Here is a 57,671-nt window from a genome sequence, read left to right on the forward strand (position 1 = left end):
ACTAATAAATTCCACAGAGATTCGTAGAGAAAAGTAGGATGAAAATATTCGTAGTTGAGATAGTCTAAGGGACGACGACTAGGAGGAATATACAGTTTCCAAGGTAAATCAGTAGGACGACCAAAAGCTTCAGAGTTAAAAAAGTTTCCCCATCTTCCAATCGCTTGACCCAAACTTAAACCAGGAACAACTAAATCCATTAGTTGCCAAAAAGAAACTTTATTAAGACGAGCAAAAATAATTGATGCGATCGTACCACCAATGATTGCTCCATGAATAGCAATGCCACCTTTCCAAATCGCAATAATATCTTCTGGTCTTTGGGAGTATTCTTCCCACTCAAACAAAACATAATAAAGTCTGGCACAGGGAATCGCAGCAAGCACTAACCAGATGGTTAAATCTCCTAACAAATCAGGATTAACACCGCGACGTTTGGCTAAATATTGACAAAGAGTTACGCCAATTAAAACCGCTGAAGCAATTAAAAAACCATACCAACGAATAGCGATCGGACCAAATTCAACTAAAATTGGACCAGGAGATTGGAATTGAAAGCCAAAGATCATCATAGAGCGAACAGTAGATAACGGAGGACAATCTTGCCTCCAAATCCTATATCAGCATACACACTTATCCATCATTTTGATCTTATTTTTATTTCCAATCTGCTTGGGCTTGTTGAAGAACATAATTTGCTACTGCTTCTATTTCTGCTAACTCAAGACGGTCTTGATAAGCTGGCATATTATTTTTACCATGAGTTACTAAAGTTGCGATCGCTTCTGTTGAATCTAGTTTATTTTTCTGCAATGTTTTCTGTTTTAAATTTTTTCCCCTACGAACGATATTGCCACCGTGGATATGGCAACCAGCACAATTGACTTCAAAGATTTTGGCTCCTGTATCTAAATCTGATGCAGAAACCGAATTGGAAAAGAATAAAACTGAACATAATAGCAAAATTAAAGCAATACTAATTATTTTTTTCATCATTTAGGATTAACTCAATCAATCTTCAACTGATAACTGGTAACTGGTGTACAGACGTTCCATGGAACGTCTCTACTGGTAACTGATTCAAAGCGGTTGCTGATTTGGTACACCAACGGCACGGGGATATTGCTTAGGAGTAGGAGAATGTTTGCGTAAATAAATACAGTGACGAATGCTATGGCTAATCGGAGTAGTTAAGGCTGCGATCGCTTCAATTTTACTACCCAATTCAGTAGCGACCAATTCTAAGGCTTCAGTATCTTGTGCTTGCCAGTGTCCACGATAAAGTATGGCTAAACCACCCAACTTTACTAAAGGTAGGGCATATTCAGCACAAACAGAAGCTGTTCCCACCGCTCTAATGGTTGCTAAATCGTAAGTTTCTCGATGTTGGGCTTGTTGTCCGATCACTTCTGCTCTGGCTACTAAAGTTTTTACATTAGTAAGACCGATTTTAGTAGCTAAATTGCTTAAAAAAGCGATTTTTTTCCTAGTCGAATCTAATAGAGTAACTTGCCAATGGGGAAACACTACTGCCATCGGTAACCCTGGAAATCCTCCTCCTGTGCCAATGTCAATCACATTGAGTTTAAGCTGAGTATCTAAAGGAAAATCTAACAAACTCGCCAAAGAATCCCAAAGATGTTTTTCCCAAAACTCTTCAGGCGAAGTAATCCTAGTCAGATTAAGTTTGCGGTTACCTTGAAGAATTTCCTGATAAATTTGAACAAAATATTGCTGTTGTCGATGATTCGGCTGCCATTGTAGAGTTTCTTGCCAAATTTCCGACATTTCTGGCAAATTCTCTTGATTGATTTCCCTCATATTTGTGGATTATTCAAGCTACCTGGATCGATAGATTTTAATTCACCGTGGTTAATTTTCCAAATGCGATCGGCAATTTTTGCTAATTCACCAGCATCATGAGTTACAACTAGTAATGTCCAATGTTCTTTTAGTTTTGCCAGTAGCTTTGTCAACTGTATCCGCATTGACCAATCTAAACCTGCCGTTGGTTCATCCAACATCAAAATATTCGGTTGACGAATTAATTGAACTGCTAAAGCTAAACGACGTTGTTGTCCACCACTAAGATCGTGAGGAGAAGTTTGAAAAGAAAGATGATCTAACCCTACTTCACTCAAAGCTTCTTTAACTCTTTCTGTACCAAGTTCGGGATGACCTAAACGTAATTCCTCTAAAATGGTACTACCGCAAAAATGTCTTTCGGGAAACTGAAACACAATCCCTGCTAGTTGCTGTAAATGAAGCGCAGTAAGTTCTTGAGTACGCCAGTAAATATCCCCTCCTGTTCTCTCTGCCAGCCCTGCTAAAATTTCTAGTAGAGTAGTTTTCCCAGAACCGCTAGGTCCAATAATTAAACCTAATTCTTGAGAAGCTAATTCCAAATTAATTTTTTTGAGGATGGGAATAGGTGTTGCTGTAGGATGATAAACCAGGTTTTTGAGAGAAAGCATTAGTTAATAATAGAAAAGATAATGTGTCGCCAATTAAATTAATTGCCTAGTCTGGAAAAGCGATCGCTTTAATTAAAAAACTAGCAAATTTAAATAATTTTATCCTTATTTTATTTTACTTATTAATATTAATATTTTGCTATTTGATATTTTTTCTTAAACCAACTTAAAATTTAACTTTTATCAATTTAATTTTCTCTAAAAAATACATATATTAATACTTTTTCAAAGTAAGCAAAAGATTTTTTTTTGTTTTATGGAACTAACAAATTCTAGTTCCGTCAATCTTAATTAATTTAGAAACGCCAAAATATGAATAAACTTACTCGATTAATTAATTATAAAAAAGCTTATTTAGCTACAGCTTTACTAATTGGAATGGGTTGTATTAGTGGAAATTATCCAATTTTAGCAGCAGATCCTTTTAGAACTGAAAATGCTCGTGAGATTGGCGAACATACTGAATCCGCATTCAAAATTATTTTTTTACAAGGTAATTATAAAACAGTTGCTCAAGAATTAACTTTAGCAGAATCAAAAGAAGCTAATGAACCTCTTGTTTATGCTATGCAAGCTTCTTTAGCCTATACAGAAGAAGATTGGGAAACTCTTAAAAAATACGCTCTCAAAACTCTAGAAAAAGCTCAAGCATTACAAAATCTAGACCCAGTTAGAGGCAATCTTTATCTAGCAGTTGGACATTTTTTGGATGGAGCTTACATTTATGAAAAAGAAGGCCCTGTTGGAGCAATTAATAAATTACAGTTAGTATTTAAATTTCTTGATGCTGCCGAAGCAAACGATCCTAACGATCCAGAATTAAATTTAATTAAAGGATATATGGATTTATTACTAGCAGTTAATCTTCCTTTTTCTAGTCCAGAACAAGCAATTGCTCGCTTTGAAAAATTTGCTGCTCCTAATTATTTAGTAGACCGAGGATTGGCAGTAGCTTATCGAGATTTAGACCAATATGACCAGGCTTTAAAATTTGTCAATCAAGCATTAAGTCTTGCTCCAGAAAACCCCGAACTTTTTTACCTTAAAGGGCAAATTTTAAGAAAAATTGGCAAAAATAAAGAGGACATTTCTGTCTTAAAAGACGCTTGGAATCATTTTAATCACGCCAATTCTAAATCAGCCCAATTACCTAAATTTGTGACCGAATCTTTGGGTCGAGAAATGCGTCAAACTCAGGAAAAAATTGCAGAAATTCAAGCAAATACTGCTAATAAAACCAAAAATTAATCTGAACGTTAGTCAAAAGCAAAATAAATGGATTAGATGAGTAGATTTGGAAATCTGACTTACCGCGTTTTTCGGTTAAATAAAACACATATCAGTTATTAGTTAGTTACCTTCTGCTTCTCACTTTTTACTTATTACCTGTGTTCTATCAAAAACGAAAACTGCTGTAACTACCCGTACCCTAATCCATCTAAATCACATTTGGAGTATTTTAATCAATTTTCTTTCAGAAATTTCTACATACTTACTAAGGTAGCTTTAAGGTCAAAAATCTTTTCAATCACATCAGCAACTACTTTATCAGGAGTAGAAGCACCTGATGTAACTCCAATCGTAATTTTACCTTCTGGTAACCAATTTTCTTTAATTTCTAAATCTTTACCCAAAGGTTTATGCTCAATGCGATTTCCTTCACCAATTCGAGCTACGCTATCAATATGATAAGAGGGTATTCCATGTTCAATTGCAATTTCTTGTAAATGAGTAGTATTAGAAGAATTGAAACCGCCAATCACTACCATCAAAGCTAAATCTTCTTTAACCAAATTTAACATGGCATCCTGACGTTCTTGAGTCGCATCACAGATAGTATTGAAGCTCATAAAATGTTCATTTAATTCTATCGGTCCGTATTTTTTGAGCATTGTCTGTTCAAACAACTTACCAATTTGTTCGGTTTCGCTTTTGAGCATAGTAGTTTGATTGGCAATCCCAATTCTGACTAAATCTAAATCTGGATCAAATCCTTCAGAATAAGCATTTTTAAATTTAGTTAAAAACTCCTCGCGGTCGCCACCATAAAGAATATAGTTAACGACATATTCAGCTTGTTGTAAATTAAGCACTACCAAATATTTATCGGCAAAAGAACTAGTAGCAATAGTTTCTTCATGATTATATTTTCCATGAATAATAGAAGTATAGTCGCGTTTTTTGTGTTTTTCTACCGAATTCCAAACTTTCGATACCCAAGGACAGGTAGTATCGACAATGGTACAACCTCGGTCATTGAGCAATTGCATTTCGGTAACGCTAGCACCAAAAGCAGGTAAAATCACTACATCACCAGATTGAACCACCGAAAAATCTTTATTGCCATCGATTACATCAATAAAACCGACTTTCATCTCGCGCAAACGCTGGTTAACTGAAGGATTATGAATAATCTCATTAGTAATCCAGATTCTTTGTGTGGGAAAATGTTGACGGGTTTCATAAGCCATTGCTACTGCTCTTTCTACTCCCCAACAAAAACCAAAAGCTTCTGCTAAACGAATAGTGACATCTCCTTTGGTTAATTGATAAGAATTATTGCGAATAGTTTGAATCAAATTACTTTGATACTCGCTATTAAGAGCATCAGTAACTTCGGCTTCGTGTCCAAAACCTTTACGATGATAATTTTCTGATTGTTGTAGTGAACGTTTAAAAGCTTTTGTATCCATTTTGATTAAAAAAACCCGCTTTCTATCTTAGATAATTCTAAGCTGAAATACGGGCGATTCTTTTTTTCTACTTTGGTAGAGATGGTTAGAATTCAGTATTACTAGCTATTGAGCTAGAACCACTAATAGTACTAGTGCTACCAGAAATTACATCGGATTCTTTAACAAAACCACTGTAAGCTTCCATACCATGTTCGCCAATATCTAAACCATTAATTTCTTCTTCGATAGTGACGCGCATACCTAAGACAGCTTTGATGATTCCCCAAGCGATCGCACTAAAGATGATAGTAAAAGCACCAACTGCTAAAATACCAATAATTTGGTTAATTAATTGGGTTACACCACCACCATAAAGTAATCCTGCGATCGCGCCTTCAGCACCACCTTGAGCAATATTATTAGGATTAGCAAAAATTCCTACTGCTAAAGTCCCCAAGATACCACAAACTAAGTGAACTGAAGTTGCACCTACAGGGTCATCAATTTTAATTGAATCGAAGAAACTAACGGAGAAAACAACCACAACACCAGTAATTATACCGATAATTAGTGCGCCCCAGTAGTCAACTACATAACAACCTGCGGTAATACCAACTAAACCAGCCAAAATACCATTGATCACCATTGATAAGTCAGGTTTGCCGTCTTTGATCCACGAGGTAAAGGTAGCAGTAACGCCACCTGCAGCACCAGCTAAGTTAGTAGTAACCGCAATAAAAGGTACTGTTTCATTGGCAGCTAAAGCCGAACCAGGATTAAAACCAAACCAGCCAATCCAAAGAATTAAACAACCTAGTGTCGCAATACTCATATTGTGACCAGGAATAGCACTAATTCTACCGTTTTGGTATTTACCTTCTCTTGGACCGAGGAATGCAGCACCAACTAAAGCAGCCCAACCACCAACTGAGTGAACTACAGTTGAACCAGCAAAGTCATGAAAACCAAGATTAAATAGCCAACCACTAGAACTCCATACCCAGTGTCCGGTGATAGGATAGGAAATAGCAGTTAATAAAAGGCTAAAGATAATAAAGTCAACAAACTTAATTCGTTCTGCTACCGCCCCAGATACAATCGTAGCTGCCGTACCAGCGAAAGCTGCTTGGAATAGGAAAAATAAAGGTACAGGCAAACCAGTAGGAAATGGTTCTAATCCATAGGTTGCTGGCTCTCCAGCCAAAAACCAGCCACCACCACCAAGAAAACCGTTACCAGTCCCAAACATTAAAGAAAAGCCAATTGCCCAGTAAGCTAGAGTAGCTAGAGCAAATACAATTAAATTCTTGGCGAGAATATTAACAGCATTTTTTTGACGACAGAATCCGGTTTCTAACATGGCGAATCCTGCATTCATGAAAATTACTAGAATCGCAGCTATTAAAACCCAAGTAGCATTTAAAGCACCTTGAACCTGTTCTGGTGTTAGAGCCTCAGCATCTTGAGCCACTGCTGCTGTATTCCAAACAACTACGATAATCGCAGCTAAGGGAATACAAGCAAGCCAGTAAGGAGAAAAAAACCTCAAGACACTTTGCAAAGGTTCAAGATAAGATGAAGAAGATGATTTTGTGTTAGATCGCCGATTCAAGTCGAGCGATTTTCTCTTTTTAAGAGTTGTTTGAAACATAATCTGTTTACGATTTAGCGTTTATTGATAGATAACAGTTGGTTAATTAGCTTTCCTAGATCAAATTTCTAGAAATTCTCAGACTATTTATACTTGTATACTTGACTAAATTTGTTTACTAGGCTGACTTACTCAAAAAGTTTAGTTTTAAATTAAGCCAGTTTCGTTTACCTTACAGTTATCGTTAAGCCAACCTTTTGTTAATTAGATTTTAGTCTTAGGAGAAAAATTTACAAAAAATAGCCCTATATAGTCAAGATTTTTTTTAAGTCCTGACTAATAGTTTTACTCTATTAATCGCAACGATCAAGAGTTGTCTTTTTTAATTAATTTTTCTGTATATGACGATACATATAGACTTTTTATTTCGGTGATTAGTCTTAAATAAAATATAAAGTAACGGTTAAGTAATCAAGTCAAAATTGTATATAAAATGTAAATCCAATTCAACTAGTTAATCGAATGAACTTTGCTTAAATATTTACACTTTAGTTATACTCAGGCAAAAGACACAACAAATGAAAAAGAGAAGTAGTGCAATTTATTAATATTAATTAAATAGATTTAATCTCAATCAATAAAATACTTTTTAACCACTCAAATTGATGATTTTTAATCAGTAACAAACTTATTTCAGAAAATGAGGAAGTAATTAAAACTCTAAAATTAATCTTTAGGAATTAATGTTTTTTGTCTATATTCCCACAAGAAAGAAAGCACTAACAAAACGACAACGATTAACAAAGCAATTATTCCAGCTTGAGCAATCCACTCAACTATTTGTTGTAGAGAAACAATTTTTCCTAAGAAAAAAGATAAGCTGATGATAGTAGATGACCATAACGCTGCGCCAGCCAAATTATAAATAAAAAATTGCTGATAAGGCATTTGGGCAATTCCTGCCAAAGGTCCAGCGAAAATACGTAACAAAGTTACAAAACGACCCAAAAATACAGCTTGGGCAGCATTCTTGCTGAATTTGTCTTTGGCTAGTTCTAACTGTTGTTCTGGAATCCGAAAAATACTTCCGACACGTAACAGAAACTTCCAGCCACCAACTTTACCAATCCAATACCCAAAATTATCACCTAAGACTGCCCCAGAAATTGAACTGGCTAAAACAAGCCAATAGTTTAATTCACCACTACCTGCCAAAAAGCCTCCCACGATAGTAATAGTTTCTCCTGGGAGAGGAATACCAGTATTTTCCAAAGCAATTCCAATAAATACCGCCCAGTAACCGTATTGGCGGGCGATTTCTTGAACGTTATCTAACGATAGAAGCTCTATAGACATTGAGAACCTTTACAAAGGTTTACCTACATTCACATCTTGGCGTGAATTAGGGTAAAGTGTCAATTTGTCGGGGGTAAACAATTTTTGCTCGATTAAGTGGGTACTGCCTCACCAGGACGTAAACTTGCCCATTTCCCAGTTTCTCGTAGAAAACTGTGACAACCAACTACATCCCATTCCATTTCAATGACTTCGCCTTTAGTGCGAATATTGACATTGATAGTAGGTTCTTGAGCTTCAAAATCGGGATTTTCAGTCAGATGGGGTTGTTGGTGTTGGGTTTCGACTGCGTGATAGGTTTGACAACGGTCGACAAAATAGCAGTTTACACAAATACACATGGCTTTAATGATTGTCGTGCTTTCTTGTTAATTTAGCTCAGACAACGATATATTTAAAGTTTTGTTTAATATTTTTTTAATTCATCGATGAGTGTGAAAGAAGTTAGTCTTGCTCTGCCCAAAGTACCATTTAGTTTAGACTGGTTACCTAAGTCTGCTTGTTTGGTAGGTGGTGCAGTAAGAGATGCTTTACTAAAGAGAGAAAAAAGTTATTTTGATTTGGATTTTGTTGTTCCTGAAAACGCGATAGAAATAGCGAAACAAATTGCTAATTATTATCACGTTGGGTTTGTTATTTTAGACGAAACAAGACAAATTGCCAGGGTAGTTTTTCCTGAAGGTACGTTAGATTTTGCTCAACAAGAAGGACAAAATTTAGTTAAAGATTTAAATCGTAGAGATTTTACAATTAATGCGATCGCATATAATTTTCATGAACAAAAATTAATCGATCCTCTTCACGGCTTTGAAGATTTAAAACAAAGTACCATTAGAATGGTTTCTTATCATAATTTGGTTGATGATCCTTTACGATTGCTTCGAGCTTATCGTCAAGCAGCCCAATTAAATTTTACAATTGAACCAACCACAAGAAAAACAATTAAACAATTAGCTAACTTATTAACTAAGGTTGCAGCCGAAAGAGTACAAAGCGAGCTAAATTATTTATTAGCTATTCCTGAATCTAATCAGTGGTTGATTGCTGCTTGGGAAGATGGTTTACTAGATTTTTGGTTACCACAAATTAGTCGAGAACAATTAGAAAAACTCTCAATCATTAATGCAGTTATAGATGAATTTAATCAAACTTGGCAAGCTTGGAAAAGTAATTATATTAATTGGTTAAGTTTGGCAAAATTAGCACTTTTAGTAACTCAAGAACCTCAGCAAGCGGAAGCAGAATTAATCAATTTAAAATATTCTCGTCAACAAATTAAAGTTATTATTACTATACTCAGACAACTACCAAAACTACAACAAAATAGTTCTGTTATGAGTTTAAAAGAACAATATTTTTTCTTTTTAGAAGTTAAAGATATTTTTCCAATTTTAGTAGTAGTCGCGATCGCGCAAGGTGTTTCTAGAACAAGATTAAATCCTTTAATTGCCAGATATCTTAATCCTCAAGACTCAATTGCTCATCCCCAACCTTTAGTGAATGGCAATGATCTAATTAAAAATTTATCTTTGCAACCTTCCCCTTTAATTGGTAAATTACTAACTGAAATTCAAGTGGCGTATATAGAAGGAAATATTGCTAATAAAGCAGAAGCTTTAGAATTTGCTCAATCTTTTATTGAAAAATTTGAAGTGGACAAAAATTAAAAGTCAATAATTAATTTAATTCTAGTTACCACTAAAGGTGTGTCGCCGACACGTCTTTACATCAGCTATAAATTATAAGAGATGAATCATCAACAATCAACAAAAGTGATTAATTAGTTTTGGCAAATTTACTACAAATTAGTTGACCTATACCATTAGATTCAAAAGGAATAATTTGACGATTAGCTTTAATCACATAATGAGTACGACAATTATAAATTTCCCTTGGTTTTTTTTTCCCATCAATACTAATAGTCGCTCGATATTCCCAATAATATTTAGCACTACGCTTAATTTGTAAAATACAAATATTATGGTTATTGAGATTTCGACAAAAAGCAGCTTCGACAGGAAGAGTAAATTGCCAAAAATTTATGATTAAAAATACGACAATAATAAGTATCAGTCTGTTAATCAATCGCAAAACTTCTAACTTAATTTAATCTACAGTTTGTCATAATTATAGTCATTTCAATTTAGAGTGAGACAATCTATTTTTGTTATGAAAAACTTTCAGCAGAAAAAAAATGTTTCATTCTTATTTGAAACAACTATAACGAGTCTCAGATTAATGAGGTACAGTTCATTTCCCTGTTTTTTGTTGATAGTTGATAGTTGAGATTTACGGTAGTGCGATTCGCTTATGTTAATTATTCATCCCTCATAATTAGTAATGGTGTACCTCACCAAGAGCGAGAAAGGCTATATAACAATATAAACTTGTTAACTAAATTGAATTTATGCATAAATATATATTTTGTTTTATTTCTACTTTTGCTATTTTAAACGATTAAAGAAAAATAGAAATTAAAACAACTAAAATCAAACTTTATTTTTGAATTTATATAAAGTAAAAAAGTTAAGCTAGGCGATCATTGTTACACCATTAAGATAATCTTTTAATTGACGGTCATGATCGTGACTAAGGTTTCCTAAAGGTAAATCTTCTGGTAAAAAAGCTTTAACTTCTGAAATTTCTAACTTATCTCTAACCTCTAATTGACCTTTTGCTTCAGCTTCAATCAAAATAGATATAGAATGAATTCTAGGGTCACGGTCTGGTGCAGAGTAAACTCCAACTAAACGTTTCATTTTGACTAAATTTAACCCAGTTTCTTCCTCTAATTCTCGGTAGACGCTGTTAGGAATATCTTCGCCCCAATCTACCATCCCACCAGGTAAACCCCATTGCCCAGTGTCTTGACGTTTGACTAAAACAATTCGACCATCAGATAAAACAGGGATAATCGTAACTCCAGTAATAGGATGACGAAAAACAATGCCAAGTACGGTAGTAATAAATCGCCAATAACGACGCATAATCAACTAGGTAATAATAATATTAAGAATTATTTTGAAGTCGAGATTTTGCTGTAACAATGGCTTGACTAACTTGTTGAAAACCAGTTCCACCATAACTATTACGGGCTGCAACCACTTGTTTAGGAGCGATCGCATCATAAATATCGGCTTCAAAAGCAGGATGCAGTTGTTGCCATTCTGCTAGGGTTAAATCTTTAAGTAGTTTACCCACCGCGAGGCTAGTTTTAACTGCTTTGCCGACTAAATTATAAGCTTCTCGGAAAGGAACGCCTTTAGCTGCAAGATAATCAGCGACATCGGTAGCGTTAGAAAAGTCTTCAGCTACTGCTGCTGCTAGTCTTGGCGTGCGAAATTCTAATCCTTCAGCTAATAAAATCGTCATTGCTTCTAAACAAGCTTTGACAGTAGTAACGCCATCAAAAATGGCTTCTTTATCCTCTTGTAAATCTTTGTTATAAGCTAAAGGTAACCCCTTCATTATTACCAACAAACCTTGCAGGTGACCAAATACTCTGCCTGTTTTACCCCTGATCAATTCAGGTACATCAGGATTTTTTTTCTGAGGCATAATACTCGAACCCGTTGAACAATTATCTTTGAGGGTAATAAAACCAAACTCTTCTGATGCCCAAAGAATAATTTCTTCGCTCAAACGGCTTAAATGCACCATGATTAAACTAGCAGCGCAGAGAAATTCAATGGCAAAATCGCGATCGCTTACTCCATCTAAACTATTTTCATACACTCCATCAAAATTTAACAAAGAAGCACTGTAATGTCGATCAATCGGAAAGGTTGTTCCTGCTAAAGCACCACAACCGAGAGGAGAAATATTAGTTCGTTTGAGAACATCTCCTAGTCTTTCCCAATCTCGTTGTGCCATTTGTACATAAGCCATCAAATGATGAGCTAGACTCAGTGGTTGCGCTCTTTGAAGATGAGTATAACCTGGAATCAATGTTTCTAAGTTATGTTCGGCTTTTTGCAGTAAAATGCTTTGAAATGACTGTAATTGCTTTCTGATTTGTTCAATTTCCGCCCTTAGATAAAGACGAATATCAGTTCCTACCTGATCGTTACGAGAACGGGCTGTATGTAATTTTTTGCCTACATCTCCCACAATTTCTGTTAATCGTCTTTCGACAGCAAAATGAACATCTTCTTGTTCGATGCCTGGCTGAAACTTACCAGCACGATATTCTTGGCGAATTTGTTCTAACCCTGCAACTAATTGCTGTGCTTCTACATTAGTAATAATTCCTGTGTGGGCAAGCATCTTAGCATGGGCAATCGAACCAGTCAAATCATATTCAATTAGTTGAATATCAAAACCGATACTAGCATTAAAAACAGCGATCGCAGGATGTAAAGCAGATTCAAAGCGATCGCTCCAGGTAGTGGGTTTAGTCACGACAATTGAGCGCAATTAAGGGTCAGACTTTATATTTTAAAGGTTAAGGTCAAAGTTGACCTACACCATAAATAAAAATTCCCTGAGTTTTAAAAGCTGGTAAATCCTTTAAAGGTATAACCAAAAAAAACTCCAATTAACATTGCCCAAACTTGACCAGATTCAATAAAATTATGCCAAGAGTCTTGTATTTTACCCAAAATATCTGGATCATCAATTCTTTGAGCTAGGATTGTTCCCCAAGCTAATAAGTGATCGGTAGAATTGACAAGGATAGTTTGCCAGATTTGATGATCTAAAGTTTCCATCGTGTTAATTCCCAAGACAAAATAAACTGAGACTAATCTAGTCTTGGAATTTTATTTCTGTCCAAACTCTTGAGCGATAGTTCAAAATTCTTTATGTTAGTTATTATTTGTGAGGTTGAACCCGCATCACAATGAGAGTCATGTCGTCAGTATTCTTAGTATTTTTGCCAACAAACTCTTCAACTCGATTAAAAAGATAGTTGAGAATATCTTCACTACTATCAAAGTTTTGACAAGCCCATTGAAAAGCACGATAAAGATTTTCTTCTTCAAAGCGATCGCCGTTACCATTCACGGCATCTGTAAACCCATCAGTGTAATAAATAATAGTATCTCCTGGAGCTAATTGAACGCGATCGTCTTCATATTCCGAGTCGATATCCAAGCCAATTAACATACCCCAAGTATCTAATTTGTCAATTTTGCCCGTCGCAGCTTGCCACCACAGAGGAGGATTATGGGCAGCATTAGTAAAGGAAAGAGTCTGAGTTTTCGGATTGTATTCCGAATAAAACATACTCACAAAACGATGGGAATTTTCTAAATCAGCGTACATCACCCGATTTAAGTGCTGCATAATTTTAGCTGGTGAGTGACGATTCAACACTTCTGCTCGTAGCATTCCCCTTGTCATCGTCATAATTAAACCGGCTGGTACACCTTTTCCCATCACATCGCCAATCACAATACTCCAAGGAACTTGGGAAGGATCCTCATCTTTGCAATCTCGATGCTGACGGGGGGTTAACCCCTCACGAATCTGATCGTAATTAGTGGGAATAAAATCGTAATAATCTCCACCAACTCGACTCGCCGTCTGACACTTAGCTGATAATTCTAAGCCTTGAATTTGGGGACATTTACTAGGCAACAGACGTAACTGAATTTCTGAAGCGATTTCTAACTCTCGATCCTGCCTTTCTTTAGAGCGAAGTTCAACGGTTAATTCATGATTTGCGATCGCAACTGCGGTTTGATCGGCTACTAATTGAGCTAATTTTCGACGTGTTGGTGTCCAAATATATTCTGGATCACTACTAAAAACATAAAGACGACCTTGTTCAATATTTCTAACTAAAACAGGAGTGCCAAAAATCTGGATTTTTGGTTCTAATAACTGTTTAATTTTGTCGTCTAATAAATGAGTAACTAATTGAGATGATTGATTAAGTAAAGGATTAACTTCAGCAACTACGTCTTTAGTAGAAACACCCTGTAAATTCTGTCGATGAAGACGATGATTAACCTTTTCTAAAACTTGACGTACTTCCAACCCAATTTGACTATCATGACAATGAAGCTGTTCGAGATACACTTGAGAATCATCTTTAAAAAGAATCAATGCTCCGCCCTCAGCATCAGTCACCCGTGCTGCCATCAAAGGAGTTAGTTCCAGAAATTGATTTAAATTACTAAAACTGCGTAAAGCAAATCCTAGGGAACTAAGTAAATCCTGGATTTTATGTTGTTCTTTCTGGAGATTCGCAACCAGCTTTTTCAGTGCCAGAATAGGTGTGTCATCTTTCTGACCTACTTGATTAGAAACATTCGTTTCTTGAGAAGAGTTGCGAGGAATAGGTGTAACAGTCATCGCTTCAGGCTTGGAAAACATCAACTTGTTACTTCATCTGGCTATTTAAGTTTAAGAGTTATTGAGTAATTGATTCAAAACTTTACTTAAAAAAAAATTAAGTTAAGCAAATCACAATTGGTATCAGTTATAGCTCAATCGCAGCAATTTTATCTAAACTTTTATTTTAAGATTGGTAAATAATACCTTGAATTCCTTGTCCTGCCAATAATTTCAGCAAATAATTATTTTTGATTAACAACTTTAATTAATTCAGCAGTAAGCTCAAATTTTTATCCATTTAGTAAAGCTTCCACAAATTCGTAGCTGGAAAATGGACGTAAATCCTCAATACCTTCTCCTACTCCAATAAAGCGAATTGGTAGATTTAATTGTTGTGCTACAGCTAAAGCAACTCCTCCTTTAGCACTACCATCCAGTTTAGTCAAAACTACTCCACTAAGTTGAGCAGCTTCTGAAAAGACTTGTGCTTGACGTAGACCATTTTGTCCTAAAGTAGCATCTAGAACTAATAAGGACTCTATTTTAGCTTCAGGAGCTTGTTTACTAATAATGCGACGAATTTTTGCCAACTCGTCCATCAAGTTTTTCTTGTTTTGTAAACGTCCTGCTGTATCAACTAAAAGCAGTTCACTATTACGAGATTTAGCTGCACTAATGGCATCATAAACCACCGCAGCCGGGTCAGTATTTTTACCTGGATTAGCAATTACTGGAGTATTGGTTCTTTCTCCCCAAACTTTGACTTGCTCTACCGCAGCAGCCCGAAAAGTATCTGCTGCTGCAATGATACAGTTATAGCCTGATTTTTGAGTCAAATGGGCTAATTTACCAATCGTAGTCGTTTTACCAGCCCCATTAACCCCTGTTACCAACCAAATATTAAAGGTATCTTTTTCAGGGACAAAATCATCATTGTTTTGATTTTGCAGAGGTTGATCTAGAATATCTTGTAGAATAGTTTTAAGATATGCGATCGCTTCTTCTGGTGGCAAGGCTTCTTCTTTAAGTTTGGCTTGTAATGTCTCAATGATGGTTTCAGTCGCTTCGATTCCTACATCTGCTTGCAGCAATAATGATTCAATGGTCATTACTGCGTCTTCATTCAAGGGGCCTTGACCGACAACTGCTTTAAGTTGATTAATTAAACCGCGACGGGTTTTACCTAAGCCTTGACGTAGTTTTTTCAGCCAATCGATTTCTTCTTGGGAAATATCATCAGGACTTCTACCTTGGTCTGCTAAAATTTTTGCTGACCAAATAAAATCTTCATCTAAACTAAGAGGTTTTGCCTCACTAATTTTGTCTTCCTCAACTTGAGGAGTTTCAATTGCTGTTGCTTTGAGTTTATCTAACGCTTCAGATTTACGCATCCAAGCAGGAACTTTTGTCTCAGTTTGGGTTGCCACTTCAGCAGCTTTTAATTCAATACTAACTTCCTTGGTTTGGTTAGATTCTTCTGTCGTTGTTTCTTTGCGTTGTTGAATATTTTGATAAGCTGTTTTTGCCCAAGAAAGATAATCATCTTGAGGAGTCTGAGGTGTTTCTGTAGTTTCAACTTCGACTGGAGTTGTTTCTTCTACAGTTTGTGGTGGTTGTTCTGAAGATTCTTTTTCGTTGAACTGACGGCGAAACCAATTAAACATAAGGAGTAAAGTGTAAATTTATTTGTACTTAATTTATTGATAATAACAAGCTTTGTAGAAATATTTTAAAAGCGATCGCGCTCATTCAGCAAATTGAAGTTGTTTTTCAGTTTTCCCAAGGTTTTAAATTAAATAATTTTCGGTTAATTCAAAAAAAACAAAAAAAATATATATATGTTAATAAAATAAGCAAAAAAATTAATATCAAACTATTAAGAATCTTGTGAATTAAGCTGCTAATTAACAGGTCTTATTTTATCGTATCAATAGAGCTTATCAGGAGTTTTGATATGTCTATCGAAGAATTTTTAGGTCAACTCAATACTGCCGAAAAAGGATGGGGTCTGTGGGTAAATCGGAATAATCCTCATGAATATCATATGGGGCAATATGCGTTTGATAATGACCGTATTCCTAAATGTTTTGTTCACGTAGATAATCTCGATCATTTGGCTCATCTTCGTCAACAATATATTAGCTCAAAAGCCTCAAATCAAAGTAATGAAACTTTCTTAGGACAAGAATGGGCAGAAAAATTTTTGTCTCAGTGGTGCAATCATAATTTAAAAGCTTTGGTTTAATTTTTGAGAATATTTAGCTCAAAAAAACAGACTTACAAAGCCAAAAAACTCAAAAAACTACTCATGATGTCCAGATTTTTCTGGGCATTTTTATTAGGTTTTATGTTTATTTTTTCTTCTTTGTTCTATTCTACTCCAACTTCTGTATTAATCGATGTACAGACGTAGCACCGCGTAGTCTCAAAGTCAAAAATTGCTCACTAATAACTGGTAACTGATAACTGAAATGACCTATTCGTGTAATACTGATTGAAGCGAATCTCCCCCTACTTAAATTAAAGGGAATGATTTTGTTGAAGTAACATCTACAGCAATGAAAAAGAAGAGAGTTTTATCTGGCGTACAACCTACTGGCAACTTACATCTAGGCAACTATTTAGGAGCTATTCGCAACTGGGTAGAAATCCAACATCAATACGACAATTTTTTCTGTGTAGTTGATTTACACGCGATTACAGTTCCTCACGATCCTCAAAAGTTAGCACAAGATACTTATACTATTGCTGCTCTTTATCTTGCTTGCGGAATTGATTTAGCAGCTTCGACAATTTTTGTGCAATCTCATGTAAGCGCGCATAGTGAATTGACTTGGTTACTCAACTGTATCACTCCTCTCAATTGGCTAGAAAGAATGATTCAGTTTAAGGAAAAGGCAGTTAAACAAGGGGAAAATGTTAGCGTAGGATTGTTAGATTATCCTGTGTTAATGGCAGCAGATATCTTACTTTATGATGCTGATAAAGTACCTGTAGGAGAAGATCAAAAACAACATTTAGAGTTAACCCGTGATATTGCAGCTAGAGTTAATGACAAATTTGGTAAAGCAAATCATCCTATTTTAAAAATACCTGAACCTTTAATTCGTACAGAAGGTGCAAGGGTAATGAGTTTGACTGATGGAACAAAAAAAATGTCCAAATCCGATCCTTCAGAAATGAGTAGAATCAGTTTGTTAGACTCTCCTGATTTGATTGAGAAAAAAATTAAAAAGTGTAAAACCGATCCAATTAAAGGTTTGGTTTTTGACGATCTAGAACGCCCTGAATGTAATAATTTACTTACTCTCTATCAATTATTATCTGGCAAAACTAAATCAGAAGTGGCAGCCGAATGTCAAGAGATGGGTTGGGGACAGTTTAAACCCTTACTAACCGACACAACCATCGAAGCTCTCAAACCAATTCAAGATACCTATCAAGAGATTATGAACAATCAAGATTATCTTAATCAGGTGTTGCGGGAGGGAGCAGCTAAAGCAAAAGAGGTAGCTAATCAAACTTTATCAAGAGTAAAAGATGCACTGGGGTATTTACCTTCATTGTAAATTGTTTTATAACCAAGAAAAATCTTAATAGTTAATCAACCAAATCAATCGTAATGACTAACCGTTTTCGCAGTGCTGTAGCAGCTAAAGAATTTTTAATTACGGCAGAAGTAACTCCTCCTAAAGGCGGAAACCCCGCTCGGATGCTCGAAATGGCAGAAAAACTGAAGGATAGAGTTCACGCGGTTAATGTTACTGATGGTAGTCGCGCAGTACTGCGGATGTCTTCTTTGGCAGCATCGGTTATTTTATTACAACATGGTATTGAACCTATTTGTCAGATTGCTTGTCGCGATCGCAATTGTATTGGTTTACAAGCAGATTTAATGGGTGCTTATGCTTTGGGTATTCGCAATGTTTTGGCTTTGACGGGAGATCCTGTGAAAGCAGGCGATCATCAAAAAGCTAAATCTGTGTTTGAATTAGAAGCGGTTAGATTACTGAAAGTTATTGGACAACTTAATAATGGCTTAGATTTTAATGATAAACCTTTACCTGATGAACCGTTAGATTTGTTTGCTGGTGCTGCGGTCGATCCTCAATTAAAAAGTTGGTCTGGTTTACAAAGTAGATTTGAACGGAAACTAGCTGCAGGAGCGCAGTTTTTTCAGAGTCAAATGATTACCGACTTTGAAAAACTTGATAAGTTTATGACTCAGATTGCTTCAATTTCAGATAAACCAATTCTGGCAGGGATATTTTTATTAAAATCAGCTAAAAATGCTGAGTTTATTAATCGCTATGTTCCAGGAGTTAATATTCCTCAATCAATCATTGATCGCCTTGCACAAGCTAGCGAACCACTGCAAGAAGGAGTTAAAATTGCAGCCGAACAAGTTAAATTAGCTCAACAAACTTGTCACGGAGTTCATTTAATGGCAGTCAAAAGAGAAGATTTAATTCCTCAAATTCTCGATTTAGCTGAAGTTAAACCTTTGGATTATTCTTCGTAACTGCCACCTACTGAAATTCCTGTGTTAAAAATTTGGGCATTGGTTAAATTTAAACCAATCATTGATGCACCCGACACATCCGCATCGTTAATAGTTGCTGCGGTAAAGTTTACTTGATTTAAATTCGCCTGATTTAAACTAGCATTGGTTACAAAAGCAGCAGTAAGGTTAGCATTTTCCAAGTTTGCACCTGTTAAATCTGCACCTTCTAAGTTTGCACCTGTTAAGTTTGCACCTTCTAAATTAGCTTTTCGTAAATCTGCACCAATTAAATGAGCATCTTGCAAATCTGCTTCTGAAAGATCGCACCCGTAGCATTCTCCTGTAGCGAGTAATTGCTTAACATGGTTGGGATTAGCTGCATAAACCGAAGTAGCAAGCAGCAAGGGAGTTAAACCCCCAAAAGTGAATAAAGTTCCAAGTTTCATAACTGCCTCCTTTTAAGCGTTAACTGATTTACCTCCTTTGCAAGCAAATGTATTCTTTACTACAATTTTCTCATAACTAAAATTGCTTGAACATGAAGATTTAGTTGAAATATTTTGAAATATTGGAGTTAGATCAAGTTCGGATGATGACTTTAAATACAATCTCTCCCAGTCTCTTTATTTCCTCTTCGGTGGACGTTCCCTTGCTCGGTCGGCGTTCCCTTGCGCCTGTCGTCGGCGCGGGTTCCGACCGCTTACCGCCGACGCGGGCTTCCACCGCTCCCCATCAGCTATAACATTCAAGTATTGAAACGAACCTGATATTAATTGTTCATTAATGAGATTCAGGTTCTCCAAACAAAACAAAAGAGCGATTTAATTTTTGCATAACTGTTTCACTGACACTGCTAACTGCTAATCCTCCGACTGTACGACGGCGCAAAGAACGCAGGATTACCATGTCATATTTATTGGCTTGTTCAATAATTGCTTTGCTGACATCATTATGACGAATAGTTTGCACGGCAACATCAATCTTGGGTTGGAGATATGTCAAAGTTTGTTGTAATTGAGTTTCAAAAGATTCGATGTCATCTTTCGGAGTTCTGCGATCGCAAACCCGCATCAGAGTGATTGCTGCGGAATTAGCTTCGGCAAAAATTTGAGCAAAACGAATAATTCTAGTAGTTTGAGGAGTAAGATTTTTGACAGGTACTAAAATTTGATGAATATTGATTGGTTGATCTACCAAACGCATTACCGCAACAGGACAATGAGAAGACCAAAATACACTATCAATTACACTCCCAAATAAACGCGATCACGCAGTGCCTCGCCGAAGGCGAGATCGCAATCGATTTGTGCCACTCCAACCCATTACAATTAAACTAGCGCGATATTCTTTAGCGGTACGACTAATTCCATGAACAATATCATCATCGATCCGAAGTACTGGTTTAGCTTCTACCGCAAATTCTTCAGTTAAGGCTAAAGCGTTTTGCAATAATCCTCGACTACGTTTGATTGCTACTTGCAATTGAGGATCGTCCATTTGAACATGAGCTTTGGCAATTGAGACGGGAACAACAATTCCTGATTCGTGACGGGCAATTAATGCACCCATCTCAATCAAATATTTTTCGGTTGTAGGATTAGCTACAGGTACAACAACACGACATAAAGAAGCATTAGATAAACTTGATTTTCCTGAATGAGATGTTGATGAAACCTCTTGAAGTTGCTTGGTTTCTGAGTTGAACTCAGCAGCAATATCAGGAGTTAAAAAACCTGAATTAATAAGATGTTCGGGAGCATCAGAATTATAATTCCAGGACAAAGATTCAGTATTTAAATGATTATTTGTTAAATTAAGTTTTGGGGCAAATTTGTTAGTTAGAACAGGTCCTAAAATCGAAGTTACTAACATTAAAACAATGACAGTATTAAAAACAGAATTACTAATAACGCCTGCATTTAATCCTACTAAAGCAGCAGCTAAAGTAGCAGCTACTTGTGGTAAAGATAAAGACCACATTGTTAAACATTCATTCCAATTGTAGCGAAAAATTAATTTAGTTATAAATGCAGCTAAAAATTTACTAGTAATTAAACCCGCAACAATTGCAAAAGTAAGCCAAAAATCTGAAGTAAGAGTTTTGATAAATCCAGGAATATCCAGTAACAGTCCCATTCCTACAAAGAAACAAGGAATGAATAAAGTACTACCAACAAATTCAACTTTTTCTTCAACAGGACTTCTACCTACTACATCATTAACAGCTAAACCTGCCAAAAATGCACCTACAATTTTATCTACATTAATAAGTTGTGCGCCAACAGAAGCTAAAAATACGGCTAAAAGAATAAACAAAAACTGATTACTTTCTTCATCTCCTGTACGACGAAAATATTGTTTTCCTGCCCAATCAAAACCAAATAAAACTATTGCAGCATAAACACCCAAACTAACTAATTGAATTACTAAACTAGTAGGTGTAAATTCTCCTGCATGAATAGAAACACAAATAGCTAAAACTAATAACGAAGCAATATCAGTAAAAATTGTTGCGCCAATGGTAACTGTAACACCTTGATTATTAACTACTCCCAAACGATTGACAATTGGATAACCCAAAAGAGTATGAGAAGCTAATAAAGAACCAATTAAAATGGAAGCATTAACCCCCATACCAAATAATAATCCGATCGCAGTACCAAAGGTTAAAGGAACTAAAAAAGTTGCTATCCCAAACGTTAAGGAACGATTTTTGCTTTTACGGAATTCGGCAAGGTCTACTTCTAATTAATCTCGTACAATCGGTAAATTTAACCAATCACTCAATTCTTGTGCCAGCCAATCTAATTCTGGTTCGCTTAAAGAATCAAGTTGATATTTATTTTTGCCAACCCAGATTTGAAGAGTGGGTGAAAATTTAGTAGATTCACTATCAGAATTTTGAAGATGCAAATAATTATGGCGTTGTATTTTTATAATTCCTGCTGTAGGTGATGGTTTAGGATTTTGATATTTAAATTGAAATAATTGATAAATGAAAGCTATTCGCTGTTGATTAATAATCAGTTTTTTCTTGCCAAATAAAGTAAATAAAATTCCTCCTACCATACCTAATCCTGCTGTCCAAAAAGGTAAAGAAAATAGACCAAAAATTATATTAATCGGAAAAGGAGCAATAAAAACTGCATTATATGTCCAAAAAGCAATAAAAGAATTCCAAGCGATCGCAAAAGTTGTTAAACCAATTAAACCTGGATTAAATCCAGCAGGAGGAACGGTTATTTCAATTTTTTCTTGTGTCTTATATAAATTAATTTGACTATCAATCGGTTGAGAAATAACTATATTATTTTGATATTTTTTAGAAGGATTGTTTAATTCTTGTAGAGCTAATTGTGCAGAATTAAATCTTTTATCTAAACTTGGTTCAGTCATTTTTCGTAACCAAGCTGTTAATTCTATACTTAAATTAACTCCAGTTTCAAATTGAATTTTTCCTTCTTGTTGCGGTAAATCTGCTGGTTGAATTCCTGTAATTAAATAAATTAAAGTTGCGCCCAAACTATATAAATCCGAAGCAGGAACACAGCGATCGCCAAACTGTTCGGGAGGCATATAGCCATAAGTTCCCACAATAGTAATTGTACCTCCTTCTCTAGCTACAACATTCTGGACCGAACCAAAATCAATTAAATAAATCTCACCAATATTATTTTCAAAACTTTTAGTTAACAGAATATTACTAGGCTTAATATCTCGATGAATAATCGGTGGTTTACGATTATGTAAATAAATCAAAATTTCTAAAATCTTTGCTGCTATCTGCTTAACTTCTGATTCAGAAAAATTTCTTCCTTGTTGAATTTGTTCTGTCAAAGATTGAGCTTGAATATAACTTTGTACCAAAGCAAATCCTTGGCAATTAGGTAGATCGATTTCAAAGTAATCAAGATATTGAGCAATAGCAGGATGAGAAATATTTTGGAGAGTTTGAGCTTCTCTTTCAAAAAGTTTTAAATGTTCCCATTCAAAATCTAGACCAAATTTTAAGAACTTAATTACGACTAATTGTTGAGTTATTTGATCTTGAGCTAGAAAAGTTTCTCTTCCTCCTCTTTTCCCTAATTGCTGTTGAATTAAATAGCGGTTTTTTAAAAGAATATTTATCATATTTATTTTAATAAGCATTTTCTACGGTATGACCAATTTCTTGCCCATAAGATAGTTCAAGAGTATGACCATCTGGATCTTGCAGAAAAGCCCAATAACCGATTGGATATCCAGAATCTTTTGGTGGTTCGAGCAATACACCTTCGATGCGCGCTTTTTCACATAAAATATCTATATCTTCGCGACTCGGACAACCAACACCCAAATGTGCCAAGGGGGAAAGAATAGGATGTACAGAATCAGTTTGAATTAAAACAATTACAAAAGGTCGAGTATGATCACTCAGCCAAACTACGGCAACGCCAGTTTCTGCATCGATACGGCGATGAACAACTCGCATTTTAGCATAGGTTGAATAAAATTTGATACTCCGCTCAAGATTTGAGACAGGAAGTGCGATGTGAGTAAGTCCAATATCAGTCATTTCAATACCAACTTAAACAAAATATAATAGTACATTAGTATGCTATAAAATTTATTTTATAGTATTCTTTTTGAAGCAACTTTGGCAGTGCGCTTGATCTATTAATAATTTTGTCTACTCATTTTCTATGTTATTTTGTTGATGCTACTGTTTTATCATTAGGTTATTTTTTTATCTCTACATTGACTACTCTGCTTTAATTTATGTGTGTTGTATCTAAAGCGGTCGCAATTAGTTTTCCACTAGCCCTAGCTAAGTCATTAAGGATATTTTGCTTGAAATTAGTTAAAAATGGTCTTTCATTAGGAGATTGATTCTAAAATATAATTATAAATTTAATTAATATTGAATCAGTTTAAGATTTTTTATATATATATTTAGTCAGAGATTGAAATAAGTTTAAATTCAACTTGTGATAGAGGCGTAAATAAAATTTTTCTCATATCTTTAAGATTGTGTGATGACAAATAATCAAAGAATTGGTTGATATAAGCAAAAAACAAAAGTTATTTTGTGGTCTAAAATTTATTTTATTTCACTTTATTTTTGTTTATTGAAACTAAGGTTTGGTTATAAATAATTGAGTCATCAATATTACTAGCTAATGATTATGTCAATCATTATTTAAATCTAGACCACAAACTTAAGGAGTAAAAACATGAAAAAATTAATTGAAAAAGTCAAATCTTGGAATTTAAATCGAATATTTATTATTTTTCTAGCTGGTTCACTATTAGTATTGAGTACCGCTTGTGGACAAGGTAATGTTGCTAGTACTCCTAGTGGTGTAGAAAAATCATTATCTAAGAATTATGACACTAATCAAGTTTCTCAAAACAGAAAAGATGTCTTTTCTGATGATGAACGTGACGTACAATTCAAAGCTCAGACTACTCAAGTTCCCCAGGGCGGAATGAATCTTTTTAATGATGATCCTCGCTATGACAATCCTAACGTACAAGCTCAATCTAAATCTTTAGTAGAGCAATCAAAATTCAGAGATGAAAAATACAATAATGTAGGAGACTACGTTAATAACGTTACCGATAGTGCAGCGAAAAATCTTGAACAAACCAAAGAAGATCTAACTCAAGGAGCTAAAGAAAGAACTCGTGCTTTACAACGCAATTTAGAAACAGCTTCTGAAAACGCTAAAAATGCTGCCGAAAATGTCAAAGAAAACCTCCCAGATTTAACTTAAAAAAGTCTTATCCCTGTTCAGAAATGATTTTTGGACAGGGTTATTTTGAGCAATAATGTCTAAATTTGATTACTCGCTTAAGTTCGAGCAAATTAATTTCCGTCTCCGCCCTGATTTATATAAAGTTGGTAAAGGTGAGCAAGGAGTTTTATTGGTAGAACCGTACAAATCAGAAATCTTGCCTTATTGGCGGTTTAAAACTCCAGAAATAGCGAAGGAATCGAGTGAAAAAATTTATCACCTCTTTCTTGATTATTTAGCAAACGATGATTTCATCGGAGCAGATATGGCAAGAAAATTTTTGCAAATGGGCTATACTCGCTCTCGTCGCTATGCTAATCATAAAAATGGCAAAAAATATCGAAATAATCCTCAAAAAACTTCCTCGGAGTTAGAGGAAAAACAAGCGCGTCAAGACATTTTACCTTACGAATTTGACCCGATTAAAGCTCAATCAGCAGAAATTTTTAAATCTAAATGGCTGGAAGCTAAAGCCAATCAAAAATATCAAATTTTATTACAAAAACACAAACAACAGTACGAAGTAAAAACTAATTAAAATAATTGGCAATCATGGGAGAAAAACAAATTAGAAAAGGGTCAAGTGTAACTTGGCAATGGGGAAAAGGTACAGCAGAAGGAAAAGTACAGGAAATTTTTCGAGAAAAAATTACCAAGACTATTAAAGGTAGCGAAGTTACTCGGGATGGTTCAAGAAAAAATCCAGCTTATTTGATTAAACAAGAAGATGGAACAGAAGTTTTGAAACTCAGAAATGAACTAAATCACGGAGATGTTTAGCGTTTTTAGATAACTCTAGTATTTTTTATCAATTAACAATCAACCATTAACGCTTAATCAGTATCTTAAGAATCAATCTATTTTTTGAGTCTCGATTTGTGGTAATTTAGGATTGTAGTTTCAGTTTTTACTCACTACAAACAGCTAAACATGAATAGCAATCAAACAGAGCAAGGTATCCGCACTTTGGGAGTAGATATTGGCGGTAGTGGCGTTAAAGCTATAGTTTTAGATGAGCAAGGATTGACTATAACTGAACGCAGTCGAGTTAAAACTCCTCAACCAGCTACTCCTGAAGCAGTTCTTAATGCTATTGCTAGTTTAGCCTCAGAACAAGGAGAATTTGAGCGAGTTGCAGTAGGATTTCCTGGGGTTGTGCAGTATGGAATTACAAAAACTGCGGTAAATCTCGATCCGCAATGGGAAAATTTTAATCTAGGTGATGCTTTATCAAAACTTTTAGCTAAACCTGTCAAAGTTGCTAATGATGCAGATATTCAAGGTTTAGGCGCAATTAAAGGACAAGGAGTAGAATTAGTTCTAACCTTGGGAACTGGATTTGGTTCGGCATTATTTATTGATGGTAAATTAGTTCCTAATTTGGAAATGGGACATCATCCTTTTCGCAAGGGAGAAACCTATGAAGAACAACTGGGTAGAGCAGCTTTAAATAAAATAGGTGTACAAAAATGGAATAATCGTCTTCAAAGAGCGATCGCGAATCTTGAACATCTATTTAATTACAATACACTTTATCTCGGTGGTGGTGAAGCTAAAAATATTAATTTTCAATTACCTGAAAGTGTGGTAGTTATTCCTAATATTTCAGGGTTATTGGGTGGGATTAAGTTGTGGCAAAATTAAACTTCATTAAACTTTTTGTTCGCATTTAAATTGAGTTTTGAGATTGAGAGCGAACCAAGCGGTAAGAATCGTTAATGCACCTGTAATCCATAAAGGTGTTTTGTAGTCAATACTAACTAAGATACCAGAAATAGCTGGACCAATGGCATTAGCCATGCTGAGATAAGAAGCATTAATTCCTAATATTTCTCCTTGTTCCCCTCTACCAGTATTAAGAGATAAAACTGAATCGATTAAAGGCATGGGAAAAGAATTAGCTATGCCAAAAATAGTAATAATAATAGCAAATGCAGTTAGGCTTGGAAAAGTTGGCATTAATAAAAAAGTGATTCCTCTAATTAATAAAGCTACAGACAAAATATTAATTAAATTAAATCTTTTTCTAAGAGGTTCAACGATAAATACTTGAGCAATAAATCCCAACATACCAATCACTGCAAAAACAATAGCTAATCCTTTCGCATTTTGATTCAAAACATTGAGAAAAAATGGTTGAAAAGCAAAAGTAAAAATTGTAAAAGTAGCACCACTTAAAAAAGTTAAAATAAACAATTGTCCTAATTTTGGTCTAGTTGCTGATTTAGCAATTCTGCCAAAGTCAAAATCTTGCCAACTTAAGTGAAAATTTTGTTTGACTGTTAAAGTTTCGGGTAAACAAAAAATTGTTAAAATAGTAGCTAAAGTTGCGATCGCTGCTGCTACAACAAAACTCATTCCTAAAGACGAAATTCCTGGTAAAGTAGGTAATTGTTGAGCGAGATAACTTAAAGTAGGACCAATCACAAAACCCAAACGAAACATAGCTCCAAAAATTCCAAAAGCTTGGGGACGTTGTGCAGGAGTAGTAATATCGCTAATAACCGATTGAGCTACAGAATTATTAGCGCCAGTTAAACCATCAAGAATACGCGCTACATATAATAACCATGCTACAGTTGCCACACTAGCAAGTAAACTAGCAACTACTGTTCCTGCTAAACTAATAATCAGGATCGGTCGACGACCCAAGCGGTCAGCTAATTTTCCTAGTATTGGTGTACCTAAAAACTGTGAAATTGCATAAGCTGTAGTTAGTAAACTAGCTTCAAAATCACTCAAGCCAAATTGTTTTGCGTAAGGATATAGTAAAGGAATAATAATTGTAAAGCTAATTGAATTAATTAAAGCGATTAAAGCAATAAGCCAATATTGAGGGGGTAGTGAAGAAGACTTTAGGTTTTGGTTGGCTTTCATTTAGATAGATAAAATAACCAAAAATATTATAAATAAAAAATTAATTTTTCTCAAAAAAAAGGAAGCAAAGTTATTTTAAACTTAACTAACTTTAGCTTCCTCCTTACCCTTAGCTGGACTGTTGAATGAAGTGACTAAAAAAAGGGCGTATTTTATCTTTTGCTGATGAAAATTATTCCAAATTAATAATTGATTTTATCTCAAAAAAACTGATTAATTGTTTTTAGATTAAACCTAGTTGAGTAAGAATGCCTCGACCAGTAATTAACTCAATCAAGACTACGCTCACAAAACCCAACATTGCTAGACGACCGTTCCAAATTTCAGCAAATCTAGTAAATCCTAATTTAGGTTTTCGATTTTGCATAAATTTAAACTTTAAAAATTACAATTTTCCATTCAATGACAATTTAACTAGATTTTTGAACATTAAGCTTCTGTCTGAAGATAGAGGTGGTAGAACAGTTGTCACGCTTTATGAGGTACATCCGTTCGATATGGGTTTTTGTTGAGACCTACGGTAGTGCGCTTCGCTTATGTTGATTATTCATCCCTCATAATTAGTAATTGGTAACTAATAATGGTGTATTACCAAGATGAGAAATGCTATAGACATTAGGATGTTGCTGCTTTAAAGCTTCTGCTTGGATTTCGTATAAAATTGAAAATAGAGCAGAAACTTTTTACTTTACTTTTCGGCTCGAAATATTCAATAAAAATTGCTATATTAATTACTTAAATTTTAGTAAACTATTGAACAAAGTTTATAGCGATCGCGAAGTTCAACTTATGAATTCTTACAATTTGACTAACGCAGAAACCTTAGATTTAAATAATTGCGATCGCGAACCGATTCATATTCCTGGTTCAATTCAACCTCATGGTGTATTAATTGCTTTCAATTACTCAGATTTGATCATTATTCAGGTTAGTAACAACACCGAAAAGTTATTAGGTTATCAACCTCAAGAATTACTAGGAAAAAACTTATTTCAATTACTCGATCTTCAACAAGTTAAAACAATTCAAAAATGTCTAGAAGAAGATTTCAGTCAGGTTAATCCTCTTAAATTAGAGATTAAACAGCAGCATTTCAACGGAATTGTTCATCGTTCACTAGATGACACTGTTATTTTAGAATTAGAACCAACTAACTCAACCAAAGAACTGAACTTTTTTAGTTTTCATAATTTAGTAAAAAAACCTCTCGATCAAATTCAGAATGCATCTAATCTAACTGAACTTACTCAGATTATTGCTCAAGAAATACAGCGCATTACAGGTTTTGAACGAGTCATGATCTACCGCTTCAATTCTGAAAGTGCAGGAAAAGTTATTGCCGAAGCAAAAACAGAAAAATTAACCCCATATTTAGGTTTATATTATCCTGCTTCTGATATTCCTAAACAGGCAAGAGAACTTTATATTCTTAATTTGTTGCGAATCATTCCCGATGCAAATTATCAACCTGCACAATTAACGCCTCTACTTAACCCAGTAACTAATGCACCCTTGGATTTAAGTCTGTCGGTTTTACGAAGTGTCTCACCTATTCACATCGAGTATTTAAATAATATGGATGTGACAGCTTCGATGTCGATTTCTTTACTTAAAGACCAACAACTTTGGGGTTTAATTGCTTGTCATCATTCTACTCCCAAATATATAAGCTACGAAACTCGTACAATCTGTGAATTTCTTGGACAAATAATGTCTTTAGAATTAACTTCTAAAGAAGACAATGAAAATCTTGACTACAAACTCAAACTAAAGTCTTTACAAGCAAAGCTAGTCGAATCAATTTCTCAAAGTGAAAATTTACTTGATAGTTTACTAGCAACGAATGATCATTTACTGCAACTGGTAAATGCACAAGGAGTAGCAATTTGCCTCAATCAATCAATTACTACTAGAGGAAAAACTCCTTCATCCGAACAAATTCAAGCTTTATGGAATTGGGTAAGCGAAAAAATTGAGAATGAAACTATTTTTTATACCGATCAATTAATTCAACAATATCCAATTGCTACAGAAATCAAAGACGTTGCTAGTGGTTTATTGGTTTTAGTCATTTCTAAAGTCCAAAAAACTTATCTTATGTGGTTTCGTCCCGAAGTGATTCAAACTGTTAAATGGGGTGGAAATCCTCATAAACCTGTAGAAAGATCTGAAAAAGATAATTTAAGGATATCACCTCGTAAATCTTTTGAACTTTGGCAAGAAACCGTTCAATTAAAAGCATTACCTTGGCAAAGATGCGAAATTGAAGCAGCAATCGAACTGAAAAACAATATTGTTGGGATTGTTCTTCGTAAAGCAGAAGAATTAGCACAAATTAATCAAGAGTTAACCCGCAGCAATAATGAACTAGATGCTTTTGCCTATCTTGCCTCTCACGATCTTAAAGAACCCCTCAGAGGTATTCATAACTATTCTAGCTTTTTACTTGAAGATTACGGTTCTATACTCAATGAAGATGGTGTCTCTAAACTACAAACCTTGATGCGATTAACCCAAAGGATGGAAAATTTAATTAATTCTTTGTTGCATTATTCTCGTTTAGGCAGAGTAGAACTAATTTTAAAGGAAACTGATCTCAATCAGTTATTAAATCCCATCATCGAGACAATCAAAATTTCTTTTAAAGAACAACAAATAGACATTTTTATTCCTCGTCGCTTACCTACAATCAAATGCGATCGCATTCAAATTGGAGAATTATTTACTAATTTAATTACTAATGCAATTAAATACAATGACAAACCCGTCAAATCAATTGAAATTGGTTGGCAGCAAGAAGAAGTTTTACCTGAGCAGTCTGATTGGCAGTTTTATATTAAAGATAATGGCATTGGTATCCGCGAAAAACATCAAGAAGTAATTTTTCGTATTTTTAAACGTCTTCATCCTACTAATCGCTATGGTGGTGGAACGGGTGCTGGTTTAACAATCGCTCAAAAAATCGTCGAACGCCACTTTGGAAAAATTTGGGTTGAATCAATTTATGGTCAAGGTAGTACTTTTTATTTCACTATCCCACAATAAGGAGTGTTGATGATTGACAATTTAAAACAATCATTATTAATAGTCGAAGATAGCGATGAAGATTTTGAAGCTTTAGGAAGAATAATGCGACAAGCTTCTTTGGATATTCCCGTTTATCGCTGCATCGATGGGGATGATGCCTTAGATTTTTTGTATCGTACTGGAGAATATCGAGATATTACTTGGGTAGAACCTCCTGCTTTAATTTTACTTGACCTCAACTTACCAGGAACTGACGGGAGAGAAGTACTCGAACACATTAAACAAGATCACGAATTTAAAACTATTCCCATCATAATTTTTACAACTTCTTCTAATCCTAAAGATATTGAAATTTGTTATCGTCAGGGAGTAAATAGTTATATTATTAAACCTCTCAATACCTATAAATTAAAAAAAGCAGTCCAAACTCTGATTGATTATTGGTTTGAAGTTGTTACTCTTCCTAAACAAAAATAAGTTACCTTCAGAAGAACATTATCAAGAAAGTGAAACAAGAGATTGAAATAGCTAGTCATTATGCTAGATTTTTAACTTATACCGTTTATCAAAAGTCGCTAGATAGATAACAAGACTGAAATAACGATATGTCAGAAATTCGGTTCAATTAAGTCTCCAGTTACTTTTGAGAATTAGTATTAAAGTCTTCTTTGAGCAATTAATTGATTTCGGTGCGCTACTTTAGTAAATATGCATCTCTATCATTAGAAAGAAGAACTAAAACAAAAATTTTATTAATATTGAATTGAGGAAAAAAATAAGCAGGAAAAACAGCAAATAATTTCATTTAGTATTTAATTAAATTTAGTTAAATAAAATTTGTATTGCTAGAATAACTATTTATTTTTCTTTGATTAAATACTTTCATCATTTTATAAACCAAAAATCCTCAATCTCAGGGTAGCAAATTGGGGAGTGTCAATAAGATTATTATCGATTAAAGAACAATTTACAATTGTGGTTTCGGCTACAGTCAGGGTTCGCGCTAGCGATGCTATGAATAAAGCAATCTCACAAAAATATTGTTCAACGTTAGCTTTAATTTTTTAACAACCTACTAAAATCAATCTTAATCGATTTATCGCCGAGTAATCTTCTGACTTCAATACTATAGAGTTACGTAATAAAAGTTAGGAGAGAAAAATTTTGTAAGGGCGAGAGCGCCAATCGTCCCCACGACCGAATGTAAAGTCATAATCTTTACTTGTACTGCTATATGTGTGTTCAATTCAATTAAGAAATGCTGTATTACACCTCTGTTTAATTAGGTTTTTTTAAACATAACATAATTGTTCTAACCATCATTTAGTTAAATAATGATGCAAACTGAACCAATGAAATGAATCCTAAACAAAACCATTTGCTAGACATTTTATCAGAGGCTGATTATCAAAAAATTTTACCTCATTTACAGCTTGTTCGTTTGTGTCAAGGGCAAATACTGCATTTACCTGGTGACATAATTAAAGAACTATATTTTCCGATTAACTGTCTTCTCTCTATTACTATTACGATGATCAACGGTGCTACGGCAGAAGCTGGTATAGTTGGCAATCGTGATGTACTAGGAATCAATGCATTGATGGGTAGCAGAGAAACTACACAAACAGAATATATTGTCCAGCTTTCTGGTGCAGCATTCAAAATCAAAGCGTCTCTGATGCGAGAAATATTTCAACAAAACCAGCAGTTTCGTGATGTCATGTTGCAATATACTCAAGCATTTATCGCTCAAATCTGCCAAACCACTGCTTGCAACCGTCTTCATGTAATCGAACAACGTTTAGCTCGTTGGTTACTAGAAGCTCAAGACCTTGTTGATTCAAATGAACTATATTTAACCCAAGAGTTTATCAGTAATATGTTGGGAGTACATCGTCCTGGAGTTACTCTAGCTATCCAAAAACTTTATGAGCGGGGTTGTATTCGTTATTGTCGCAGTGAAATCTCAATTGTTAACCAAAAAAAATTAGAACAATGTTCTTGTGAGTGTTTTAAAGTAGTTAGAAGCGAATACGAGCGCATTTTGGGAATTAAACACAAGTATGTTTCTTAAATCTTCCAGCTTTTTCTTTTTTCTGAACAATAAATAATTTTTATTTTAACCCAAAAGAACAAACATGAGTTATTCATCAGAGCGAATACCAACCATTTTATTACTAGAAAAAGATGATGAAACTCGTCGTTTATTAATTGAAAATCTTCGCGATCGCAATTATCGAGTACTAGCAGCCATAGATGAAGAAAATGCTATTGAATGGCTGGTGAATAATCAAGAAATACGTCCTAATTTATTGGTAATTAATCAAGCCAAAATGTCTCTAGAAGATTGCTTAAAAATTATACAACGTATTGATGAAAAAACTGGGCTTTCTCCAAAAATACCAACCATCATTATAGCAGAACAATACTCACCTGCTTTAGAAGGAACAGAAGCAAGAATCGACGATAATAGATACATTATTTACCTTGAAGACGCTCAACAACTATTCGCTCTTGTGGCTCGCCTTTGTTTAAGAATTAACACCAACTAACCTAATCCCAACCAATTTATAGCAGTTCTCACGCTCTATCAGGTACATCCGTTCGATACTGATTGAGCGTTAATGGTTGATAGTTGAGACCTATGGTTAGTGCGCTTCGCTTATGTGGATTATTCATCTCTCATAATTAGTAATTAGTAACTGGTAATGGTGTACCTTACCAATATGAGAAACGCTATATCAAGAAGGGAACTATCCGAAAATTAAAATTATTAGTTTTTTTTTCGTCCTCGCATATTTCCCAAGTTTTCAATCTGTTTTTCTTTTCAAAAATATTCCAATTCCAGCCACACATTTTCGAGATATCAGAGGCTAAGGTAACCGTATTAAAAGGTTTAGTAATTATTCCTGCAACATCAGTAGCTTCTAATTCATTTAAAACTTTTGTGCTAACCATTGCTGTAATAAAAATAATTGGAATAGTACGGGTAAAAGAATTATTTTTTAAAATATCATAAACAGTTAAACCATCTAGATCGGGCATAATTAAATCCAACAAAATTACATCTGGTATTTCTACTTCAGCTTTGGTAATTCCTTCTATTGCATTTGAAGCCGTTAAAACTGTCCAGTTTGTATTTCTTTGAAGAGCAACTTCGATCAAGATTATATTATCTTGATTATCATCAATAAGCAAAAGTTTTATCGGTACCATTTTAATAAAATTGTGCTTTTTTTATAGTTATTACGATTAGCAAAAATAATGAGGGGCTGAATCAATTTAAATTTGTTTTATCTCAATACTTTAGCTCAACAATATTATTTTTATGTTGAACAATTTTTGTTTATATTTCAGTACGATTACGAACAAACATCTTAACAAAAATTAATCCAATTTCATTAAAAATATTTATGTATAGGTTTGGCACTGCCAAACCCCTATCCAAACTCAAAATGTATTAAGCTAAGTTTTGACGATTAAGCATTAAATTTTCTGTTAACTTGGCAACTTCATTTAATTGTTTTTCTAGTTCATTTGCTCTTTTTTGATAGTTCCATTTTTTCATCAATGCAGCTTTAGCTAAATCATCTCGATTTTTTTGCACTGCTGCTTGAGCAACTTTAGTCCAAGTATCTATTTCTTGACGAACTTGTTTATATTCTGGTTGAATTCTCTCCCAAGCATTTTTTAAATTTCCTAAAGCTTGATCTAATAATTGTTCAGAATTATTAGGATCTTTTCCTGATAAAGCTTCTTTAATTGGTTCGTAGAATTGATCGGTATTTAATCTACCAATAACAGGAATAAAATCTCTGATTTGTTTACTATCACTAATACCAGTTTTACACCAAGTAGCAAAATGCTCACAATTATTAAATAAAAGATTGTATTTTTGTTCTCCTAGTCTACTTTCTGCTCTTTCTACTACTACATCAACTATAAAGCTAAATCCTTCAACATATTGTTTAATATAAATCGGATTGCCTCTAGTAAAAACATTCAAAGAAGTCCGTTCAATTATTTCACTGGGTTTGCGGTAATGAATAACTGTATTATCACCGCAGTCAATACCGTGATGTTGATAGATACCATCAAAATTATAAAAATTTCTGTATACGTAAATCTGATCGCCTCTTGCCATAGGATAAGGTATTGGTGTTGATAAGGTTCTAATTGATTAATAACAGACAATGACTCAATTAAGTTTATGTGCGATCGCTCGTAATGAAGAAAATGCTTTACCTCGTTGTTTAGCTAGTGTCAAAGATGTGGTAGATGAAATGATTGTCTTGGATACTGGTTCGACGGATCGCACTGTTGCTGTAGCTGAGGAATGGGGAGCTAAAGTATACCATATGAAATGGTGTGATGATTTTGCTGTTGCTAGAAATGAAGCTTTAAAATACGTTCAAGGAGAATGGGTATTAGTTTTGGATGCGGATGAAACATTAGTACCAGAAATAGTCCCGCAACTAAAGCAATTAATGGCAGATCCGAAGAATTTAGTCATTAATTTAATGCGTCAAGAAATTGGTGCATCTCAATCTCCTTATTCTTTAGTTTCTCGATTATTTCGTCGCCACAACTTAATTAAATTTACTCGTCCTTATCACGCTTTAATTGATGATAGTGTCATCGAAATTTTAAAACAAGAATCACATTGGAATATCGTTACTTTAAATCCAGTCGCAATTCTTCATTATGGTTATCAAGCTGAAGCAATCAACTCGCTAGATAAGTATACTAAAGCCAGATTAATGATGGAAAAGTTTGTCGAAGTTCATCCTTATGACCCTTATGTTTGTAGTAAACTCGGAGCTTTATACATTCAAATAGGTCAAATAAAACAAGGAATAAAATTTCTCAAACAAGGTTTAAAATCTAATCAAGCCGAAGCACCAGTTTTATACGAACTGTATTATAGTCTTGGTAATGCTTATCTTAAACAAGGTAATTTTGCCAAAGCTCAAGAACAATATCAAAAAGCAATTTCTCAAAATATTTTACCCAAATTGAAAATTGGTGGTTATATTAATTTAGCAGGTTTACTACAAAATCTTGGCAAATTAACAACAGCAAAACAACTCTACGAAGCAGTATTAAAACTCGATCCCAATCTCGCGATCGCGTATTATAATTTAGGCATGACTTTAAAAGGATTAAAACAATATCCCGAAGCAATCAAAGCTTATCAAAAAGCAATTGAACTTGAACCTAATAACGCCGATGCATATCAAAATTTGGGAGTAGTTTATTATCAAGCTGGTTATCTGAAAGAAAGTTTAGAAACTTTTGAAAAAGCGATCAATCTTCATCAAACTAAGAACCCCAATGCAGCTACAAAATTACGTCAAGGTTTAAAAGGAATTGGTATTAATCTGTAATTAAGTAATTCTCAATTTTCCCCCAAAAAATCAAAAGGTTAATAGTAATGAGCGATTCTCAATTAATAAATAGTTTAGAAAAAACCGATTATATTTATCAATATCCTTTACTAATTTCAGGTACATTAATCAAACGCTACAAACGTTTTTTTGCCGATATTCAACTCAATTCAGGAGAAATAATCACCGCCCATTGTCCAAATACCGGTCCGATGACAGGAGTATGTACACCTGGAAGTTTAGTTCAAATATCAACCAGTAATAATCCTAAAAGAAAATTACCTTATACTTGGGAAATGATTCAAGTAAATAATACTTGGGTAGGAATTAATACTGGCTTACCAAACAAAATAGTAAAACTTGCTCTACACCAAAATCTTTTTACTGAACTAACAGGCAGATATCAAACAATAGTTTCAGAAATTATTTATGGTCAAGATCAAAAAAGTAGGATTGATTTTTTATTAACAGGAACTTCAGAACAAATTCCTATCTATTTAGAAGTCAAAAACGTAACTCTTACTCAAAGAAAAATAGCTTTATTTCCCGATACTGTTACCACTCGCGGACAAAAACACTTGCGAGAATTAATCGCCTTATTACCAACCGCTCAACCTGTCATGTTGTATTTTATTAATCGCGGAGATTGTCTTAGTTTTGCACCTGGAGATAATTACGATTTTCAATATGGAGAATTATTCAGAAAAGCAGTTATCGCTGGTGTAGAAATGTTACCTTACCGCTTTGAAATTAATCCCCAAGGTATTCGTTATTTAGGAAAAGCTCAGTTATTAAATAGCTCTCCTTCAATCTAAAAAAATTTTAAAATTTTAATTACTTGATATACTAAAAAAAATTTACATAACTTAATACAAAATCAAAAATTTATGACTCAATCAACAGCCTCAAATGTAAAATATGGCGAAAGACAGATTGCCGAAGGAGAACTTATTACCTTTCCAAATCCGAGAATCGGTAGAACTTACGAAGTTAATATTACTTTGCCAGAATTTACTTGCAAATGTCCTTTTTCTGGTTATCCAGACTTTGCAACTATCTATATAGCCTACTGTCCTAATGAAAAAGTAGTTGAATTAAAAGCTCTCAAACTTTATATTAATAGCTATCGCGATCGCTATATTTCCCATGAAGAAGTCATTAATCAAATTTTAGACGACTTTGTGGCTGCTTGTGACCCGCTCAAACTAACCATTAAAGGAGACTTTAATCCCAGAGGTAATGTTCATACCGTGATTGAAGTAAATCACTGCAAAGATGGAAGTAGCGAAAACCCAAGTCAAAGAAAAAGTTAAGGTATAAAAAAATAAGGAGATGAGAGGATTGATCCATCTCTATCTTCCTTAATCAATCATCTTCACTTTATTTTCCAAAATATTGATTGCACCAACTGCCATGCAAACCATAGGGAATATGATGCTGAAGATGTAAAATAGCGGTTGCGCCAGCTTCAAGATTTTCTCCATCAAGAATCGCTAACTTAGAATAATGATTCGCTCCATCATAAACCAGAGTCATTACCCAACCCTCATCTTCTTTAGTTGCATTAGGTTTAGGAACAAAAATAGGTTCACTAACATAACCATGAGGAGCGAAAGAGTGAAGTTGCTTTACTCCAGTCTGCAAATCTAATTTTAAAATCCCTTGCAAAGGTGCATTGCCTGTAGCATGGTGAGCAGCACCTAACCAAAGATAGCGATATTCTCTACCAGCTTGGTTGGGATTAACATAAGGAAATTCACAACAACGACTTTCAACTAAAGTTTTTTCTACATTTCCATCAGATCGATCAATTGTAAATCGCCATAACTGTCCTGGTGCTAAAGCATCAAAATCCGTTGTTTTATAATCAGAATTTCGTTGCACTTGTGGTAAGGCTTCATAAGCTACCGAATCAATACAAACTTTATCTCCCACTTCAAAAGCATTAGCATGATGGAAGACAAAACCAGCTTCAATAGTAAAAGTTTTCACCTCTCGATGAGGAGGAGTGCGAGGAATCAAAATAATTTTAGTCGGTTGACTTGGTTTAAATTCAACACCTTCTCCTGCACCTTGTAACCCCAATAAGTAAGGCAGTGGGTTAAAACTAACAGGATTTTGAAAAAAGATGCAGTAATTGGGGGTAATTGCAAAATCGTGAATAAAACAAAAACCAGGAGTAGAATGACTGTAACGACGCAACAACTTACCATCAGGAGCAAATTCGTAGAGAGTAATTTTACTCGATAATCCTGGTTCAATAGCAAAATTAACTAAACAAGGTGCGCCATTATCTAACTGACAACTAGGATCAATCCAGGGATGGGCAGCAAACGCATTACCTGGTTGCAGTACACCATCAAGATAATCAATACTAATCGTTTCTAAAGTCTCAGGATTTAAACGATGAGGTTCGGCTGCTTCCCACAAAGCTAATAATTTATCGCCCCAATAAATAATATTAGTATTGGCAATATTTTTTAACTTTAGATCGAAAATATTATTGAGCCAACCACCTGGTTTTTGCGTACCAAAAACACCCCGATAAAGGATTTTTCCTGCTTGTTGCTCTTTAACATAACCTTCAGTGCGAACAAAACGGTTACGAAAATAAGCTTTACCGTTGTCAAAGTAAAAAGCACAAACCATACCATCACCATCAAAAGGATGATGAATCGGTGTACCTCCAATATCTAATAAACCAGGGCCATTACGAAACAGAGTTCCAGTTAATTCTACAGGAATACTTCCGTCAATCTTGGTAATTTCGTATTCGTACTCATTAGGTTGAGATAAATAGCCTTGTCGCCATTCCTCATTGTTGTAAGATTTTTTATTAGTCAATTCCATTGTAAATAAACGTTTTGAGGCTAGATTTTTTTAAAGAATCAAATTAAGCTGATGTGCATAGAAAGCTAAATATTCTTTTAAAGCTTCTGCCCTCTGCCTTTTGCCTTTTCTTTACCAGTAACTTAAACTGCGTAACAGATTATTGTTCTGGATTAAACTCTGAAGTCGTATTTGCCACAAATTCAGGTACTAAATCAGGCATATATGGTTGTCCCAAGTTTGCACCAGCAGCATGATGCCCCATTGCTTCTGCTGGAGGAAAAGATTTATCCGTTATTTGTTTAGGATCTGTAGCAGGTAGCCAACCCAAAAAGGGTAAAGGTAACAACGTGGAAAGATTAGTAATAATTACCAATAGCCAAAGATTATCGAAATTAGTTTCTGTAATTCCTAACCAAGCTGTTAATAATGCCCCAATTTCATTAGATAACAATCCAGATAAATTCCAAATCGACATCAACAAAGCAAATAAAGTTGCTTCTATTCCTTCAGGACATAAACGAGCGGATAATACTAAAACTGGCATCCAAGTAATTTGTCCCATCACCGTTAAAATCAAACTGTCCCCTAAACTAAACCAATGATCATCAATACCAAGAGCGCGATTGGTATGGGTAACTAACAATAAAGTAGTCATTCCTAATACAGCAGCAATTACTGTACTCCAACCAAGAATGATCCGAAAAGGAACTTGTTTGAGAAAACGTTGAAAAATAAAAATGCCCAGTAAAGAAGCAAAGCTAGTTACTAAACGCACTCTTCCTAAAAACTCTGGTTCAAAACCTAATTCATTGGTAGTAAAAAAGAAAAATGCTGAATCAGCAGTTGGAGTTGCTTGCCAAAGAAACAAGAAAGCAATGGGTAGCCAAATCGCTTTTTGTTTTAATGCTTTTCCTAGTTGCTCAATTTGACTTATAACGACTGGTTTTTCTGATTTGTCTTGAGAATCATCTTTCTCAATCTTTTCTTCTGCAATTAACCAAGCTACCGCAGATATGATTAAAGGAAAGGTGGCAGTAATTTCAAATACTGTATTATTACTCAAATGTTGTAATAACCAACCACTTAAATAAGCTGTAATCAAACCACCTAAAGCAGAACATCCCCAACTTAAAGATTGTAGCGAACCTGCTTGTCCCAAAGATTCTGCTCTTGCTCTTTCAACTACCAACGAATCAACAATTACATCACTGATGGCAACGGATAAAGAAGTTAAAAGAATAGCTAAAGTGGCACTCCAGCCACTATCAACTACGGTAGCCAACCCGATCCAGGATAAAGTTCCTAAAAATCCTGATAAAATTAAATAAGGTCGCCGACGGTAACCCAAGATTGGTAAACCATCAGAAATAAACCCAAACACAGGTTTGATGATCCAAGGTAGAGAAGCAATTCCCATTAAAGCAGCCACCTCTGCCGGAGACAAACCCAAGTCATCTTTGAGAAAAAAACTGATTGCCAGGCGAGCTAATCCTAGTATCCCTTGAACAAAATAAACGGTTAGGATCGCAATCAATTCAGGAGTGGGTTCGTTGCCAAACAATAATTTTTCTTGCAAGATTTTTTTGACATCTGTTAATTCAAACTGAGTTACACTCATAAACTTTATTTAAGTTTTATTACTATTGTTAATGATAGGGAATTCTACTTATAACGGTTTATAACGTTAGTAATAAATTTATTGATTATAGTAGCTGAGATTAAGCTTGAAGATAATTTCAGCCCATCTTACCGCCAAGTTGTTAAGATTCATACTCTACCTTACTCTGACAGGTCAACATTAGCAGTAATCTAAAGACAAGAATAGATAATGATGAGGTTTTACTGAGGTTTAAGCAATGCTTAAAAAGATTTTATATGCTGATTCGGGAGCAGATAATGCCCAAGATATGCTCAAAAGATTAATCGAGCTTCCTGCTTTAAAAGATTCAGAGCTATCTATTCTTCGAGTAGTCTCTTCTACAACTAAAGAAGAAGAAGAAGAAAGCACTCAACAAGCAGAAGCTAAAATCAAAGAGCTAATTACTAAATTAGGTATTCGGGCAAACAAAGTTACCAGCATAGTTAGAGAAGGTGAACCTAAAACAACTGTTCTAAAAGTGGCTGAAGAAACTAATGCCGACTTAATTATTATGGGTTCGCGAGGATTGGGTAAACTACAATCGATCCTTAGTAATTCGGTCAGTCAGTACGTTTTCCAACTAACAGACCGTCCGATGCTGTTGGTTAAAGATGATATTTATGTTAAGCGAATTAAAAGAGTAATGGTTGCATTGGATAAATCTCCTGCTGCTCAATATGCTCTTGATTTAGCTCTTTTTCTGCTCCAGGGTTATCAAGATGCAGAACTGTTTTTAACTCGCGTCAATCCTGACCTGAAAGCGGATATTAGCTTCTCTAAACAAGAAATGGAAGAAAACCCAATTTTAGCTCCTGCTGTTGCTAAAGCTAAAAGAATGGGCATCAATTATCGTTGCCTAGTTACAGGAGGAAAACCCGCCCAACAAATTCGTAATCTTGCTGAAGATAATAATATCGATTTGTTAATACTTGGTTCTCCAGAACGTCGTCCTTCGATCGCGAAGAGTTTACCAGATCTAGACCGATTATTGGGTAGTTCTTTGTCTGATTACATCCGTGTCAAAGCAGAATGTCCTGTACTGCTAGCTAGAAACGAAGAAATCTAATTTTCTTTGAAAGCAAGAAATCGCTCTAATCAGGAATGGTAAGAGCGATCTCGTCTGTGCTTGGCAATCTTCAAAAGAAGCCTAAGTACGTAAACAGTGAATTATTTTTTGAAAAAAAATCGCCCTGACATCACGAGCGATCGCATTTATGAATTTAAAAATTGAAGTAAGATAACAAATTAAATTTGCTTTTTAGACCGCAACTAGTTAGCTTACGTAGATTAAAAAGCCTAATCCATTTTAGAAGCGAACCAAACAGCCCACAATAACGTTAAAACAAACACTATAGTACCAAAAGTATTAATTAAAGTATGAAATTTATTAGAATCAATCAGAGTCATAGTGTAACAGCAATACTTATAGAGCTTAAGCATATTGTAAAGTAAGCTAAAATAAGCTTGTAACAAAATCATTACAAACACATCAAAATAAAACAACGTACCTAAGCACATTTGTTCATCTGTAACTAGATAGAATTCCTGTCAACAAACAAAGAATCAAAGCTTCACTCCATTCGACTACAGCACCGTAAGTATCGCCCGTATGTCCTCCCAATTGCTTCCTCAACCAAAATCCTGTTCCAAGTGCGATCGCACTACTCCCGATTAAAGCAATTAAAATACTTAACCATTGTTCGGGTGCTAGCCACCACCAAATTCCACTGATTCCTAATAATAAAACTAATCCCAATAAAACATCTTGAGGTAGACGAATGTTTTCTTGATGAAATGCGCCTTTACCAGTTTCCCTAAGATAAGGATAAAATGCGATCGCAATCACTTGCCCCCATCTCCCCCAACCAGCAGCCAGCATTAAAGCTAACCAACGATGATGATCGATCTCGCTCAAAGCTGTAGTTTTTAAACCTAATACAATTACGGCTGCCATTACTCCAAACGCACCAGTAACACTATCTTTCATAACTTCTAGGCGTTTTTGAGCATCCATTACTGCCAAACCATCAGCAGTATCAATTACTCCATCTAAATGTAATCCTCCAGTAAGAGCAATCCAAGCTGTTATAATTAGCGCACTTCGAGTTAAATTAGGAAAGCTCAATTGATACAAACCCCAATCCAACAAACCTAAACAGCTACCAATGCCAATGCCAATTAATGGTATCCAACGAGCCAAACGTTGCCATTCTCCTGTCCAGCTATTTGGTAAAGGAATAGTTGTATAAAAAACTACTGCACTTGCTAATGAACGAGTTAGTTGTTCGACTAAAAGCCGAATAAAATTCATAAATTATGATTGGCAAAAAAATTATTTAGCTAAAATTTCACAAAGTTATGTGGAAAAGTTGGGCTAAGATTGTTTCATATACTACTTTATTAAGAAAAATATTTGTCAAGCAATTAAGCCTTATTTTTAGATTGTAGAATTCTCAGATCTTATTTATGAGTACTAACCCCGCATCTAACAATAAACCTGCTCCTTGCATAGTTGACTTCGGTACAATTGTCAATAAAGATGACATAAAACGTTTACTGAACGATCTTTGTCATGTGCGTTATTTTCACAGTATTGATAGCCAACTTCAAAGTGAAGGACAAGGCTATATTTTAGAAGTATTTAACGAGCCTAATCAATCTACCTTAATTGCTAATGGAAGTATTTACATTAATGTTCAGAGTTTTGATTATTTACAACTAAGTCAATCTGCTTGTGATGAAACTTGTTTTGATTTAGTACAAGAACATCGTATTTTGCGCCTGATTCCCATCTGTGTTCAAAATTCAGAACAAATATTAACTAGAAATATCGACGCAGCCACCATTGAAGCAATGGTAACCGACGTTCTTTCTGCTCGTTTGGACGTACAATTGGATGATGATTTTTAGCGGGAGAATTCGTAGTTAATTAGGTGGGATTTTCTTTTGAATGTCAAGCATCCTGTAGTCATACCCAAGCTAGGGTGGGACTTTTTCATACACCTCATGGTGTGGTAGAAACACCACGATTTATGCCTGTAGGCACTTTAGCTACAGTTAAAGGTATCACTCCCAGACAGCTAAAAGATGCACAAGCACAGATGATTCTGGCGAACACTTATCATCTTCATCTTCAGCCAGGAGAAAAAATTATCGAACAAGCAGGGGGATTGCATCGCTTTATGGCATGGAAGCGTCCTATTTTGACAGATTCGGGTGGCTTTCAAGTTTTTAGTTTAAGTCAATTACGTAAAATTACTGAAACAGGAGTAGTATTTCGTTCTCCTAGAGACGGTAGTATGATCGAGTTAACTCCAGAGAAATCGATTCAGATTCAAAATGCTTTAGGCGCAGATGTCATTATGGCATTTGATGAGTGTCCGCCTGCTGATGCTTCTAAATCGGAACTTGAGGCTTCTACAGATAGGACTTATCGTTGGCTAGAAAGATGTATTCAAGCTCATCAACGTCCTCAAGAACAAGCTTTATTTGGGATTGTTCAAGGGGGGATACATTTGGATTTGCGAGCCAAATCAGCCAGGAAATTGGTAGCTTTAGATTTACCTGGTTATGCAATTGGTGGTGTTAGTGTCGGGGAAGCACCAGAATTAATTAATGCCACCGTAAAATATACTACACCTTTGTTACCCAAAGAAAAACCCCGTTATTTGATGGGAGTTGGTACTTACCGTGAAATGGTAAATGCGATCGCATCAGGAGTAGATTTGTTTGATTGTGTAATCCCGACTCGTTTTGGTCGTCACGGAACTGCTTTAGTCAATGGTACTAGGATTAACATTAAGAATGCTCAATATCGGGAAGATTTTACTCCTCTTGATCCAACTTGTCCTTGTTACACTTGTCAGAATTTTAGCCGTGCTTATCTAAATCATTTAGTGCGATCGCGTGAAATGTTAGGTTACATTTTGTTATCTCTACACAATATTACTGAATTAATTCGTTTTACTCAAAGAATCAGGGATGCAATTAAAAGCGATCGTTTTGTCGCAGAATTTTCTTATTGGTTAAATGATTATTAGTGTTAAAAAAGACAAGTTAGCAGTAGAGACGTAATATCTAAACATTGAGAACCCCGCTATAATCATATGGAAATTCAAAGTTGTAGTCAATTTTTTCCGTTATTTGATCGTGCTAGTCCTCATACTTTAGCTTGGTTAAATAAAATTGCGACAACAGAAACTTACCAACCCAAAGAAATAATTTTAACTGTTGATAATTGGGGACAAGCTGTTTATTTGATTGCTTCTGGTTGGGTAAAATTGCAACAAATAGTTTTAGAGAAAACAACTGTACGTCTGATTATGGGACAAGGAGATTTTTTTGGTGCAAGTGCCATTCTTGATCCTGCTTCTCTCAAAACTGAAATTATCGCCTTAACCAAAGTTCAAGTATTTAAAATTTCTACACAAAGATTTATTCAAGTTTTATTTCAAGATAATCAATTACAACATCGATTGTTACAGTTACTAGCTAAAAGACTCAGAATTCTAGATACTCAATGTCAATTGCATTATCAGCCTGCTGCGGTGAGATTAATTAATATTTTAGTAGTTTTAGCTGAAAACTATGGTCAACCATCTGAAAAAGGCACAAAAATTTTTTATCCTGCGGAATTTGATTTAGCCGATTTGACTTATATTGAAGTTGATGAAATTAACAAGATTATAGACAATTTACAAAATAACGGTTGGATTGAAGTTGATTCGGTTAATCGCACTTTATTTTTAATCAATCTCAAACAACTAACTCATTTAGCAGGAAAATTTTAATGACTCAAACAACTACTATTCAAGCTAAAAATCTTCAAAACAATACAGAAACAATTTTTTATCAAGTTGCTATGCCTCAACCAGCATCTCATTTATTTGAAGTGCAGTTAGAGGTTAGTAATTGGCAAGCAGCGATATTAAATTTAAAAATGCCAGTGTGGACTCCTGGTTCTTATTTAGTTCGAGAATATGCCAGGCACGTACAAGATTTTGTGGCTGAAGATAGTCAGAATAATCAAACTTTAGTGAGTCAAAAAGTAAGTAAAAATCACTGGCAGATTAAGACAGAAAGTTGTTCAAAAATTAGGGTTAAATATCGAGTTTTTGCTCATGAACTTTCAGTGAGAACTAATCATTTAGATGCTACTCACGGTTATTTTAATGGTGCAGCTTTATTTTTCTTGCTCCCAGGCTTAGAACAACAACCAATTAAAGTTAAAATTATTCCTCCTCAACCCGATTGGCAAGTAACTACAACTTTAGCTGAAGTTTTAGGTGAAGAAAATACTTTTGAAGCTAAAGATTTTGATATTTTAGTTGATAGTCCTGTTGAAATTGGTAAACATCAAATTTATGATTTTGAAGTGCTAGGTAAACCTCATCAATTAGCTATTTGGGGTCAAGGGAATGCTAATCCAAAACAGATTATTGAAGATACAAAAAAAATTATTACAACCCAAGCAAAAATCTATCAGGGGTTACCTTACGAAAAGTATCTATTTTTATTGCATTTATCAAGTAGTGGTTATGGTGGTTTAGAACATAAAAATTCTTGTTCGTTAAACTATCCCCGTTTTGGTTTTCGTGCTTTAGAACAATATAATCGGTTTATGCAATTAGTTGCTCATGAATTTTTTCATTTATGGAATGTTAAAAGAATTCGTCCTCAAGCTTTAGAAAAATTTGATTACGAACAGGAAAATTACACCACTTCCTTATGGTTTTCCGAAGGAACAACTAGTTATTATGATGTTGTAATTCCTCTCCGTGCTGGTATTTATAATCGTAAAACTTGTTTAGAAAATTTTAGTAAAGATTTGACTCGTTATTTAACTATTCCTGGTAGAAATGTGCAGCCTTTAGCCGAATCAAGTTTTGATGCTTGGATCAAACTTTATCGTCGTGATAGTAATAGTGATAATAATCAAATTTCTTATTATTTAAAAGGAGAATTAGTTTCTTTACTTTTAGATTTATTAATTCGTGCTAAACATAATAATTCACGTTCTTTAGATGACGTAATGCGTTTGCTTTGGGAAAAATTTGGCAAACAAGAAATTGGTTTTACAGAAGCACAATTACAAACCGCGATCGCAGCAGTTGCCGAACAAGATTTAACTGACTTTTTTAATAAGTATCTCTATACAACTGCCGAGTTACCTTTTGCCGAATATCTCGAACCTTTTGGCTTATATATTAAACCAATTGTAGAAGAAGAACCAGTTCCTTATTTGGGTATCAAAGTACAAGCAGAAAATAGTAAGGAAGTTATTAAGTTTGTTGAAGCCAATTCTCCAGCAGCAACCGCAGGAATTGATGCCGATCATGAACTACTTGCGCTCAATGGAATTAGAGCAACTTCTCAATCTTTAAATGAACGTCTCAAAGACTACCAAGTTGGTGATATCATTCAAGTCACTGTCTTCGCTCAAGACGAACTCAAAACCTTATCTATTACTCTAGCTCAACCACAGCCAACTCGCTATGAAATTGTGCGGATGGAAAATATTTCTGAAGTACAACAACAAAATTTATCGGGATGGTTAGGTAACTAACTAACATTAATAGAGTAAAGCGCGATCGTGCTGAGGATGTCTGAGAAATTTAAACTGTTGAATTTCCCAACATTCTCTACAACTCAAACAAGCGCTCCTTCTACTTGATCATAAAATATTAATTGAACGATGCACAATTTCCTTCCTATCGCTTATTTTCAAAATCAATTTGTTTCTTTTGAATCTGCTAATATTTCTATCGCTACTCATGCTTTACACTATGGAACAGGAGCATTTGGTGGCTTAAGAGGTATTCCTGATCCAGAAACTGACCAGCAAATTTTATTATTTAGATTAGACCGTCATTGTCAAAGATTAAGTAGCAGTGCTAAGTTTCTCAACTACAATTTACCTGCGGATAAAATCGAACAAATTATTATTGAGTTTGTTCAAAAAAATCAACCCCAAACTTCTTTTTATATTCGTCCTTTTGTTTATACTTCTGATTTAGGAATTGCACCTAGATTACATAACATTCAAAAAGACTTTTTTGTTTACGGTTTAGAATTAGGTGATTATTTATCCCCAGATGGCATTAATTGTCGAATTAGTTCTTGGCATCGTCAAGAAGACCGAAGTTTACCTTTAAGAGGTAAAATTAGTGGTGCATATATTACCTCTTCTCTAGCCAAAACTGAAGCAGTAGAATCGGGATTTGATGAAGCAATTTTATTAAACTCTCAAGGCAAAGTTTGTGAAGCTTCAGGAATGAATATTTTTGTAGTTAGAAACGGTCAACTAATTACTCCAGGTTTCGATCAGGATATTTTAGAAGGTATTACTAGAGATAGTGTCTTAACTATTGCCAAAGATTTGGGTATAGAAATAATCGAACGTCCAGTAGATAAGACTGAATTATTAATTGCTGACGAAGTATTTTTAAGTGGTACGGCTGCCAAAATTACGCCAGTAAAAAGAATTGAAAACTATCATCTTCCCGAACAAAAACCAATTACTGAAAAACTTAGAGAAAAATTAACAGCAATTACCGAAAATCGCGATTCAAACTATCAGCATTGGGTATATAAAGTTAAAATTTAAAGCTTTTAAATTATATCTTTGAGGACAAATTTTTATTATTTATCGTCTGGTTGAGCATTTTTTTCTATCTTCGGCAAGGTAAGAATTTAACAAGCTTTCAAATAACTAATTTAGGTTTAAGTAAGGTTGATTTGTTTGAGTTAACTAGTAGAAAAATTATTACAATGATAAGATAGTTTGTTAAGCTACAGACAAACAAAATAATTTATGGCTTTATTTACTAAAACTAATAATAATTTAAAACTAAAAATATGTAGGTTTGTTTCGTAGTCTTGGTGGTTTTAGGCTGGCAAGAGAAATTGTATGTCAAAAATATAGCGATTCTCAGATTAATGAGCTAAAGTTCATTTCCCTGGTTGAGCGTTGATTGTTGATAGTTGATAGTTGATTGTTGATGGTTATTAGTAAAGTAAAAAGTAAAAAACTGGTGACTGATAACTGATAACTGGTCACTGATAGTGGTGTACCTCCCCTATTTGAGAAAGGCTATATTAAATTAAACCTCCATGTGTATGTTTTTCCGATACTGAATCATGGGATAGAAAAAATGCTAAAACTTATCAAGAAAGAACCAGACAAAAAGGTGATTAGCCTTCACTGTATTGAAACTGGAAGAAGATTAACTAGGAAACGCCAGTGGCAGCAGGATCGGTACAAAGACGGCCCAGTAGCTGCGAATCAATTGGCTAATCCGAAAGATGTTAAATTTTTAACTTACAATTCATGGAGGACGAAGTGGGCAGGTTAAATTGCTTCACGGCGATTAAAATTACTCGTGTCGCAGTACATTTGTGGGCTAAAGCCACACGGTTTCTCTGCTCCCGTATTAGAAAAAGATGAATAATTTTTCTGAGTCAAAAAATACTAATCAATTATCTTCAAAAAAAGCTATTGAAGCAAAACCTCTACCTGATGTTTGGTTAGATGAACCACAAGCGGATGAGAATGAGCCACAATTAAATAATCTATCTGCCGAAAATTCAACTCCTACTAATGACGATTGGTTAGAATCAATGATTGAATCTACTTACAACGATCAATCAGAAGCAGAGCTTTTGCAAGAAGAATCGGGTACAACTGAATCCAATCAAACCGAGTTAGAATCAGAATTATTTACAGCACAATGGTTAGATGATTCAGAATCTTTAGCAGAAGAAACATCCTCAACTGAAGTCATTCAAAACGAAATCCAAACCTTACAACAGCAAAAAGAAGCTTTAACCACAGAAATCATTCTATTGAGACAACAAAAATCTCAAATTCTTTCCCAACAAGTTCGAGATGTACAAGAAATGATGGGAAAAATGGTTGAAGAAGGAATTCGAGAACTCAAAGAACGTAAAAACGCTTTACAAATTGAAATTGACAAATTAGAGCGTCGTCGTGAGAGAATTCGTCAAGAAATGCGGACTAATTTTGCTGGAGTATCTCAAGATTTGGCGATTAGAGTCCAAGGTTTTAAAGACTATTTGGTTGGCAGTTTACAAGATTTGGCTGCTGCTGCTGAACAGTTAGAATTACCAAAATTAGATGCCAAAGCACCACCATCCCAAACGCGAGAGACTAGAACAGAACCTAGACAGACAGAATCAACCACACCCAACGAACAAGCATTACAACCTCAATTTACTGAGCAAGCATTTGCTCAACAAACCAGAACAATAAGGAAATTATTAGAGCAATATCGTAGTCGTCCCGATTATTATGGCCCTCCTTGGCAATTACGACGAACTTTTGAGCCAATTCATGCCGAAAGAGTGCAAAATTGGTTTTTCACCCAAGGAGGTAGAGGTGCGATTAAAACGATGGGAAGCCGTTTACAAAATATTTTGGTCGCTTCAGCAGTAATGTCTGTATTGCATCAGCTTTATCGCGATCGCTGTGTTACCTTAGTTTTAGTTAATACTCCAGAACGTTTGGGAGAATGGCGCAGGGGTTTACAAGATTGTTTGGGTATCTCTCGTACTGATTTTGGTACTAATCGGGGAGTAGTAATCTTTGAATCACCAGAAGTATTGGCACAGAGAGCAGAACGTTTACTTAAAGATAAGTTGTTGCCTTTAATTATTATCGATGAAACGGAAGATCAAATAAGTCTTTCTTTACTACAATTTCCTTTGTGGTTAGCTTTTGCTCCCGATCCTCAATCTCAATCTTCTAGTAATAACTATTTATATTAAATCTTAATTGCTAGTTGATTAAATTTAAAATTGTTAGTCTCTACTTGGAACTGTAAAGGCACAAAATTGTCGATTGAATTTTATGCTGCTTGGATTAATTTCAACTCTATTTAAATAGGGAAAATTCAGAAATTATCCGCCAGAATGATTTATTTATTTGTTTTTTAGACTGTAATAAAAATAGTTACGGTCTAGATTATTATGATGAAAAACATTCAAATTGGCAGTTTTGGGCTAGCTTTAGTTTTATGCTTGACAAGTTGTACTCAAAATAATTCTCAAGCGGAATCAACTGCTGCCTCACCACCTACTCAATCAACAATATCTACCAATGTTTTAAACCCAAACCCGATTCGTATTACTATTGATAGTCTTCCTGAACCCTTTGCCACTCAATCAGCTAGTAATAGTCCTAATGTCATTCCAGTCCCAGAAAATCCGACCTTAAATGTACCAGCAGGATTTCAAGTTAATGTGTTTGCAGAAGGGTTAGAACAACCACGTTGGCTGAGTTTGACTCCTGATGGAGATGTACTAGTAGCCGAATCCAGAAGTGGACGCATTCGCTTATTACAAGACCGCAATGGAGACGGAATTGCAGAGACAAATCAGGTTTTTGCCACTAGTGAAAATGGCTTAGACCAACCTTTTGGCATGACTTTTGTGGGTAACAATTTTTATGTAGCAAATACAGGAGAAGTGCTACGGTTTGATTATCAATCTGGTCAAACAAGTTTACAAGGAACTGGTCAAGCTATTACTCAATTAACTCCAGGTGGTTATAATCAACATTGGACGCGCAACATCATTGCTTCTCCAGACGAACAGCAGCTTTATGTTTCGGTAGGTTCAGCTAGTAACGCTTCTCCAGAGGAATTACCCCGTGCTTCAATTCAACAAATGAATCTGGATGGTTCGGAACGACAAACCTATGCTTATGGACTGCGGAATCCTGTCGGTTTAGACTTTCATCCCGTTACCAATGAACTTTATACTACCGTTAATGAACGAGATTTACTAGGAGATGATTTAGTTCCCGACTATTTAACCAAAGTAGAACCAGGCGGTTTTTATGGTTGGCCCTATGCTTACCTAACTCCTAATTTACTCGATCCACGTTTGATGGAAGGAAATCAAAGTCAACAACCCGAACTTGCCGCCAAAACTTTGACTCCAGATGTTCTGTTTCAAGCACATTCGGCTGCTTTAGGACTTCAATTTTATGACGGTAAACAGTTCCCTCAACGATATCATAATGGTGCATTTGTCGCTTTTCGTGGTTCGTGGAATCGTAATCAAGGTACAGGATACAAAGTCGTATTTGTTCCTTTTGACGAAAATAATCGTCCAATGGGCTATTATGAAGATTTTTTAACGGGTTTTTTAGTTGATCCTCAAGGACCCGATACTTTTGCTCGTCCTGTGGGGTTATTAGTTTTACCCGATGGTTCTTTACTTCTGACCGAAGATGGTAACAATCGGATTTATCGAATTAGTTATGCAAATTGACTTTGAATTAGTGGTATCAAATGAGGTAACACTAAAGCTAAAGACAATAATAATCCGCTCCAGAAATGCAAATTAACGGCTAAGAATTTACAATTACTTACTTTGTCAGGGCGATTGTGGTATTGATTAACATGATTCATTAATTGATAAGCTAACGGAAAACTAATAAAAATTAATCCACTCCCCCAAGGTAAGTAATTTAGTGCGATAAAGATTACAGTCAGAATAAAAATACTAGCTGTCAACCAGTTGAGAACTTGTGAACCTTTTAAAGTTCCTAAGCGAACTATTGGAGATTTCTTGCCTGCTGCTAAATCATCTTCTACTTGATGAAAATGAGAGCAAAATAAAATAATCGAAGTACTAATTCCTATTAAGATTGAAGAAGCTAAACACTGGCTAGAAAAATTTTGATTCTGAGAATAATAGGCAGCACTAACTGCACCGGGACCAAAAGTAAAAAAACAAATAAATTCTCCTAAACCTAGATAACCTAAGCGAAAAGGCGGCCCTTGATAGGTATAACCTAAGGCACAACAAAGCAAAATTATTCCTAGTACCGTTCCATCTTGTTGCCACCAAGTAATTGCAAAGATACCAAAAATTCCTAAACTCAAGCACAAATTAGCAATCCAAAAAACTAAGGATTTATTACCTGTTAGATTAACTACGGAATGGGCTTTATTAATATCAATACCTGTTTCGGCATCAAACACATCATTACTCAAATTTAACCAAGCAATAATTAAAATGGCTGCACTCAAAAAAGTAAAGAATATTTGTGGTTCAAAATTGCCAGTTTGATTGTAAGCTGCTGCTGTTCCTACCATAATAGGAATAACTGCCACACTATACATCGGTGGTTTGATAGCAGCTAACCAAAGTTTGCGATTTTCTACGGGAATTAGTTTAGTAGTCATCGAAATTAAGATTTTGCCTTGATTGCTGAAAAATAGCGGTATTGGCTTTGATTACAACTGAAGGTTTATGTTTTACCCTATCAGGTCTGTACCCCGATGTTTCTCTTCTTTTCATGAAAATTCACGATAGCACAATCAAGCCAGTACTTAGGTATTAAAGCAAAACCGTATTTTTTTACACAATCTTCAAGAAATCTGATAGGCTGGCAATGATGTCGAGAATTTGGGGGTATCAAAGAGTATGCAGAACTAACTTGTATTGTTATTAGGAAGATTAGGAGTAATGACTTATAATCAATTATATAAATTGATGGATTTTTTTGATTAGTTAACAACTAATAACAAAGCAATTTTAAAACTTTTTAGATACCGCTATAGTTCTCCTCTATAATGACACAATCTAGAATCTCCATGCCCGTTGTTTCTGAACTCGATCTAATTTTTCAGGATCATTTAAAATTAGATAACTTTTGGGATCAACAGCAATTAGTAAGTGAACCGAACGAACCAAAAAAAATAATTAGTTTTGTGCAAAGGATTCCTACAATCGATCCTTTAGCTTTTTTGCAAAATTTTAATCATTCTAATTCTCTACATTTTTATTGGGAAAATCCCCGTAAACAAGAAGCAGTTATTGCTTGTGGAGTAACTCAAAAATTATTAATTGATTCACGCGATCGCTTTAAAATAGCTCAAAATTTTATTCAAAAATGTTTAAAGAAAACTGTTAGAAAAGGTGAGACTAGTATTACTGGGGCTGGGCCACATTTGTTCTGTACTTTTACCTTTTTTCCTGATGCAGATAAAAGTTATTCTCCTTTTCCTGCTGCTACAGTTTTTTTACCCCGTTTACAACTAATTAAAAAAAACAAGTCTTGCCTATTAATTGTCAATGTACCAGTTAATTATGCTGACAATTCTAAGTTGATTGTTGAAGAAATTAAACAAAAAATTAATTCGATTGATTGGTCACTTCAGCAAAAATTAAATTCAGAAATTAACGAATGCTTTGCTAGCAACTACAATTCAATTTCTGAAGATTCTGAATATTTTAAATCAGTAGTGACTTCAGCTTTAAATTCTATCGCAATCGATGAATTCAGTAAAATAGTGCTTGCTTATGCTACTGATGTAGTTTCTCCTGTACCTTTTCGTTTGATTAAATCTTTGGATAATCTTCGTCAACGCCATCCTGATTGTTATATTTTTTCTACTAGTAATGGTCGAGACAACAACTTTATTGGAGCTAGTCCTGAACGTTTAGTTAGTATTCAAAATAAACAGTTAGTTACAGATGCTTTAGCTGGTTCTGCTCCTCGGGGGAAAACTACCGCCGAAGATGTCCAATTAGCTAATTTGTTACTGAAAAATAGAAAAGAAAAACGAGAACATCAAGCAGTTAGTGATTTTTTAATTGAACGTTTGCGTCAATTGGATTTAAAACCCCAACAACTTCCTTTACAACTACTGCAACTATCTAATATTCAACATTTATGGACACCCATTTATGCTCATTTATCTCATGATCTTGATCCTTTAGAAATTGTCGCTCAACTACATCCAACTCCTGCGGTTGCTGGTGTTTCTACAGAAATTGCCTGTGAACAAATTCGCCGTTATGAAAAATTTGACCGTTCTTTGTATGCTGCTCCTTTAGGATGGGTTGATTATCAGGGTAATAGTGAGTTTATTGTTGGGATTCGTTCAGCTTTAATTGAAGGAAATCGCGCTCGACTATATGCAGGAGCAGGAATTGTTTCTGGTTCTAATCCTGAAAAAGAATTTGCAGAAATTCAATTAAAACTGCAATCTTTATTAAAAGCCTTAGTTTAGTAATTGAAGGGTAATTTTTTGAGATACTGAAACTACTTAATTTTGATTGTTGGTTGAACAATCAGCTTTCAATTTGCTAACACCAATGATTGATTTTCGCAATTTAAATAGCCTGTGGGCATCAATTATAGTTGAAACTTTCAATTGTATGGGATTAACCACAGCAGTAGTATGTCCGGGTTCTCGTTCAACTCCTTTAACGTTAGCTTTTGCCCAACATCAAAAAATCGATACCATTCCAATTTTAGACGAACGCTCTGCAGCTTTCTTTGCTTTAGGTAAAGCTAAACAACTACAATCGCCTGTGGTTTTAGTCTGTACCTCGGGAACGGCAGGAGCAAATTTTTATCCTGCTGCGATCGAAGCGAAGGAAAGTCATGTACCTTTAATTATTCTAACAGCCGATCGCCCGCCAGAATTACGTCATTGTCATGCAGGACAAACTATCGATCAAATTAAATTGTATGGTAACTATCCTAATTGGCAAACTGAATTAGCTCTACCAGAAGCAGAGTTAACTATGCTGCGTTATCTGCGACAAAATATTATTCATGCTTGGGAATGTTCTGTATTTCCCTATCCTGGAGTAGTTCATCTTAATATTCCGTTTCGTGAACCTTTAGCTCCAACTATTGAACCAAAAATTGTTGCTTTAGAATCAAGTTTTTCTGCTACAGATTTTTTTACTAATGTAGGTAATTATCAGCAATTTTTTGATAACAATTCTTCTATTTGCCTACCTCTACAACAATGGCAAAATTCTCAACAAGGAATTATTATTGCTGGTTTAGCTCAACCTAAAAATCCAGAACAATATTGTCAAGCGATCGCGAATTTATCACAGTTTCTTCAGTTTCCTGTTTTGGCGGAAGCTTTATCGCCGTTAAGAAATTATGCTGCTATTAATCCTACTTTGATTACTAGCTACGATCTCATTTTACGTAATGAGCAATTGGCAGCACAATTAGAACCTGAAATAGTGATTCAATTAGGTGAGCTTCCTATTAGTAAACAGTTACGAAATTGGCTAGAAAAAATTACTGCTCAACGTTGGATTATTGCCGATGGAGAAGCTAATTTCGATCCTATTCACGGAAAAACTATTCATTTACGAGTTGGTCTTGAAGCATTAACTAATACTATTACTAGTCATAATAATACTCAAGGAAGCTCAGTTTATCAGGAAAAGTGGTGTAATTTAGAACAACAAGCTAGGCAAATTTTTCAGCAGAGATTTGAATCTATCCAAGACTTTTATGAAGGTAAAGTTGCCTGGTTAATTTCCCAATCTTTACCACATCAAACACCAATATTTATTGCTAATAGTATGTCGGTACGTAATGCCGAATTTTATTGGCAAGCTAATAATAATTATATTAGACCTTATTTTAATCGAGGAGCAAATGGAATTGATGGTACATTGTCTACTGCTTTAGGAATTGCTCATCGTCATCAAAGTACTGTATTAATAACAGGAGACTTAGCTTTATTGCACGATACCAATGGTTTTTTAATCAGTAATAAATTTCAAGGACATCTGACAATTATTTTGATCAATAATAATGGCGGTGGGATTTTTGAAATGTTACCTATTGCTCAATTTGAACCACCTTTTGAAGAATATTTTGCCACTCCTCAAACAGTTGATTTTGCTCAACTATGCCAGACTTACGGAGTAGAATATAAATTAATTAATACTTGGCAACAACTGCAAAATTTATTAAATCCTTTACCAAAACAAGGTATTAGAGTCTTAGAAATCTATAGCGATCGCAAAGCAGATGCTTGGTGGTTACAAACTAATTTAAATCAATTAGCACAAAAATTTCAATAATAATTTAACTATGAAATATCACGTTATTTATGATGGTAATTGCCATCTTTGTGTAACTTTTACTCAATTATTAGAACAATTTGATCGGGGTAAAATTTTTGATTATATTCCCATGCAAAATGAAGCTACTCTGAAACAATTTGAAATTACAACTGATGATTGTCAAATGGGAATGATTTTAATTGATGCTGAACAACCCGAAAAAAAATGGCAAGGTAGTAATGCTGCAGAAGAAATTGTCAGAATTCTACCGATGGGTGAAGTTTTTATTAATATTTATCGTAATCTTCCTGGAATAAAATTTATAGGCGACCGCGCTTACGAACAAATTCGAGATAATCGTTATAATTGGTTTGGCAAAAGAAATTCTACCTATTCTTCAGCTTATCGGTTTGGTTGTCACAGAGAAGATAATTGTGAAATAAATTAAAGCTCAATAAGTTAATTTTTAATTCTTAAACACTGTAATAAATTCATTTATTTGCCTTTTTAATTCTTGTTCTCGTTTATCAAATTCATTAACCATATGAATAGCAGCAGCAGCTTGATTAGCAAGACAAGCTAAAAATTCGACATCTTCATCATCATAAACAGAAGGCATGAATAAATTATCTGCGTATAATACTCCAATAATGCGATCATTAGTTTTTAGAGGTACACAAATAGAAGCATGAACTGAAGAACTAACAATAGATTTAGAATTTTTAAAACGTTCATCTGTCATTGCATTAGCTGTCAAAATAGTATCACCTGTTTCGCGAGCTAAATTAGTTATTTTTGAACTATAAAATTGTCCGCTATTATCTAATCCATAGGCTAGTTTTACTGCTTTAAGTTCTAGTTCTTTAGTTTTTTCATTGACTAATAAAATTACCGCCCGGTCTACATCCATTACCTTAAATAAAAAATCCAAAACCTTATTGAGAATTTGTTCTGGTTTTTCAGGAGAGCAAAGTTGTTTACTAATTTCTAATAATATCTTAAGTTTTTCTAAAATTCTCTGTTCACTCTTTTTACTAGCAATTTTAATTAAAGAATAATGGCTCGATTGAGTTTTATTTAAAGCTTCAAATATTTGAAGATTTTGCTGAGAATTAATTTGTTTAACAATAATTGGTTGCTGCTGATTTTCAACTAGATTAACTTGAGGTTTATAAATAGAGTCATAGGTTAAAGTTACATTTCCAAAGCTTATTAAATCACCTTCTTGTAGTATCACTTGACTGATTTCTACCTCATTGACAAAAGTGTGATTTTTGCTGTTTAAGTCTTGAATAATAGTTTGATTAGGTTTAACTTCAATAATGGCATGATGACGAGAGACACTACTATCAGAAAAAACGATATCGTTATCCAATAATCGCCCAA

Annotated in this window: 53 protein-coding genes and 1 pseudogene (2 of these 54 running past the window's edge); 27 read left to right on the plus strand and 27 right to left on the minus strand. The window is 34.7% G+C overall.

The genetic code is table 11. The annotated features are described in order from the left end of the window. The 4 genes from lgt to STA7437_RS11340 form a co-directional block, all read right to left on the minus strand. On the minus strand, positions 1–569 hold the 5' portion of the coding sequence (lgt, locus tag STA7437_RS11325) for a prolipoprotein diacylglyceryl transferase (protein ID WP_041619966.1). It extends 277 nt beyond the left edge of the window; only the first 569 of its 846 coding nucleotides appear in the window; the start codon lies at positions 567–569; its stop codon lies off the left edge, out of view. Positions 570–657: 88 nt separating this feature from the next. Continuing rightward, positions 658–996 (minus strand): cytochrome c6 PetJ, encoded by a 339-nt coding sequence (petJ, locus tag STA7437_RS11330; protein ID WP_015193522.1) that lies wholly within the window; start codon positions 994–996, stop codon positions 658–660. Positions 997–1,080: 84 nt separating this feature from the next. After that, positions 1,081–1,821: a 16S rRNA (guanine(527)-N(7))-methyltransferase RsmG gene (gene rsmG, locus STA7437_RS11335; RefSeq protein WP_015193523.1), complete on the minus strand. Its 741-nt coding sequence runs from the start codon at positions 1,819–1,821 to the stop codon at positions 1,081–1,083. Next, positions 1,818–2,474 (minus strand): ABC transporter ATP-binding protein, encoded by a 657-nt coding sequence (locus STA7437_RS11340; protein WP_015193524.1) that lies wholly within the window; start codon positions 2,472–2,474, stop codon positions 1,818–1,820. The genes rsmG and STA7437_RS11340 overlap by 4 nt, the downstream gene beginning before the upstream one ends. A gap of 312 nt (positions 2,475–2,786) precedes the next feature. Between STA7437_RS11340 and STA7437_RS11345 the strand changes: the two genes are divergently transcribed. Next, entirely contained in the window at positions 2,787–3,722 is a 936-nt protein-coding gene (locus STA7437_RS11345) for a Sll0314/Alr1548 family TPR repeat-containing protein (protein WP_015193525.1), read from the plus strand. A gap of 236 nt (positions 3,723–3,958) precedes the next feature. Here the strand turns inward: STA7437_RS11345 and STA7437_RS11350 are convergent, their stop codons facing one another. The 4 genes from STA7437_RS11350 to STA7437_RS11365 all read right to left on the minus strand — a co-directional run bounded on the left by STA7437_RS11350 (position 3,959) and on the right by STA7437_RS11365 (position 8,437). Continuing rightward, on the minus strand, positions 3,959–5,167 hold the full coding sequence (locus tag STA7437_RS11350) for a 4-hydroxy-3-methylbut-2-enyl diphosphate reductase (protein ID WP_015193526.1): 1,209 nt from the start codon (positions 5,165–5,167) through the stop codon (positions 3,959–3,961). 85 nt (positions 5,168–5,252) lie between these two features. Further along, positions 5,253–6,800 carry an ammonium transporter gene (locus tag STA7437_RS11355; RefSeq protein WP_015193527.1) on the minus strand — a complete coding sequence of 516 codons (1,548 nt, stop codon included), beginning with the start codon at positions 6,798–6,800 and terminating at the stop codon, positions 5,253–5,255. 666 nt (positions 6,801–7,466) lie between these two features. After that, a complete protein-coding gene (locus STA7437_RS11360) occupies positions 7,467–8,096 on the minus strand; it encodes a DedA family protein (RefSeq protein WP_015193528.1) in 630 nt (209 codons plus the stop codon). A 92-nt stretch (positions 8,097–8,188) separates the two neighbouring features. After that, positions 8,189–8,437: a Ycf34 family protein gene (locus STA7437_RS11365; RefSeq protein ID WP_015193529.1), complete on the minus strand. Its 249-nt coding sequence runs from the start codon at positions 8,435–8,437 to the stop codon at positions 8,189–8,191. An 87-nt stretch (positions 8,438–8,524) separates the two neighbouring features. Between STA7437_RS11365 and STA7437_RS11370 the strand changes: the two genes are divergently transcribed. After that, positions 8,525–9,763 carry a tRNA nucleotidyltransferase/poly(A) polymerase family protein gene (locus STA7437_RS11370; protein ID WP_015193530.1) on the plus strand — a complete coding sequence of 413 codons (1,239 nt, stop codon included), beginning with the start codon at positions 8,525–8,527 and terminating at the stop codon, positions 9,761–9,763. A gap of 109 nt (positions 9,764–9,872) precedes the next feature. Here the strand turns inward: STA7437_RS11370 and STA7437_RS11375 are convergent, their stop codons facing one another. From STA7437_RS11375 to ftsY, 6 genes are all read right to left on the minus strand, one after another. Then, complete coding sequence (locus STA7437_RS11375) at positions 9,873–10,181, minus strand: hypothetical protein (protein ID WP_041619336.1); 309 nt, start codon at positions 10,179–10,181, stop codon at positions 9,873–9,875. A 446-nt stretch (positions 10,182–10,627) separates the two neighbouring features. Continuing rightward, positions 10,628–11,083, minus strand: a complete 456-nt coding sequence (locus STA7437_RS11380) for an NUDIX domain-containing protein (RefSeq protein WP_015193532.1) — start codon at positions 11,081–11,083, stop codon at positions 10,628–10,630. Between the two features lie 22 nt (positions 11,084–11,105). After that, entirely contained in the window at positions 11,106–12,497 is a 1,392-nt protein-coding gene (gene argH / locus STA7437_RS11385) for an argininosuccinate lyase (protein ID WP_015193533.1), read from the minus strand. An 89-nt stretch (positions 12,498–12,586) separates the two neighbouring features. Next, positions 12,587–12,805, minus strand: a complete 219-nt coding sequence (locus STA7437_RS11390; RefSeq protein WP_015193534.1) for a hypothetical protein — start codon at positions 12,803–12,805, stop codon at positions 12,587–12,589. A 103-nt stretch (positions 12,806–12,908) separates the two neighbouring features. Beyond that, the gene (locus STA7437_RS11395) at positions 12,909–14,417 is read right to left on the minus strand and encodes a PP2C family protein-serine/threonine phosphatase (protein ID WP_015193535.1); all 1,509 of its coding nucleotides are present in this window, start codon (positions 14,415–14,417) and stop codon (positions 12,909–12,911) included. Between the two features lie 251 nt (positions 14,418–14,668). Then, positions 14,669–16,042, minus strand: a complete 1,374-nt coding sequence (gene ftsY, locus STA7437_RS11400; protein WP_015193536.1) for a signal recognition particle-docking protein FtsY — start codon at positions 16,040–16,042, stop codon at positions 14,669–14,671. 290 nt (positions 16,043–16,332) lie between these two features. Here ftsY and STA7437_RS11405 point away from each other — a divergent pair, with 290 nt between their 5' ends. From STA7437_RS11405 to STA7437_RS11415, 3 genes are all read left to right on the plus strand, one after another. Next, a complete protein-coding gene (locus STA7437_RS11405) occupies positions 16,333–16,623 on the plus strand; it encodes a hypothetical protein (RefSeq protein ID WP_015193537.1) in 291 nt (96 codons plus the stop codon). A 313-nt stretch (positions 16,624–16,936) separates the two neighbouring features. Beyond that, positions 16,937–17,947 (plus strand): tryptophan--tRNA ligase, encoded by a 1,011-nt coding sequence (gene trpS / locus STA7437_RS11410; RefSeq protein WP_015193538.1) that lies wholly within the window; start codon positions 16,937–16,939, stop codon positions 17,945–17,947. 53 nt (positions 17,948–18,000) lie between these two features. Next, on the plus strand, positions 18,001–18,900 hold the full coding sequence (locus tag STA7437_RS11415) for a methylenetetrahydrofolate reductase (RefSeq protein ID WP_015193539.1): 900 nt from the start codon (positions 18,001–18,003) through the stop codon (positions 18,898–18,900). Here the strand turns inward: STA7437_RS11415 and STA7437_RS11420 are convergent. From STA7437_RS11420 to STA7437_RS11435, 4 genes and pseudogenes are all read right to left on the minus strand, one after another. Then, entirely contained in the window at positions 18,888–19,328 is a 441-nt protein-coding gene (locus STA7437_RS11420) for a pentapeptide repeat-containing protein (protein ID WP_015193540.1), read from the minus strand. The two genes, STA7437_RS11415 and STA7437_RS11420, sit on opposite strands and share 13 nt — an antisense overlap. Before the next feature lie 334 nt (positions 19,329–19,662). Continuing rightward, positions 19,663–21,630: pseudogene (locus STA7437_RS26890) on the minus strand (cation:proton antiporter domain-containing protein); the annotation flags it as partial. Then, complete coding sequence (locus tag STA7437_RS26895; RefSeq protein WP_015193541.1) at positions 21,631–23,013, minus strand: serine/threonine protein kinase; 1,383 nt, start codon at positions 23,011–23,013, stop codon at positions 21,631–21,633. Positions 23,014–23,020: 7 nt separating this feature from the next. Next, positions 23,021–23,437, minus strand: coding sequence for a VOC family protein (locus STA7437_RS11435; protein WP_015193542.1), 417 nt, complete (start codon positions 23,435–23,437; stop codon positions 23,021–23,023). 658 nt (positions 23,438–24,095) lie between these two features. On the opposite strand from STA7437_RS11435, the gene STA7437_RS11440 reads away from it, so the two are divergent. The 4 genes from STA7437_RS11440 to STA7437_RS11455 all read left to right on the plus strand — a co-directional run bounded on the left by STA7437_RS11440 (position 24,096) and on the right by STA7437_RS11455 (position 26,303). Beyond that, positions 24,096–24,638, plus strand: a complete 543-nt coding sequence (locus STA7437_RS11440) for a hypothetical protein (protein WP_015193543.1) — start codon at positions 24,096–24,098, stop codon at positions 24,636–24,638. Positions 24,639–24,693: 55 nt separating this feature from the next. Continuing rightward, positions 24,694–25,197 (plus strand): DUF4385 domain-containing protein, encoded by a 504-nt coding sequence (locus STA7437_RS11445; RefSeq protein ID WP_015193544.1) that lies wholly within the window; start codon positions 24,694–24,696, stop codon positions 25,195–25,197. 14 nt (positions 25,198–25,211) lie between these two features. Continuing rightward, complete coding sequence (locus STA7437_RS11450; RefSeq protein WP_015193545.1) at positions 25,212–25,439, plus strand: hypervirulence associated TUDOR domain-containing protein; 228 nt, start codon at positions 25,212–25,214, stop codon at positions 25,437–25,439. Between the two features lie 150 nt (positions 25,440–25,589). Beyond that, positions 25,590–26,303 carry an ROK family protein gene (locus STA7437_RS11455; protein ID WP_015193546.1) on the plus strand — a complete coding sequence of 238 codons (714 nt, stop codon included), beginning with the start codon at positions 25,590–25,592 and terminating at the stop codon, positions 26,301–26,303. Between the two features lie 6 nt (positions 26,304–26,309). Here the strand turns inward: STA7437_RS11455 and STA7437_RS11460 are convergent, their stop codons facing one another. Both STA7437_RS11460 and STA7437_RS11465 read right to left on the minus strand, forming a co-directional pair. After that, positions 26,310–27,536 carry an MFS transporter gene (locus STA7437_RS11460; protein WP_015193547.1) on the minus strand — a complete coding sequence of 409 codons (1,227 nt, stop codon included), beginning with the start codon at positions 27,534–27,536 and terminating at the stop codon, positions 26,310–26,312. Positions 27,537–27,759: 223 nt separating this feature from the next. Then, positions 27,760–27,903: a chlorophyll a/b-binding protein gene (locus tag STA7437_RS11465; RefSeq protein ID WP_015193548.1), complete on the minus strand. Its 144-nt coding sequence runs from the start codon at positions 27,901–27,903 to the stop codon at positions 27,760–27,762. Between the two features lie 422 nt (positions 27,904–28,325). On the opposite strand from STA7437_RS11465, the gene STA7437_RS11470 reads away from it, so the two are divergent. The 4 genes from STA7437_RS11470 (at position 28,326) to STA7437_RS11485 (ending at position 33,115) form a co-directional block, all read left to right on the plus strand. Continuing rightward, the gene (locus STA7437_RS11470; RefSeq protein ID WP_015193549.1) at positions 28,326–30,581 is read left to right on the plus strand and encodes an ATP-binding protein; all 2,256 of its coding nucleotides are present in this window, start codon (positions 28,326–28,328) and stop codon (positions 30,579–30,581) included. 9 nt (positions 30,582–30,590) lie between these two features. Next, positions 30,591–31,040 carry a response regulator gene (locus STA7437_RS11475; RefSeq protein ID WP_015193550.1) on the plus strand — a complete coding sequence of 150 codons (450 nt, stop codon included), beginning with the start codon at positions 30,591–30,593 and terminating at the stop codon, positions 31,038–31,040. An 880-nt stretch (positions 31,041–31,920) separates the two neighbouring features. Beyond that, complete coding sequence (locus tag STA7437_RS11480; protein ID WP_015193552.1) at positions 31,921–32,637, plus strand: Crp/Fnr family transcriptional regulator; 717 nt, start codon at positions 31,921–31,923, stop codon at positions 32,635–32,637. Positions 32,638–32,701: 64 nt separating this feature from the next. Then, positions 32,702–33,115 carry a DNA-binding transcriptional response regulator gene (locus STA7437_RS11485; RefSeq protein ID WP_015193553.1) on the plus strand — a complete coding sequence of 138 codons (414 nt, stop codon included), beginning with the start codon at positions 32,702–32,704 and terminating at the stop codon, positions 33,113–33,115. Between the two features lie 184 nt (positions 33,116–33,299). Here STA7437_RS11485 and STA7437_RS11490 read toward each other — a convergent pair whose 3' ends face one another. Together STA7437_RS11490 and STA7437_RS11495 are read right to left on the minus strand one after the other, a co-directional pair. Next, positions 33,300–33,779: a response regulator gene (locus STA7437_RS11490; protein ID WP_015193554.1), complete on the minus strand. Its 480-nt coding sequence runs from the start codon at positions 33,777–33,779 to the stop codon at positions 33,300–33,302. A gap of 244 nt (positions 33,780–34,023) precedes the next feature. Beyond that, positions 34,024–34,707 carry a lecithin retinol acyltransferase family protein gene (locus STA7437_RS11495; protein WP_015193555.1) on the minus strand — a complete coding sequence of 228 codons (684 nt, stop codon included), beginning with the start codon at positions 34,705–34,707 and terminating at the stop codon, positions 34,024–34,026. Positions 34,708–34,756: 49 nt separating this feature from the next. On the opposite strand from STA7437_RS11495, the gene STA7437_RS11500 reads away from it, so the two are divergent. The 3 genes from STA7437_RS11500 (at position 34,757) to queF (ending at position 37,263) form a co-directional block, all read left to right on the plus strand. Then, complete coding sequence (locus STA7437_RS11500) at positions 34,757–35,950, plus strand: tetratricopeptide repeat protein (protein WP_015193556.1); 1,194 nt, start codon at positions 34,757–34,759, stop codon at positions 35,948–35,950. A 47-nt stretch (positions 35,951–35,997) separates the two neighbouring features. Beyond that, positions 35,998–36,765 carry a DNA/RNA nuclease SfsA gene (gene sfsA, locus STA7437_RS11505; RefSeq protein ID WP_015193557.1) on the plus strand — a complete coding sequence of 256 codons (768 nt, stop codon included), beginning with the start codon at positions 35,998–36,000 and terminating at the stop codon, positions 36,763–36,765. 72 nt (positions 36,766–36,837) lie between these two features. After that, positions 36,838–37,263 carry a preQ(1) synthase gene (gene queF / locus STA7437_RS11510; RefSeq protein WP_015193558.1) on the plus strand — a complete coding sequence of 142 codons (426 nt, stop codon included), beginning with the start codon at positions 36,838–36,840 and terminating at the stop codon, positions 37,261–37,263. Between the two features lie 67 nt (positions 37,264–37,330). Here the strand turns inward: queF and STA7437_RS11515 are convergent, their stop codons facing one another. Both STA7437_RS11515 and STA7437_RS11520 read right to left on the minus strand, forming a co-directional pair. Next, positions 37,331–38,800 (minus strand): carotenoid oxygenase family protein, encoded by a 1,470-nt coding sequence (locus STA7437_RS11515; protein WP_015193559.1) that lies wholly within the window; start codon positions 38,798–38,800, stop codon positions 37,331–37,333. A gap of 139 nt (positions 38,801–38,939) precedes the next feature. Further along, entirely contained in the window at positions 38,940–40,400 is a 1,461-nt protein-coding gene (locus STA7437_RS11520; RefSeq protein ID WP_015193560.1) for a folate/biopterin family MFS transporter, read from the minus strand. A gap of 238 nt (positions 40,401–40,638) precedes the next feature. Here STA7437_RS11520 and STA7437_RS11525 point away from each other — a divergent pair, with 238 nt between their 5' ends. Continuing rightward, on the plus strand, positions 40,639–41,487 hold the full coding sequence (locus STA7437_RS11525; RefSeq protein ID WP_015193561.1) for a universal stress protein: 849 nt from the start codon (positions 40,639–40,641) through the stop codon (positions 41,485–41,487). Positions 41,488–41,943: 456 nt separating this feature from the next. Here STA7437_RS11525 and cobS read toward each other — a convergent pair whose 3' ends face one another. After that, positions 41,944–42,732 carry an adenosylcobinamide-GDP ribazoletransferase gene (gene cobS / locus STA7437_RS11535; protein ID WP_015193563.1) on the minus strand — a complete coding sequence of 263 codons (789 nt, stop codon included), beginning with the start codon at positions 42,730–42,732 and terminating at the stop codon, positions 41,944–41,946. Positions 42,733–42,887: 155 nt separating this feature from the next. Between cobS and STA7437_RS11540 the strand changes: the two genes are divergently transcribed. The 7 genes from STA7437_RS11540 to STA7437_RS11575 all read left to right on the plus strand — a co-directional run bounded on the left by STA7437_RS11540 (position 42,888) and on the right by STA7437_RS11575 (position 51,716). Then, complete coding sequence (locus tag STA7437_RS11540; protein WP_015193564.1) at positions 42,888–43,331, plus strand: hypothetical protein; 444 nt, start codon at positions 42,888–42,890, stop codon at positions 43,329–43,331. A 23-nt stretch (positions 43,332–43,354) separates the two neighbouring features. Continuing rightward, positions 43,355–44,461: a tRNA guanosine(34) transglycosylase Tgt gene (gene tgt, locus STA7437_RS11545; protein WP_015193565.1), complete on the plus strand. Its 1,107-nt coding sequence runs from the start codon at positions 43,355–43,357 to the stop codon at positions 44,459–44,461. 66 nt (positions 44,462–44,527) lie between these two features. Then, positions 44,528–45,211: a Crp/Fnr family transcriptional regulator gene (locus STA7437_RS11550; RefSeq protein WP_015193566.1), complete on the plus strand. Its 684-nt coding sequence runs from the start codon at positions 44,528–44,530 to the stop codon at positions 45,209–45,211. Continuing rightward, the gene (locus STA7437_RS11555; RefSeq protein WP_015193567.1) at positions 45,211–46,986 is read left to right on the plus strand and encodes a M61 family metallopeptidase; all 1,776 of its coding nucleotides are present in this window, start codon (positions 45,211–45,213) and stop codon (positions 46,984–46,986) included. Before STA7437_RS11550 ends, STA7437_RS11555 begins: the two co-directional genes overlap by 1 nt. A 129-nt stretch (positions 46,987–47,115) precedes the next feature. Further along, positions 47,116–48,027: a branched-chain amino acid transaminase gene (locus tag STA7437_RS11560; RefSeq protein WP_015193568.1), complete on the plus strand. Its 912-nt coding sequence runs from the start codon at positions 47,116–47,118 to the stop codon at positions 48,025–48,027. A gap of 836 nt (positions 48,028–48,863) precedes the next feature. Beyond that, on the plus strand, positions 48,864–50,207 hold the full coding sequence (locus tag STA7437_RS11570; RefSeq protein ID WP_015193569.1) for a DUF3086 domain-containing protein: 1,344 nt from the start codon (positions 48,864–48,866) through the stop codon (positions 50,205–50,207). Between the two features lie 201 nt (positions 50,208–50,408). Further along, positions 50,409–51,716: a PQQ-dependent sugar dehydrogenase gene (locus tag STA7437_RS11575; protein ID WP_015193570.1), complete on the plus strand. Its 1,308-nt coding sequence runs from the start codon at positions 50,409–50,411 to the stop codon at positions 51,714–51,716. Here the strand turns inward: STA7437_RS11575 and menA are convergent. Further along, entirely contained in the window at positions 51,704–52,636 is a 933-nt protein-coding gene (menA, locus tag STA7437_RS11580) for a 2-carboxy-1,4-naphthoquinone phytyltransferase (protein ID WP_015193571.1), read from the minus strand. The genes STA7437_RS11575 and menA overlap by 13 nt on opposite strands. 390 nt (positions 52,637–53,026) lie before the next feature. Between menA and STA7437_RS11585 the strand changes: the two genes are divergently transcribed. From STA7437_RS11585 to STA7437_RS11595, 3 genes are all read left to right on the plus strand, one after another. After that, positions 53,027–54,469 (plus strand): isochorismate synthase, encoded by a 1,443-nt coding sequence (locus STA7437_RS11585; RefSeq protein WP_015193572.1) that lies wholly within the window; start codon positions 53,027–53,029, stop codon positions 54,467–54,469. Between the two features lie 85 nt (positions 54,470–54,554). Continuing rightward, positions 54,555–56,303 carry a 2-succinyl-5-enolpyruvyl-6-hydroxy-3-cyclohexene-1-carboxylic-acid synthase gene (gene menD / locus STA7437_RS11590; protein ID WP_015193573.1) on the plus strand — a complete coding sequence of 583 codons (1,749 nt, stop codon included), beginning with the start codon at positions 54,555–54,557 and terminating at the stop codon, positions 56,301–56,303. Between the two features lie 10 nt (positions 56,304–56,313). Then, a complete protein-coding gene (locus STA7437_RS11595) occupies positions 56,314–56,733 on the plus strand; it encodes a thiol-disulfide oxidoreductase DCC family protein (protein WP_015193574.1) in 420 nt (139 codons plus the stop codon). Between the two features lie 18 nt (positions 56,734–56,751). Here STA7437_RS11595 and STA7437_RS11600 read toward each other — a convergent pair whose 3' ends face one another. Then, positions 56,752–57,671, minus strand: the 3' portion of a protein-coding gene (locus STA7437_RS11600; RefSeq protein ID WP_015193575.1) for an FHA domain-containing protein. It continues 73 nt past the right edge of the window; 920 of the gene's 993 nt are visible here — the last part of the coding sequence; its start codon lies off the right edge, out of view; it ends in the stop codon at positions 56,752–56,754.

The sequence above is a fragment of the Stanieria cyanosphaera PCC 7437 genome (assembly GCF_000317575.1).
GTDB lineage: Bacteria > Cyanobacteriota > Cyanobacteriia > Cyanobacteriales > Xenococcaceae > Stanieria > Stanieria cyanosphaera.

Coding starts and splice junctions, on each gene's coding strand:
- petJ (WP_015193522.1), bottom strand. CDS start 996: ATGATGAAAAAAATAATTAGTATTGCTTTAATTTTGCTATTATGTTCA.
- rsmG (WP_015193523.1), bottom strand. CDS start 1,821: ATGAGGGAAATCAATCAAGAGAATTTGCCAGAAATGTCGGAAATTTGG.
- STA7437_RS11340 (WP_015193524.1), bottom strand. CDS start 2,474: ATGCTTTCTCTCAAAAACCTGGTTTATCATCCTACAGCAACACCTATT.
- STA7437_RS11345 (WP_015193525.1), top strand. CDS start 2,787: ATGAATAAACTTACTCGATTAATTAATTATAAAAAAGCTTATTTAGCT.
- STA7437_RS11350 (WP_015193526.1), bottom strand. CDS start 5,167: ATGGATACAAAAGCTTTTAAACGTTCACTACAACAATCAGAAAATTAT.
- STA7437_RS11355 (WP_015193527.1), bottom strand. CDS start 6,800: ATGTTTCAAACAACTCTTAAAAAGAGAAAATCGCTCGACTTGAATCGG.
- STA7437_RS11360 (WP_015193528.1), bottom strand. CDS start 8,096: ATGTCTATAGAGCTTCTATCGTTAGATAACGTTCAAGAAATCGCCCGC.
- STA7437_RS11365 (WP_015193529.1), bottom strand. CDS start 8,437: ATGTGTATTTGTGTAAACTGCTATTTTGTCGACCGTTGTCAAACCTAT.
- STA7437_RS11370 (WP_015193530.1), top strand. CDS start 8,525: ATGAGTGTGAAAGAAGTTAGTCTTGCTCTGCCCAAAGTACCATTTAGT.
- STA7437_RS11380 (WP_015193532.1), bottom strand. CDS start 11,083: ATGCGTCGTTATTGGCGATTTATTACTACCGTACTTGGCATTGTTTTT.
- STA7437_RS11390 (WP_015193534.1), bottom strand. CDS start 12,805: ATGGAAACTTTAGATCATCAAATCTGGCAAACTATCCTTGTCAATTCT.
- STA7437_RS11395 (WP_015193535.1), bottom strand. CDS start 14,417: ATGTTTTCCAAGCCTGAAGCGATGACTGTTACACCTATTCCTCGCAAC.
- ftsY (WP_015193536.1), bottom strand. CDS start 16,042: ATGTTTAATTGGTTTCGCCGTCAGTTCAACGAAAAAGAATCTTCAGAA.
- STA7437_RS11405 (WP_015193537.1), top strand. CDS start 16,333: ATGTCTATCGAAGAATTTTTAGGTCAACTCAATACTGCCGAAAAAGGA.
- trpS (WP_015193538.1), top strand. CDS start 16,937: ATGAAAAAGAAGAGAGTTTTATCTGGCGTACAACCTACTGGCAACTTA.
- STA7437_RS11415 (WP_015193539.1), top strand. CDS start 18,001: ATGACTAACCGTTTTCGCAGTGCTGTAGCAGCTAAAGAATTTTTAATT.
- STA7437_RS11420 (WP_015193540.1), bottom strand. CDS start 19,328: ATGAAACTTGGAACTTTATTCACTTTTGGGGGTTTAACTCCCTTGCTG.
- STA7437_RS26895 (WP_015193541.1), bottom strand. CDS start 23,013: ATGATAAATATTCTTTTAAAAAACCGCTATTTAATTCAACAGCAATTA.
- STA7437_RS11435 (WP_015193542.1), bottom strand. CDS start 23,437: ATGACTGATATTGGACTTACTCACATCGCACTTCCTGTCTCAAATCTT.
- STA7437_RS11440 (WP_015193543.1), top strand. CDS start 24,096: ATGAAAAAATTAATTGAAAAAGTCAAATCTTGGAATTTAAATCGAATA.
- STA7437_RS11445 (WP_015193544.1), top strand. CDS start 24,694: ATGTCTAAATTTGATTACTCGCTTAAGTTCGAGCAAATTAATTTCCGT.
- STA7437_RS11450 (WP_015193545.1), top strand. CDS start 25,212: ATGGGAGAAAAACAAATTAGAAAAGGGTCAAGTGTAACTTGGCAATGG.
- STA7437_RS11455 (WP_015193546.1), top strand. CDS start 25,590: ATGAATAGCAATCAAACAGAGCAAGGTATCCGCACTTTGGGAGTAGAT.
- STA7437_RS11460 (WP_015193547.1), bottom strand. CDS start 27,536: ATGAAAGCCAACCAAAACCTAAAGTCTTCTTCACTACCCCCTCAATAT.
- STA7437_RS11465 (WP_015193548.1), bottom strand. CDS start 27,903: ATGCAAAATCGAAAACCTAAATTAGGATTTACTAGATTTGCTGAAATT.
- STA7437_RS11470 (WP_015193549.1), top strand. CDS start 28,326: ATGAATTCTTACAATTTGACTAACGCAGAAACCTTAGATTTAAATAAT.
- STA7437_RS11475 (WP_015193550.1), top strand. CDS start 30,591: ATGATTGACAATTTAAAACAATCATTATTAATAGTCGAAGATAGCGAT.
- STA7437_RS11480 (WP_015193552.1), top strand. CDS start 31,921: ATGAATCCTAAACAAAACCATTTGCTAGACATTTTATCAGAGGCTGAT.
- STA7437_RS11485 (WP_015193553.1), top strand. CDS start 32,702: ATGAGTTATTCATCAGAGCGAATACCAACCATTTTATTACTAGAAAAA.
- STA7437_RS11490 (WP_015193554.1), bottom strand. CDS start 33,779: ATGGTACCGATAAAACTTTTGCTTATTGATGATAATCAAGATAATATA.
- STA7437_RS11495 (WP_015193555.1), bottom strand. CDS start 34,707: ATGGCAAGAGGCGATCAGATTTACGTATACAGAAATTTTTATAATTTT.
- STA7437_RS11500 (WP_015193556.1), top strand. CDS start 34,757: ATGACTCAATTAAGTTTATGTGCGATCGCTCGTAATGAAGAAAATGCT.
- sfsA (WP_015193557.1), top strand. CDS start 35,998: ATGAGCGATTCTCAATTAATAAATAGTTTAGAAAAAACCGATTATATT.
- queF (WP_015193558.1), top strand. CDS start 36,838: ATGACTCAATCAACAGCCTCAAATGTAAAATATGGCGAAAGACAGATT.
- STA7437_RS11515 (WP_015193559.1), bottom strand. CDS start 38,800: ATGGAATTGACTAATAAAAAATCTTACAACAATGAGGAATGGCGACAA.
- STA7437_RS11520 (WP_015193560.1), bottom strand. CDS start 40,400: ATGAGTGTAACTCAGTTTGAATTAACAGATGTCAAAAAAATCTTGCAA.
- STA7437_RS11525 (WP_015193561.1), top strand. CDS start 40,639: ATGCTTAAAAAGATTTTATATGCTGATTCGGGAGCAGATAATGCCCAA.
- cobS (WP_015193563.1), bottom strand. CDS start 42,732: ATGAATTTTATTCGGCTTTTAGTCGAACAACTAACTCGTTCATTAGCA.
- STA7437_RS11540 (WP_015193564.1), top strand. CDS start 42,888: ATGAGTACTAACCCCGCATCTAACAATAAACCTGCTCCTTGCATAGTT.
- STA7437_RS11550 (WP_015193566.1), top strand. CDS start 44,528: ATGGAAATTCAAAGTTGTAGTCAATTTTTTCCGTTATTTGATCGTGCT.
- STA7437_RS11555 (WP_015193567.1), top strand. CDS start 45,211: ATGACTCAAACAACTACTATTCAAGCTAAAAATCTTCAAAACAATACA.
- STA7437_RS11560 (WP_015193568.1), top strand. CDS start 47,116: ATGCACAATTTCCTTCCTATCGCTTATTTTCAAAATCAATTTGTTTCT.
- STA7437_RS11570 (WP_015193569.1), top strand. CDS start 48,864: ATGAATAATTTTTCTGAGTCAAAAAATACTAATCAATTATCTTCAAAA.
- STA7437_RS11575 (WP_015193570.1), top strand. CDS start 50,409: ATGATGAAAAACATTCAAATTGGCAGTTTTGGGCTAGCTTTAGTTTTA.
- menA (WP_015193571.1), bottom strand. CDS start 52,636: ATGACTACTAAACTAATTCCCGTAGAAAATCGCAAACTTTGGTTAGCT.
- STA7437_RS11585 (WP_015193572.1), top strand. CDS start 53,027: ATGACACAATCTAGAATCTCCATGCCCGTTGTTTCTGAACTCGATCTA.
- menD (WP_015193573.1), top strand. CDS start 54,555: ATGATTGATTTTCGCAATTTAAATAGCCTGTGGGCATCAATTATAGTT.
- STA7437_RS11595 (WP_015193574.1), top strand. CDS start 56,314: ATGAAATATCACGTTATTTATGATGGTAATTGCCATCTTTGTGTAACT.